The organism is Bacillus chungangensis, assembly GCF_030812995.1.
Classification (GTDB): domain Bacteria; phylum Bacillota; class Bacilli; order Bacillales; family Bacillaceae_C; genus Bacillus_CF; species Bacillus_CF chungangensis.
Window position 1 is genome coordinate 173,015 of record NZ_JAUSTT010000003.1, and the last position, 57,671, is coordinate 230,685.

The 57,671-nt window shown below is 34.4% G+C and carries 57 protein-coding genes (2 of these 57 running past the window's edge); 13 read left to right on the forward strand and 44 right to left on the reverse strand.

Translation table 11 applies throughout. The features are described from left to right. From J2S08_RS03900 to J2S08_RS03915, 4 genes are all read right to left on the reverse strand, one after another. A protein-coding gene (locus J2S08_RS03900) for a BglG family transcription antiterminator (RefSeq protein ID WP_307226852.1) crosses the window boundary here: on the reverse strand, positions 1–543 show its start. The gene continues 1,470 nt to the left of window position 1, outside the view; only the first 543 of its 2,013 coding nucleotides appear in the window; the start codon lies at positions 541–543; the stop codon falls past the left edge of the window. A gap of 689 nt (positions 544–1,232) precedes the next feature. Further along, positions 1,233–1,784 carry a GNAT family N-acetyltransferase gene (locus J2S08_RS03905; RefSeq protein WP_307226854.1) on the reverse strand — a complete coding sequence of 184 codons (552 nt, stop codon included), beginning with the start codon at positions 1,782–1,784 and terminating at the stop codon, positions 1,233–1,235. A 256-nt stretch (positions 1,785–2,040) separates the two neighbouring features. After that, on the reverse strand, positions 2,041–2,580 hold the full coding sequence (locus J2S08_RS03910) for a GNAT family N-acetyltransferase (protein ID WP_307226855.1): 540 nt from the start codon (positions 2,578–2,580) through the stop codon (positions 2,041–2,043). A 2-nt stretch (positions 2,581–2,582) separates the two neighbouring features. Next, on the reverse strand, positions 2,583–3,221 hold the full coding sequence (locus J2S08_RS03915; RefSeq protein WP_307226856.1) for a TetR family transcriptional regulator: 639 nt from the start codon (positions 3,219–3,221) through the stop codon (positions 2,583–2,585). Between the two features lie 456 nt (positions 3,222–3,677). Between J2S08_RS03915 and murB the strand changes: the two genes are divergently transcribed. Both murB and J2S08_RS03925 read left to right on the forward strand, forming a co-directional pair. Beyond that, positions 3,678–4,607 carry a UDP-N-acetylmuramate dehydrogenase gene (gene murB / locus J2S08_RS03920; RefSeq protein WP_370875623.1) on the forward strand — a complete coding sequence of 310 codons (930 nt, stop codon included), beginning with the start codon at positions 3,678–3,680 and terminating at the stop codon, positions 4,605–4,607. 96 nt (positions 4,608–4,703) lie between these two features. Beyond that, positions 4,704–5,420 carry a metallophosphoesterase family protein gene (locus J2S08_RS03925; RefSeq protein WP_307226858.1) on the forward strand — a complete coding sequence of 239 codons (717 nt, stop codon included), beginning with the start codon at positions 4,704–4,706 and terminating at the stop codon, positions 5,418–5,420. Positions 5,421–5,512: 92 nt separating this feature from the next. On the opposite strand, the gene J2S08_RS03930 is transcribed toward J2S08_RS03925, so the two are convergent. The 6 genes from J2S08_RS03930 to J2S08_RS03955 all read right to left on the reverse strand — a co-directional run bounded on the left by J2S08_RS03930 (position 5,513) and on the right by J2S08_RS03955 (position 11,375). Further along, positions 5,513–6,955, reverse strand: coding sequence for a glycoside hydrolase family 1 protein (locus tag J2S08_RS03930; protein ID WP_307226859.1), 1,443 nt, complete (start codon positions 6,953–6,955; stop codon positions 5,513–5,515). 255 nt (positions 6,956–7,210) lie between these two features. After that, positions 7,211–8,644, reverse strand: a complete 1,434-nt coding sequence (locus tag J2S08_RS03935) for a glycoside hydrolase family 1 protein (RefSeq protein WP_307226861.1) — start codon at positions 8,642–8,644, stop codon at positions 7,211–7,213. Continuing rightward, positions 8,641–9,000 carry a PTS lactose/cellobiose transporter subunit IIA gene (locus J2S08_RS03940; RefSeq protein WP_307226862.1) on the reverse strand — a complete coding sequence of 120 codons (360 nt, stop codon included), beginning with the start codon at positions 8,998–9,000 and terminating at the stop codon, positions 8,641–8,643. The genes J2S08_RS03935 and J2S08_RS03940 overlap by 4 nt, the downstream gene beginning before the upstream one ends. Positions 9,001–9,105: 105 nt before the next feature. Beyond that, complete coding sequence (locus tag J2S08_RS03945; RefSeq protein WP_307226966.1) at positions 9,106–10,350, reverse strand: PTS sugar transporter subunit IIC; 1,245 nt, start codon at positions 10,348–10,350, stop codon at positions 9,106–9,108. Positions 10,351–10,353: 3 nt separating this feature from the next. Beyond that, positions 10,354–10,668, reverse strand: coding sequence for a PTS sugar transporter subunit IIB (locus J2S08_RS03950; RefSeq protein WP_307226864.1), 315 nt, complete (start codon positions 10,666–10,668; stop codon positions 10,354–10,356). A 119-nt stretch (positions 10,669–10,787) separates the two neighbouring features. Then, positions 10,788–11,375, reverse strand: a complete 588-nt coding sequence (locus J2S08_RS03955) for a YczE/YyaS/YitT family protein (protein WP_307226866.1) — start codon at positions 11,373–11,375, stop codon at positions 10,788–10,790. 385 nt (positions 11,376–11,760) lie between these two features. On the opposite strand from J2S08_RS03955, the gene J2S08_RS03960 reads away from it, so the two are divergent. Continuing rightward, the gene (locus J2S08_RS03960) at positions 11,761–13,665 is read left to right on the forward strand and encodes a BglG family transcription antiterminator (protein ID WP_307226868.1); all 1,905 of its coding nucleotides are present in this window, start codon (positions 11,761–11,763) and stop codon (positions 13,663–13,665) included. A gap of 622 nt (positions 13,666–14,287) precedes the next feature. Here J2S08_RS03960 and J2S08_RS03965 read toward each other — a convergent pair. Together J2S08_RS03965 and J2S08_RS03970 are read right to left on the reverse strand one after the other, a co-directional pair. Then, positions 14,288–14,740: a MarR family winged helix-turn-helix transcriptional regulator gene (locus J2S08_RS03965; protein WP_307226870.1), complete on the reverse strand. Its 453-nt coding sequence runs from the start codon at positions 14,738–14,740 to the stop codon at positions 14,288–14,290. A 102-nt stretch (positions 14,741–14,842) separates the two neighbouring features. Continuing rightward, positions 14,843–15,019, reverse strand: coding sequence for a hypothetical protein (locus tag J2S08_RS03970; RefSeq protein ID WP_307226872.1), 177 nt, complete (start codon positions 15,017–15,019; stop codon positions 14,843–14,845). Positions 15,020–15,127: 108 nt separating this feature from the next. Here J2S08_RS03970 and J2S08_RS03975 point away from each other — a divergent pair, with 108 nt between their 5' ends. Both J2S08_RS03975 and J2S08_RS03980 read left to right on the forward strand, forming a co-directional pair. Next, on the forward strand, positions 15,128–15,568 hold the full coding sequence (locus J2S08_RS03975; protein WP_307226873.1) for a GNAT family N-acetyltransferase: 441 nt from the start codon (positions 15,128–15,130) through the stop codon (positions 15,566–15,568). Positions 15,569–15,570: 2 nt separating this feature from the next. Further along, positions 15,571–16,197 (forward strand): YczE/YyaS/YitT family protein, encoded by a 627-nt coding sequence (locus J2S08_RS03980; protein WP_307226875.1) that lies wholly within the window; start codon positions 15,571–15,573, stop codon positions 16,195–16,197. A 286-nt stretch (positions 16,198–16,483) separates the two neighbouring features. Here J2S08_RS03980 and J2S08_RS03985 read toward each other — a convergent pair whose 3' ends face one another. Both J2S08_RS03985 and J2S08_RS03990 read right to left on the reverse strand, forming a co-directional pair. Next, positions 16,484–16,825, reverse strand: a complete 342-nt coding sequence (locus tag J2S08_RS03985; RefSeq protein ID WP_307226877.1) for a zinc ribbon domain-containing protein YjdM — start codon at positions 16,823–16,825, stop codon at positions 16,484–16,486. A 363-nt stretch (positions 16,826–17,188) separates the two neighbouring features. After that, positions 17,189–17,872, reverse strand: coding sequence for an RluA family pseudouridine synthase (locus J2S08_RS03990; RefSeq protein ID WP_307226879.1), 684 nt, complete (start codon positions 17,870–17,872; stop codon positions 17,189–17,191). A gap of 864 nt (positions 17,873–18,736) precedes the next feature. Between J2S08_RS03990 and J2S08_RS03995 the strand changes: the two genes are divergently transcribed. Next, positions 18,737–19,477 (forward strand): M23 family metallopeptidase, encoded by a 741-nt coding sequence (locus J2S08_RS03995; protein ID WP_307226881.1) that lies wholly within the window; start codon positions 18,737–18,739, stop codon positions 19,475–19,477. A 677-nt stretch (positions 19,478–20,154) separates the two neighbouring features. Here the strand turns inward: J2S08_RS03995 and J2S08_RS04000 are convergent. Both J2S08_RS04000 and J2S08_RS04005 read right to left on the reverse strand, forming a co-directional pair. Next, positions 20,155–20,730 carry an RNA polymerase sigma factor gene (locus J2S08_RS04000; protein ID WP_307226883.1) on the reverse strand — a complete coding sequence of 192 codons (576 nt, stop codon included), beginning with the start codon at positions 20,728–20,730 and terminating at the stop codon, positions 20,155–20,157. Between the two features lie 396 nt (positions 20,731–21,126). Continuing rightward, the gene (locus J2S08_RS04005) at positions 21,127–21,822 is read right to left on the reverse strand and encodes a GNAT family N-acetyltransferase (RefSeq protein WP_307226884.1); all 696 of its coding nucleotides are present in this window, start codon (positions 21,820–21,822) and stop codon (positions 21,127–21,129) included. A 262-nt stretch (positions 21,823–22,084) separates the two neighbouring features. On the opposite strand from J2S08_RS04005, the gene J2S08_RS04010 reads away from it, so the two are divergent. Continuing rightward, the gene (locus J2S08_RS04010) at positions 22,085–23,014 is read left to right on the forward strand and encodes an IS110 family RNA-guided transposase (RefSeq protein WP_307226887.1); all 930 of its coding nucleotides are present in this window, start codon (positions 22,085–22,087) and stop codon (positions 23,012–23,014) included. 973 nt (positions 23,015–23,987) lie between these two features. Here J2S08_RS04010 and J2S08_RS04015 read toward each other — a convergent pair. The 4 genes from J2S08_RS04015 to J2S08_RS04030 all read right to left on the reverse strand — a co-directional run bounded on the left by J2S08_RS04015 (position 23,988) and on the right by J2S08_RS04030 (position 27,997). Beyond that, complete coding sequence (locus J2S08_RS04015; RefSeq protein WP_307226889.1) at positions 23,988–24,869, reverse strand: aminoglycoside 6-adenylyltransferase; 882 nt, start codon at positions 24,867–24,869, stop codon at positions 23,988–23,990. Positions 24,870–25,485: 616 nt separating this feature from the next. Next, positions 25,486–26,346, reverse strand: coding sequence for a DUF4097 family beta strand repeat-containing protein (locus J2S08_RS04020; RefSeq protein ID WP_370875624.1), 861 nt, complete (start codon positions 26,344–26,346; stop codon positions 25,486–25,488). Positions 26,347–26,385: 39 nt separating this feature from the next. Next, positions 26,386–27,081: an ABC transporter permease gene (locus tag J2S08_RS04025; RefSeq protein WP_307226891.1), complete on the reverse strand. Its 696-nt coding sequence runs from the start codon at positions 27,079–27,081 to the stop codon at positions 26,386–26,388. Continuing rightward, positions 27,074–27,997: an ABC transporter ATP-binding protein gene (locus J2S08_RS04030; protein WP_307226893.1), complete on the reverse strand. Its 924-nt coding sequence runs from the start codon at positions 27,995–27,997 to the stop codon at positions 27,074–27,076. The genes J2S08_RS04025 and J2S08_RS04030 overlap by 8 nt, the downstream gene beginning before the upstream one ends. Positions 27,998–28,160: 163 nt before the next feature. Here J2S08_RS04030 and J2S08_RS04035 point away from each other — a divergent pair, with 163 nt between their 5' ends. The 3 genes from J2S08_RS04035 (at position 28,161) to J2S08_RS04045 (ending at position 30,635) form a co-directional block, all read left to right on the forward strand. Further along, positions 28,161–28,880, forward strand: coding sequence for a response regulator transcription factor (locus J2S08_RS04035; protein WP_307226894.1), 720 nt, complete (start codon positions 28,161–28,163; stop codon positions 28,878–28,880). Next, positions 28,871–29,989: a sensor histidine kinase gene (locus tag J2S08_RS04040; RefSeq protein WP_307226896.1), complete on the forward strand. Its 1,119-nt coding sequence runs from the start codon at positions 28,871–28,873 to the stop codon at positions 29,987–29,989. Before J2S08_RS04035 ends, J2S08_RS04040 begins: the two co-directional genes overlap by 10 nt. Before the next feature lie 127 nt (positions 29,990–30,116). Then, entirely contained in the window at positions 30,117–30,635 is a 519-nt protein-coding gene (locus J2S08_RS04045) for a GrpB family protein (protein ID WP_307226898.1), read from the forward strand. A gap of 198 nt (positions 30,636–30,833) precedes the next feature. Here the strand turns inward: J2S08_RS04045 and J2S08_RS04050 are convergent, their stop codons facing one another. Next, positions 30,834–31,376 (reverse strand): TetR/AcrR family transcriptional regulator, encoded by a 543-nt coding sequence (locus J2S08_RS04050; protein WP_307226900.1) that lies wholly within the window; start codon positions 31,374–31,376, stop codon positions 30,834–30,836. Between the two features lie 148 nt (positions 31,377–31,524). On the opposite strand from J2S08_RS04050, the gene J2S08_RS04055 reads away from it, so the two are divergent. Then, positions 31,525–32,061 carry a dihydrofolate reductase family protein gene (locus tag J2S08_RS04055; protein WP_307226902.1) on the forward strand — a complete coding sequence of 179 codons (537 nt, stop codon included), beginning with the start codon at positions 31,525–31,527 and terminating at the stop codon, positions 32,059–32,061. A 208-nt stretch (positions 32,062–32,269) separates the two neighbouring features. Here the strand turns inward: J2S08_RS04055 and J2S08_RS04060 are convergent, their stop codons facing one another. From J2S08_RS04060 to J2S08_RS04110, 11 genes are all read right to left on the reverse strand, one after another. After that, a complete protein-coding gene (locus J2S08_RS04060; protein WP_307226904.1) occupies positions 32,270–32,815 on the reverse strand; it encodes a GNAT family N-acetyltransferase in 546 nt (181 codons plus the stop codon). A gap of 252 nt (positions 32,816–33,067) precedes the next feature. Further along, positions 33,068–33,715, reverse strand: a complete 648-nt coding sequence (locus J2S08_RS04065; protein WP_307226906.1) for an AbiTii domain-containing protein — start codon at positions 33,713–33,715, stop codon at positions 33,068–33,070. Between the two features lie 1,038 nt (positions 33,716–34,753). Next, a complete protein-coding gene (locus J2S08_RS04070; RefSeq protein WP_307226908.1) occupies positions 34,754–35,476 on the reverse strand; it encodes an ABC transporter permease in 723 nt (240 codons plus the stop codon). Then, the gene (locus J2S08_RS04075; protein ID WP_307226910.1) at positions 35,469–36,203 is read right to left on the reverse strand and encodes an ABC transporter ATP-binding protein; all 735 of its coding nucleotides are present in this window, start codon (positions 36,201–36,203) and stop codon (positions 35,469–35,471) included. The genes J2S08_RS04070 and J2S08_RS04075 overlap by 8 nt, the downstream gene beginning before the upstream one ends. Beyond that, positions 36,204–36,431 carry an AbrB/MazE/SpoVT family DNA-binding domain-containing protein gene (locus tag J2S08_RS04080; RefSeq protein WP_307226912.1) on the reverse strand — a complete coding sequence of 76 codons (228 nt, stop codon included), beginning with the start codon at positions 36,429–36,431 and terminating at the stop codon, positions 36,204–36,206. A gap of 477 nt (positions 36,432–36,908) precedes the next feature. Then, positions 36,909–38,912 carry a transketolase gene (gene tkt, locus J2S08_RS04085; RefSeq protein ID WP_307226914.1) on the reverse strand — a complete coding sequence of 668 codons (2,004 nt, stop codon included), beginning with the start codon at positions 38,910–38,912 and terminating at the stop codon, positions 36,909–36,911. Between the two features lie 57 nt (positions 38,913–38,969). Then, positions 38,970–40,241 (reverse strand): class II D-tagatose-bisphosphate aldolase non-catalytic subunit, encoded by a 1,272-nt coding sequence (locus J2S08_RS04090; protein ID WP_307226970.1) that lies wholly within the window; start codon positions 40,239–40,241, stop codon positions 38,970–38,972. A 90-nt stretch (positions 40,242–40,331) separates the two neighbouring features. Continuing rightward, positions 40,332–41,396, reverse strand: coding sequence for a PTS fructose transporter subunit IIC (locus J2S08_RS04095; RefSeq protein ID WP_307226916.1), 1,065 nt, complete (start codon positions 41,394–41,396; stop codon positions 40,332–40,334). 147 nt (positions 41,397–41,543) lie between these two features. Then, on the reverse strand, positions 41,544–41,858 hold the full coding sequence (locus J2S08_RS04100) for a PTS fructose transporter subunit IIB (protein WP_307226917.1): 315 nt from the start codon (positions 41,856–41,858) through the stop codon (positions 41,544–41,546). Positions 41,859–41,876: 18 nt separating this feature from the next. Beyond that, the gene (locus J2S08_RS04105; RefSeq protein ID WP_307226919.1) at positions 41,877–42,338 is read right to left on the reverse strand and encodes a PTS sugar transporter subunit IIA; all 462 of its coding nucleotides are present in this window, start codon (positions 42,336–42,338) and stop codon (positions 41,877–41,879) included. Further along, positions 42,335–44,284, reverse strand: a complete 1,950-nt coding sequence (locus tag J2S08_RS04110; RefSeq protein WP_307226921.1) for a BglG family transcription antiterminator — start codon at positions 44,282–44,284, stop codon at positions 42,335–42,337. The genes J2S08_RS04105 and J2S08_RS04110 overlap by 4 nt, the downstream gene beginning before the upstream one ends. A 588-nt stretch (positions 44,285–44,872) precedes the next feature. Between J2S08_RS04110 and J2S08_RS04115 the strand changes: the two genes are divergently transcribed. Further along, the gene (locus J2S08_RS04115; RefSeq protein WP_307226923.1) at positions 44,873–45,580 is read left to right on the forward strand and encodes an HAD family hydrolase; all 708 of its coding nucleotides are present in this window, start codon (positions 44,873–44,875) and stop codon (positions 45,578–45,580) included. A gap of 422 nt (positions 45,581–46,002) precedes the next feature. Here J2S08_RS04115 and J2S08_RS04120 read toward each other — a convergent pair whose 3' ends face one another. From J2S08_RS04120 to J2S08_RS04160, 9 genes are all read right to left on the reverse strand, one after another. Then, the gene (locus tag J2S08_RS04120; RefSeq protein ID WP_307226925.1) at positions 46,003–46,599 is read right to left on the reverse strand and encodes a class I SAM-dependent methyltransferase; all 597 of its coding nucleotides are present in this window, start codon (positions 46,597–46,599) and stop codon (positions 46,003–46,005) included. A gap of 102 nt (positions 46,600–46,701) precedes the next feature. Further along, positions 46,702–47,616 (reverse strand): NAD(P)/FAD-dependent oxidoreductase, encoded by a 915-nt coding sequence (locus J2S08_RS04125; RefSeq protein WP_307226927.1) that lies wholly within the window; start codon positions 47,614–47,616, stop codon positions 46,702–46,704. A gap of 178 nt (positions 47,617–47,794) precedes the next feature. After that, positions 47,795–48,196 (reverse strand): Rrf2 family transcriptional regulator, encoded by a 402-nt coding sequence (locus tag J2S08_RS04130; RefSeq protein WP_307226929.1) that lies wholly within the window; start codon positions 48,194–48,196, stop codon positions 47,795–47,797. 387 nt (positions 48,197–48,583) lie between these two features. Further along, positions 48,584–49,090 carry a hypothetical protein gene (locus tag J2S08_RS04135; RefSeq protein WP_307226930.1) on the reverse strand — a complete coding sequence of 169 codons (507 nt, stop codon included), beginning with the start codon at positions 49,088–49,090 and terminating at the stop codon, positions 48,584–48,586. Between the two features lie 211 nt (positions 49,091–49,301). Beyond that, positions 49,302–50,519, reverse strand: coding sequence for a serine hydrolase domain-containing protein (locus J2S08_RS04140; RefSeq protein ID WP_307226932.1), 1,218 nt, complete (start codon positions 50,517–50,519; stop codon positions 49,302–49,304). A gap of 51 nt (positions 50,520–50,570) precedes the next feature. Then, positions 50,571–51,008: a MarR family winged helix-turn-helix transcriptional regulator gene (locus J2S08_RS04145; protein ID WP_307226934.1), complete on the reverse strand. Its 438-nt coding sequence runs from the start codon at positions 51,006–51,008 to the stop codon at positions 50,571–50,573. Between the two features lie 150 nt (positions 51,009–51,158). Beyond that, positions 51,159–51,446: a hypothetical protein gene (locus J2S08_RS04150; protein WP_307226936.1), complete on the reverse strand. Its 288-nt coding sequence runs from the start codon at positions 51,444–51,446 to the stop codon at positions 51,159–51,161. Between the two features lies 1 nt (position 51,447). Then, positions 51,448–51,744 (reverse strand): DUF2089 family protein, encoded by a 297-nt coding sequence (locus tag J2S08_RS04155; protein WP_307226937.1) that lies wholly within the window; start codon positions 51,742–51,744, stop codon positions 51,448–51,450. Between the two features lie 541 nt (positions 51,745–52,285). Beyond that, positions 52,286–53,500: a helix-turn-helix domain-containing protein gene (locus tag J2S08_RS04160; protein WP_307226939.1), complete on the reverse strand. Its 1,215-nt coding sequence runs from the start codon at positions 53,498–53,500 to the stop codon at positions 52,286–52,288. 186 nt (positions 53,501–53,686) lie between these two features. Here J2S08_RS04160 and J2S08_RS04165 point away from each other — a divergent pair, with 186 nt between their 5' ends. Further along, positions 53,687–54,454 carry an alpha/beta fold hydrolase gene (locus tag J2S08_RS04165; protein WP_307226941.1) on the forward strand — a complete coding sequence of 256 codons (768 nt, stop codon included), beginning with the start codon at positions 53,687–53,689 and terminating at the stop codon, positions 54,452–54,454. 415 nt (positions 54,455–54,869) lie between these two features. Here the strand turns inward: J2S08_RS04165 and J2S08_RS04170 are convergent, their stop codons facing one another. The 3 genes in view from J2S08_RS04170 to J2S08_RS04180 are tightly spaced (at most 25 nt apart) and all read right to left on the reverse strand, a layout consistent with a single transcriptional unit that may run on beyond the window. After that, positions 54,870–56,258 carry a sensor histidine kinase gene (locus J2S08_RS04170; RefSeq protein ID WP_307226943.1) on the reverse strand — a complete coding sequence of 463 codons (1,389 nt, stop codon included), beginning with the start codon at positions 56,256–56,258 and terminating at the stop codon, positions 54,870–54,872. After that, positions 56,249–56,917: a response regulator transcription factor gene (locus tag J2S08_RS04175; protein ID WP_307226945.1), complete on the reverse strand. Its 669-nt coding sequence runs from the start codon at positions 56,915–56,917 to the stop codon at positions 56,249–56,251. The genes J2S08_RS04170 and J2S08_RS04175 overlap by 10 nt, the downstream gene beginning before the upstream one ends. Before the next feature lie 25 nt (positions 56,918–56,942). Then, positions 56,943–57,671 carry the 3' portion of a lantibiotic immunity ABC transporter MutG family permease subunit gene (locus J2S08_RS04180; RefSeq protein WP_307226947.1) on the reverse strand. The gene runs 39 nt beyond the window's last position, so 729 of the gene's 768 nt are visible here — the last part of the coding sequence; the start codon falls outside the window, past its right edge; the stop codon is at positions 56,943–56,945.

Consider the following 57,671-nt stretch of genomic DNA (forward strand, 5'->3'; position numbering starts at 1 on the left):
GGTGATTAGTCCTTTTTCTTCAAGCAAAATTCTTCCTGAAGATGAACGAAGGATTTTTTTAACGGCAGCTACTAGCAAGTTCCGAATGGTAAATTCTAAACCAGTAATAGAATAGCCTTTTTTCCGACTATAAACGATATCAAGGCCTTTCCGCTCTAAGTCATTTTTAATTGCTTTCATATCATTCAAAATTGTATTTTTGCTGACTAGACAAACGTCAGCTAATTTTTGCAGCGAAGAATATTCATTGTCTACCAACAATTCAATCAAAATCAGATTGTATCTTACATTCACTTCATGATAAGTAAACAATTTTTCTTTACCTTGAAAAAATGATTTATAACAAAGCATTTTTGACTTTTCGCTTATATAAATACCTTGCTGGTCAGAAATGATGACGTCCTTATCAAAGGATTGATTTATTTCATTTATCATATTAGTGACATCAGAATTTGAAAGATTTATTGCTGCCATCACTTCATTCAAAGTTACTTCATTTTCGAGCATCAAATATGTTAAAAGCTTCTTCCTAACACCTCCCAAATCATCACCTCCCTTGCTTTCATTTAAAGTATAGCACCCAAATAGACCTTGATTTCATCCCTTCATCACAAAATGTATTGTACGCTTATCCACCATTGTGATGAACGGTTTTAGTACAGCAAAATAACTTTTTGCCAATTTTAGAGCTTCGTCTGACTAAGACACCTTGCCAATGATTTTTCATTAATGGTTTTGTCATTTGTAAGAACGACTTTTCCAGCTTTTTACTAGCTAGTTATTTTAATAGGCGAGTGAATCTCCAACATACTGAAGTCTCGCTTAAGAAAGTTCACAGTTCCTCAGAATCGGTGCGCACAATAAAACCCACGGAGAAATGAAATGATCTCAGTGGGTTTTGTTGTGTTCTTTCATATTCTTCTTTAGTTCTCGGTCTGTTTAAAGAAATGCTAAGTTGAGCTTCAGGTCTAGTGTAAGCCGCTTATTCACTAGCGGACTTCTGAGCAAAAATGCTAATCCTAATAAAGTGAAACATCCATCTGTGGGGTTTTCTCCACTGATAAAAAGTAGAACAAAGACTAAGACCATGAGCCTCCTCGAAATAGAAAATCTTGTCGGCCTGAATCAATCGGACTTTTGACTTTCAGTTATCTGCCGCCTAGTGCTTAGGAGTTATACTACCAGTTAGAAAATGCAGGCATATAAGCAACGATAACTCTGTGATCGAAAAACTAAACATACTCCTCTTTAAGAATGGAGCATATTGCAGCATCACAAAATCGGCCTTTTTCAAAGGCTGCTTTCCGCAGCGTTCCTTCATAAATAAATCCCGCCTTCTCCAGACACTTTTTTGAACCAATATTTTCTGGATCATAAAAGGCTTCTATTCTATTTAGCCCCATTTGCTCAAAACCGTATGATAAAATTGGCTGTATCACTTCTGCCATCACTCCTTGTCTCCAATATGATGGAGCAACCTCAAAACCGATTTCAGCTTTCCTATGCTCTTTTATCCAATTATGGTAGCCACAGCTTCCAATTAATTTGTTCGTTTCTTTTATTGTAATCCCCCATCTTATCCCTTCTTTTTTTAAGAACCTTTTATTCCAGTTTTCAATTAAACGAATCGCTTCATTCATGTCTGTAAAGGTATCGAGATCATAATATTTGGTAACCTCATCGATTGAAAAATAATGGTATATTTCTTCTGCATCGCCTATTTCAATTTTTCTTAGGATAAAGCGATTCGTTTGCAAAACAGGAAACAAATTTGGCTGACTCATATTTTGTGCAATCCTCCCGATTTTGTTAATTCAATTGGTTTTTTTATTATACCTTTAAGAACGGCAGAAGAAAAATCAATGAGCTTAGCTATTTTATATCATTATTCTATAATTTGCCCATCACCTCTCTTAAGCCATTTCTTGAGAACTTTGAAGAGAAAGTGGCTATTTCGTTTTTCCCTCGCTGTACTACAGCAATTATATGGATATAACTTATTAAGTTGCCTTTATGACGGGATTGCCAGATAAATAAACATTACTCGTCCCGTAAATATTCATCTTGGAGAATCCCCATGTGTATGACATCATGCCAAGCTCCTGCCCTAAATAAACTTTGTCGAGCCTTTCCTTCATGCCTGAAGCCCATTTTTTCGTATAGCTTGATCGCTTTTTCATTGAAAGAAAATACTCTTAATGCCACCCTGTGCAAGTTCATTTCTAGAAAGGCATAGTCCAGTAGTAATCGCATTGTTTCCGTCCCATAACCCTTTCCCCAGAAGGCTCGTTCTCCAATATCAATAATGCATTCAGCATTGCGATTTTTATAGTCAATGTTAATCAAAGATGTAATGCCAATTGGCTTCTCTGTTTCCTTCTCAACAATGATATAGCTTTTCGAAGAAGGACCGCCTAAAATCACTTGGTTTACAAACTCTTTCGTTGCATCGATATCGTACATATCTAAATATGGGTTCGTTGATTGCATCACTTCCATATCGTTTCTCCATGCGTGATATAGCGCTGCATCTTCCGCAGTCATTTTTCTAAATTTTATTCTTGAAGATTGAAACAACATCATTACCGCTCCTCTACATTCTTTATATTTACTGGACAAAGCATCCGCTTCAACGAAATTTCCAAAGCTTCTAATTGTTCTTCAACGTTTGTCCTTTCGGAACCAAGCTGAAAAGTATCTAGCATAAGACCATCGATAAAAAATATAATAAAACGAGCAATGGCGCCTGACGATAATCGAGGCTGAAATTCGTTCTGTTTCACACCTTTTTCGATAAACGCTGTGATCACTTCTGTTGCTTGGTCAAAACGTTCTTTTACATATGGAAAGTTTGCTTTATTTTGTTTGTAATTAGAAGACAAGAAAAATTCTGATCGCGCTTGTAAAAGAGAATGATCAATAGTCTCTATTACTTTTTTCTGCAGTTGAATCCAATTAACCATTTGTTTCCATATCAAAGAGTCATTGGCTGATTCAAAAAATTGGAAGCTATTTTGATCATCAAATTGAAGGACTTCAATAAACACATGTTCAATGTTCTGAAAATAAGAATAAAGAGCACCTCGCGATACTTTCGCTTCATCTATAATGTCTTGCATCGTAGCATGTGTATAGCCTTTTTTTATAAATACGTCTCTTGCCGCTTGCAACAACTGATTCTTTTTTTTCCTTTTGTAATCCTCACTTACTCTCGGAGCCATTGTTTTCCCCCTTTCTACTAAATAATAAGTTAGTACACAATTCACGGAAAATTTACGATTCCTATTACATGGATTAAAAACATTGAGATAAGATCTAAAATATACATGAATGTCGTTTTTACACAACAATTATAATAGACATGAATGTCGTTTTCAAGTTGTTTAGAAAGAAAATTTCAAACCGTTTTATTTTCAAATAAAACATACTGATTAGCAACATTTGTTGGTACAATGTAGATTAGTGCAACAAATTTTTTTCACTTTAGAATCAACGTTCATGAATCTGTTCAAAGAAGGAGAAGTGATAGACTGCACTCTCTTTGTTATCTCTTTATAAGATATAAAAGAGAAAGAACGAACAATTGTTGATAAAGATGAATTTTATCATTATGATTTAAGATGTTATAAATATTTTGGTTGATGAATCATGAATATGCTGCAAAAGGAATGATAAAAGTGACTGATTATCGTCAAGTTTATGACAAATTATTAGCAATTGTAGATAAAAATAATATAAAAATTGATGAATATTTAAAAGAACATACGTACACAAGACTAGGCGGGAAAGCCGATTTGTTTGTTACACCAGCAAATTATGAAGAAGTTCAGCGCATTGTTCAATTTGCGAAACAAGAAAGCATTGATTTCACATTATTAGGAAATGGCTCGAATTTAATTGTCAGAGATGGTGGTATTCGCGGTATCGTCATCACACTAAAAAATCTCACTGCTATTACAACGAATGACAATCATATCATTGCGCAGAGCGGCGCTGCAATTATAGATACATCAAGAGCAGCATTAAGTGCAAAATTATCTGGTTTAGAATTTGCATGCGGAATTCCTGGGACAGTAGGCGGAGCTTTATTTATGAATGCTGGTGCGTATGGCGGTGAAATAAAAGATGTGTTAGATTACTGTATTGTCGTGGATCGCAACGGAGAATTAAAGAAACGAAAAGCAGTCGAATTAGAACTTGCTTATCGTACAAGTAATATTGCAGAAAACGGCGATATCGTTCTTGAAGCTGCATTTCATTTGCAGCCAGGCGATTATGATGATATTAAAGCTGTAATGGATGATCTCACTTATCGCCGGGAATCGAAGCAGCCTTTAGAATATCCCTCATGTGGAAGTGTATTCAAACGGCCTCCTGGCTATTTTGCTGGAAAACTGATACAAGATAGCGGCCTTCAAGGCAAAAGAATTGGCGGCGCCGAAGTTTCAACAAAACATGCTGGTTTTATCGTTAACAAAGACAATGCGACTGCAGAAGATTATATCGCTTTAATTAAATTCGTTCAAAAAACGGTAAAAGAAAAGTTTGATGTTACACTTGAACGAGAAGTAAAGATAATCGGAGATGATGTAAAATCATCCGAATAATATTGTCTAAAACTGTATAAGAATGTTATCATAACAGCTATTACTAAATGCAATTTTAGACCTCTCTTTTTAGCAAATGTATAGGATGTGGATAAATTGAAGCGTATACTAGCTATCAGCGATATACACGGCTGTTATGATGAATTCAAACAAATGCTGACATTAGTAGATTATGATTCCGCTGTCGATCAGCTCATATTATTAGGGGATTATGTTGATAGAGGAAAAGATAGCAAGCAAGTTGTTATATCAATCAAAGAATTAGTGGAAGAACAAAATGCCATTGCTATCAAAGGTAATCATGATCAAATGTTATGTGATTGGCTCGATAACCCGGAAGAGCATCGAGAAAGATATTTTAGAAATGGCGGCATCGAAACGATTAAATCGTTCCTTCAAGAGGTTAAGGAAGAAAATGCCAATACTGAACATATACAATGGGCCAAGCAGATTGCTGAAGCAAACAAAGAAATCATTGATTTTCTTAAAAACTTGCCATTATACTATGAGACTGAAGATTATGTATTTGTCCATGCAGGAATAGACCCAGCGCAAGAGGATTGGAAGCTATCAACTGAAAGAGATTTCATTTGGATTAGAGAACCTTTTTTGCATCAGCATCACCCTTTTAAACAAACATTTATTCATGGACATACACCGACGATTATGCTGCACGATAAACCGGATATTTTTTACGACGATAAAAAAATCTGTATCGACGGTGCTTGTGCTTATGGACATCAATTGAATTGTTTAGAAATAAAAAATGGGGAGTATAAGCAGTATATGGTCAAAAAAATAGAAGAAGTTTAAACGAATACAATTGCTACATTTCTCTAAATGCAAAATAAAAAAAACGAACCGTCAAACAGGTATGACCTTTTTGGCGGTTCGTTTTTTATGTTTTAATAACCTAAATTTTCCCCATTCGAGGCAATCACTTTTTGATACCAGTAAAAGCTGTCTTTTCGTTTTCTCTCCAAAGTTCCTTTTCCGACATCATCTTTGTCTACATAAATAAAACCATAGCGTTTGCTCATTTCTGATGACGAACAACTGACAATATCAATCGGGCCCCACGGGTAGTATCCAATTACTTCTACACCATCAGCAATCGCTTCTTTTACTTGTTCAATATGTTTCTTCAGATAATCAATTCTATAATGATCGTGAATTTGACCGTCTTCATTCACTTGGTCATATGCACCGATGCCATTCTCAGTAATCATGATTGGCAATTGGTATCGATCATAGTATAAATTTAAAGCAGTTCGCAAACCGATAGGATCAATCGACCAGCCCCAGTCGCTTTCCGGAAGCTCTGGATTAATATACGCAGTATTTTTCTTTTTTACACTTTCTGCATCGGAAATACGTGTATAGTAGTAAGAAAATGTTAAGAAATCAGCTGTGTTTTTAAGATCTTCCTCATCTGTTTCTCCAAAGACGATATTTATATGATTATCTTCAAAAAATCTGTAGGCATAGCTAGGATAATAACCCCTTAAAAGAACGTCAGAGAAGAAATATTCCATCTGATTTCTTTTCACTGTTGCCAGCACATCTTCCGGTTTAGGGGAAGCTGGATGAGAGATTGCATCAAATAACATCATCCCAATTTGCATCTTAGGATTGATTTCTTTGGCAATTTTTGCAGCTCTTGCACATGCTACTAATTCATGATGAACACCTTGATATTTCGCTTCGGCAAGATTTTCAACCCTATCAGCAGGAATGCCAAGATGATTGAATGATTCAAAAGAAATCAGGTTTATTTGATTCACTAGAATCCAATATTTCACCTTATCTTTGTAGCGATTAAAAAGTACTTCACAGTAGCGAACAAAAAAATCGATTGTTTTTCTGTTGTACCAGCCGTTATATTCTGTAGCTAAATGCAATGGCATTTCATAGTGTGAAACAGTAATAAGCGGTTCCATGCCATTTTTTATGACTTCATCTATCAGTTCATCATAATATTGAAGTCCTTCTTCGTTCGGCTCACTTTCATCTCCATTTGGAAATATGCGAGCCCAATTAATAGAAGTACGAAAAGAATTCATCCCTGTTTCAGCAAGCATTTTTAAATCTTCTTTATAACGATGATAGAAGTCGATGCCTGTTCTTTTTGGGTAATACCCTTCTTTATCAGTTAAAGCAAAATTTATATCTTCCATCGTTATTTCTTCATTCGATTTCTTTTTAATATCAACATCTGCATTGAATCGATTGATATCCGCAACACACAGTCCCTTGCCGCCTTCTAAATAAGCGCCTTCGCTCTGATTTGCAGCAATTGCGCCTCCCCAGAAAAAGTTGTCAGGGAACGTTTTAGGATACTTTTTCATTGTTTTCCTCCTCATAATGAATAATGGCGGATAAAGTGAAACTTCCATAAGTGGGGGTTTTCTCTTATCCCCCACTTATAAGAAATTGAACAAAGGCTAAGATCGCGAGCGTCCTCGAAAAAGAAGAGCACTTTTTCTTCGTGCAATGCTGATCCAAGAAGACTTCCTTATCCTGTCGACCCGAACCAATCGGACATTTACTGGCAGTTGGTTATGGAATAAAAAACTTTGCCAGCTTATCCGCCATTCATTTCATTAAAGTTCTTTGCCGTTTGTTGCTATCACATTTTTATACCAATAAAAGCTATCTTTTTTCATTCTTTTCCCTGTTCCATTGCCAAGATTATCGAGATCAACATATATGAATCCGTAACGCTTTTCCCTTTCAGCTGAGGAACAGCTTACAATATCAATTGGCCCCCAAGCGCAGTAAGCAAATACTTCTACTCCATCTTTTATTGCTTCTTTCATTTGAGCAATATGTTGTGATAAATAGGAAATCCGGTAATCGTCATGGACTGTACCATCTTCCAGCTTGTCATACATTCCTAAGCCATTTTCTGCAATCATAAGAGGTACTTGATAGCGATCATAATACTGGCATAATGCATGATATAATCCTTTTGGATCGATTGCCCATCCCCATGGATTTGCTTTAAGATGGGGATTCTTACTTGTGTCTGCTGGATTCATGCTATTTTTCGAAGACACCATAGAAGAATAGTAATAAGATATCGCTAGGTAGTCCATTGTATTTTTCTTGAGAATTTCTGCATCGCCAGGTTCTACTTTAATGTCATAATTATTTTCCGCAAAAAAGTGCTTCATGTATCCAGGATACTCTCCTCTAAATTGGACGTCTGTAAAGAAATATTGTAGACGATTCCGTTTTAGCGCCATGACAACATCATCTGGATCGCAGCTTTCTGGATAAGCTGTACAGTCAGCAAGCATCGTTCCAATCTTCATATCCGGATTGATTTCACGAGCTTTTTCTACAATGATAGCAGATGCGACAAACTGATGATGAATCGCCTGGTATTTTGCTTCATCTACATTTTCTACTTGATCTTTACAAATCGCTACAGAGTTAAAAGACTCATGGTACATTAAATTAATTTGATTGATCACAATCCAATATTTGACCTTGTCTTGATAGCGTCTTAATAACACTTCACCGTAGCGCGTGAACATGTCCACTACTTTACGGTTGTGCCACCCTCCATATTTCAACGTAATATTAAGTGGAGTCTCATAGTGAAGCATTGTAATGATTGGCTCCATGCCTAGATGTAGTATTTCATCAATTAAACGATCGTAAAATGCAAGACCTTCTTCATTCGGTTCTAGCTCATCTCCATTTGGAAATATACGTGACCAATCGATCGATGTTCTAAATGTCTTAAAGCCCATTTCAGCTAGTAATTTCAAATCATCTTTATACGTATGGTAAAAGTCAATGCCATGTCTTTTTGGATAATAGCCGATTTTATCTTCAATTGCTGCCTTTACCTGTGCCAGGGTAACATCTGAATCATGCTTCGTTATATCCTGATCGGGATCGTAGCGATGAACATCTGCAAGGCTCATCCCTTTTCCGCCGACGTCAAAAGCCCCTTCACATTGATTAGCTGCAACAGCACCGCCCCAAAGGAAATGATCCGGAAATCCATTTTGATATTGACTCATTTGATAACCTTCTTTCCATCAATTTTTTCATCAATACGCTTGAAAATACGCATCATTCGCTTCGCAATCTCCCACTCGCTTTTCACTGTCATAAGCGTATCTTGGGCATGGGCAAATAATAAAGAGAATGTGACATCTTCCCCCCTTGCTTCTTTTTGAACGGTTTGTGTTTGCAATTTATGTGCAGCAACAATATCTTTGTCTGCCTTCTCTAATAATTCCTCCGCTTTCTCATAATTTTCTTCTTCACAAAACTTTAAAGCTTCCATAATATCATTTCGTGCATCACCAGCGTGTAGGATCATTTGCATGGACAACATGTTTAATGCTTCTAATTCATTTTCTTTATCTGACATTGTATGTCACCTCATCATCGTTTCAAACTTTTAGTTTGATAGTAATTTTAATTTAATGAATATTCATTCTTTTTATTTTCTAAAATGAGTTATTCCTACCCTCTGTTATTCATCAGCAGCGTTTAATTCATTCTTTTTTTCCTGCATATCATAAGCCTTAAAGAATGGGAAGAAAATAGCAAAGGCTACGACGAATAGAACAGCAGCCAGAATAATGGCTCTCCAGTCTTGAGTTGCTAAGTAGGAAGATATCGGAAATGGTATATACCACAACATAAATGTCTTCGTAGGAATACTGACTAACCCTAAGTGCAATGTCCAATAGGTGATGCTTGGAATAATAATCGCGCATAACCATAATGGAATCATTAAGAATGGATTAAATACTACTGGCGCACCAAATATTAATGGTTCATTGATGTTAAAAATAGAGGGAACGATAGTTGCACGCCCAATCGCTTTCAAGCGCATCGATTTGGCAAATAGAACCATCATGATCACCAATGGCAATGTCGTCCCCATCCCTCCCATACTAGTAAAAGCATAAAGTGTCTCCATTACCGCAATATTTGAAGGGGTTCCTCCCGCAGCTGCAACACTTGCATTCTCTGCGAGTCCTGATAGATACACTGGATATATAACTGGCATCATTACCCAGCCGCTAATACCAAATGTATAGAGAAAGGCTGGAATAAATACTGACAGGACAAAACCTGGGTAGCTTTGAACAATATTAGATAATGGTTTAAAAATTGCTAATATGACATCAAAGAAATCAATATTGCCTTGGACTCCTATTAACCATCCAACTAGCATAATGAGTGTAATTGGAATTAAAGTATCAAACCAAGTAATAATAAAGTCGGGCATCGTAGAATCTTCAGAGAAAAAGGAGAACCTAGAGAATAGCACTAACACAAACCCGACAAATAATCCTACAATCAAGGAAAGAAACATCCCTGTTGCTCCAAAACGCTCTAGTATAAATTGTACTTTTCCTCCTTCAATCATTACTGGCGACAATAAAAAAAGGTAAAGTGATATACCAGTTGCACCCGCTATCAACTTTTTATTGTCAAATTTCTTCTTTTCCATAATGAAGTAAGGGACAAGAAACGCTACAAATAATCCTAATAATCCAAATGTAAATGTATTGATTAATGAAAAGTCAGGCATCCATGTAAACATTTCATTTAATAAAGAAATAATGGTAACGAGCGACCCTACAAGTATTAATGGAAGAATGGTCATCACTGCATCTTGAATCGATGAAACCCAAACATTTTTCGTGATCTTATTTACCTTAGGAGTAAAAGATTCATTCATGAATTTCATAATTCTATCCATTATTGATTACCCCTCCGTTTCAATTAATTCCATAATCAAATCCACTGCTTTGTTGCCGTCAAGCGTTCCATAAACATTTTGAGGAATAATTGCGACTTTAATATGATAAGCACTTACTTTTTCTTCCAATTCATTCTCCATATATTTAAGATGCGGTCCTATCAATAACACGTCTATTTTATCCAAGTACTCCCCGAGCTGTGATTCACTTTTGGCTTGGACCGACATCTCGATACCCCTTTTCTTACTTGCTTTACGAATTGCTTGAGCCATAAAGCCACTTGATGCACCTGCGCCACAAATTAAAAGAACATTTTTCATTGTCATTTCCTCCTTGAATTGAGTTGTACTCTTTTTGTACTTTTAGTATGGCATTTCAAAAAATACATAGCCAACAAAAAAGTTTCCTACCCTTAGGAAACTTTTTAGATATAGAAACATCATCTTGCTCTATTCAACCTATTAAGTGTTATTTCAATAAGAGGGCCTGTTAGGAAAATACATAGGAACGTTCCTAAACCGAATTTCCCCCCAAGCATAATCCCAATCACTACTAATAAAGCATCCAATACGATCCGAGTTGATTTAAGCGAAACACATCGCTTTTCCGAAAAGTAAATCATGAGGCCTTCAAGCGGCCCCGCTCCAGTATTTGTATAAAGATAAAGGGCAATCCCTCCACTAAAAGCGATCACTCCTGCTAATGCCATGATAATACTAGGAATAAATGCTATAAAAGAGAAGTTTAATGTTAAAAACATATTAATAAAAAAGCCGCAGCCGACACTATAAATGATGCTGCCTACCCCGATATTTTTAGAATCCAATAAATAATTAATCATTAATAGAGAAACACTAAACAACTGACTGGCAGTGCCAAACCTAATAGGGATAAACTGAAGCCATCCTAATAAAAATGTACTAATCGGGTCTGCCCCAATGTTTGCTATTAAGATAAGCGCGACCCCAAAAGCAGTAATGATGGTTCCGATAACGACTAATCCGTATTTTAAGCAGATACTTTTCATTTCCAATATCCTCTCTTCTTCATTTTACATATTTGAAAGAGAGTATTTCATGATACATATATCCACGCCAACAAAAAAATTTCCTACCCCTAGGAAATTTTTGAACGATATCTATTTTTATAAATAATATTATAATTAAGATAGGATATGATAAAGTGAAACTTCCATCAGTGGGGTTTTCTCTTATCCCTCTCAACCTAAATGGCGGTGTCCTTGCAAAAAAGAAAACGCTTTTTTCGTGAGATGCTGATTGAAGAAGCTTTTCTTATTCTGCGCATCTGAGCCAATCAGATTTTTAAGCAGAAACGGAATAGATGGCAAGGAGCTTGACTTGCCAGTTAGATTGAGGAATAAAAAAATGCCTATACTCTAAGGAGGATGTGGTATGAAAAAAGAAAAGAAAGATGCTTTTCTTAACTATTTAGCATCGCAAAATGGCTGGAGCACTGCAAGCAATCTAGCAAGTTATCTTAAAGTATCTACTAGAACTATACGCAATTATGTGAATGAAATTAATAAAGAAAAGAAACTGATATCCTCATCGCAAGAGGGATATAAATTAAGTAATTGGAAAGAGAAAGGTTCTTTTTCAATCAGCAACGATACACCTTCCAAACGAATGAATATAATTCTGAAGGAGCTTATTATTCATACCGAAGGATTAGATATTTTTGACTTAAGTGAAAAAATATTTGTTAGTATTTCAACAATTGAAAACGATGTGGTAAATGCAAATAACATCATAAAGCCCTTTCATTTAAAAATTAGGCATAAAAAAGATAGGATAACATTAATTGGAAATGAAACAGCGAAGCGAAAGTTAATGAGTCATATTATTTCACAAGAAACATCTAGAGATTTTTTAAGTATGAAAACAGTGCAAGCGGCATATAAAGAATACAATATATCACATTTAAAAGAGAATATCGTTTCAATATTAAGTAGGTATAACTTGTTTGTCAATGAATATACAATGAATAATATTTTATTGCACTTAGTTATTACAATCGACAGAATTAAAAAAAATAATACCGTTACCCAAAACTTACAATTAAAAAATTTAAAAGGCAATTTAGAAATGAATGCTGCTAAAGATATTGCTGAGATAATTGAAAAGCAGTATAACATTACTTTTAATGAAGCTGAAAGATACTATTTGGTTCTACTGCTATCTAGTAAAACGACGATTTTAAATTTTAAGTCGTTAACTCCAGAAACTTTAACAAATTACCTTGATGAACATTATGTTCAGCTTGCAAAAGCTCTCTTAGATAAAGTACATGAATCTTATTATATTGATATATACGATGATGAATTTTTTGTTAAATTTACACTCCATATTCGAAATTTAATCTTTAGAGCAAAAAATAACCAAATCGCGAAAAATCCTTTAACTTATAAATTAAAGGATTCATATCCGTTAATTTATGAAATAGCTGTTTTCATTTCTAATGAAATGCAAAAAATTGAAGACATTGTGATCAAAGAAGATGAAATTGCATATATCGCATTTCATATTGGCTCTTTTTTTGAAAGAAAAAAAGAGCTGGAAAACAAAATTTTATGTGCTGTAGTTTGTCCTAATTATTACGATATGCAAATGCAGCTTGTTCAAAAACTTGAGGATAAATTCCGAGGTTCGATTGAAATTATTCAAATATCAGCAGAAGCAAATGATCTTACACTTACAGATAATATTGAATTAATTATTACGACACTTCCGATAAAAACGGAACAAATTCCTTCTATATTTGTACATCCTTATATAACAGAAGTCGATTATGACCATATTCAAAATCAGCTTTTAAAGCTAAGTGAAAGAAAAGCGATCATCAAGGTTAAAAATTACCTTGAAATGTTCTTTAATGAAGAATTATTCATGAAAAATATTTATTTAAAAAGCCATGAAGAATATATTAAGTATATGTCGCAACTGCTATATGAAAAGAAATATGTCAATGCCGATTACAGTGATTCTGTTTTAGAACGTGAAAAAATGTCTTCAACTGCTTTTAATAATTATGTTGCAGTTCCACATTCTATGAAGATGGATGCATTAAAAACAGGGATTTGCATCATTATTAATGATAAACCAGTAAAATGGGGAGAAGAAACGGTGCAAATCATCACCATGATCGCAATTAATAAAAGAGAACGAAATATATTTAGCAACGTTTTCGAGAGCTTTATCAATATATTATCTGAATGGGAAAATGTAAAGGAATTAGCAAAAGCGACTAATTATAAAGACTTTATGAACAAAATCGCTTATTTAATGGAGAAAATATAAAGTTTATCATTCATAGCAGAAGCTTAAATAGTAAAGCAATCATCTATTTCCGATAACAAGAGTAAATTTTAAGGAACAAACTTCTTTAGATAAGGGTATTTAAAGAAGTGTTAATATGTAGCCTTTATAAATAATTTATTTTAACCTCTTTTATAATGCGAGGGAAAATTGATTTTAAAAACTTTGATAAAGTGAAACTTCCATCAATGGGGGTTTTCTCTCATCCCCCACTGACAAGAAGTAGAACAAAGGCTAAGATCGCAACGAAAAGGAAACCCGCTTTTCTTCGTGCGATGTATCGCTGCCGAAGCTTTCCTTGTCCTGTTGCAACGCCTTTGTGACCGACATCCTCGAAAAAGAAACGCACTTTTTCTTCGTGCGATGTTGATTCAAGAAGTTTTCCTTATCCTGTCGACCCGAACCAATCGGACATTTGCTGGCAGTTTTCCCCACCTAGCGATTCTGATTCCTCTTACTCCCCGAGGTGGGGGGCTTACTGCCAGTTAGATGTGGATAAACGAAAAAAAGAAAAAGTTTGTTCGCATAAATTGATCAAAACAGGCTTTTTCTTTTTTTCATTTTAACAAGACTTGCAAAAAAGAATGAATTATTTTCAGCAACTTCAATACTCCCTCTTTTTTCCTTTTTTAACCAACTCCCAATCTATCTCCACATTCTTCCTCATTCTTCGTATGAGATGATATATTAGGTCTATTTCTTCTTGCGAAAATCCAGAGAGGGCAACTTTATTAGAATGTTCATCTTCTCTATTTAAGAATGGATATATTTCTGCTCCCTTTTCAGTGGGATATAGTCGCTTTATTTTTTTATTATCGGGGTCATTTCTTTTTTTGATCAATCCTTGCGCTTCAAGTTTCTTAATAGCACGAGAGGCTGTTGTACGATCAACTTTTATCATTTCTGCCAATTTATCTTGGATGATTCCATGATTTTCGCATATCCGCACAAGGTACAAATATTGGCCTTTTGATAGTCCTAATTCTTTGAATTCTATGTTGCTTATAGATTCCAAGCATCTTGCAATCATACCAATTTCGCGAAGAATTTCCTTCATTGCGACCCTCCTTTTTGTTGCATTTGCAACAATTTTACCTTATACTATTAAAAACGTTTAAGTCAAGTATGCCGCTTCTATGTAAATAAAGTGAAACTTCCATCAGTGGGGGTTTTCTCTCATCTCCCACTGATGGGAGGTAGAACAAAGGCTAAGGCCGCAACGTCCTCGAAAAGGAAACCGCTTTTCTTCGTGCGATGTATCGCTGCCGAAGCTTTCCTTATCCTGTTGCAACGCCTTTGTGACCGACATCCCTGTCGGCCCGAACCAATCGGACATTTGACTTTCAGTTATCCCCCACCTAGCGCTTCTGATTCCTCTTACTCGTGAGGTGGGGGGCTTACTGCCAGTTAGATGTGGGATAAATCCAGAGAGGACTGAAGATCATTGGAATCTAAAAGAATAACAAATCCAGACGATTTACAGAAAGCTTTTCATATTAGAAAAGAAGTATTTGTAAAGGAGCAAGGTGTTCCATTAGAAGATGAATTCGACGAATATGATGAATTAAATAGCCAATCCGAACACACGATCGTCTATTATCATAAACAGCCTGTCGGCACTGGAAGAATAAGATTTATGAATGGAGTAGCCAAATTGGAGAGAATCTGCATCCTACAGCCTTATCGGAAATTGGGGATTGGAAAAGTCATCATTAACACGTTGGAAGGAATTGCTCAAGAAAAAGGGATTTCTCGTGTGAAGCTGCATGGCCAAACACATGCTGAAGGATTCTATCACAAACTAGGCTATCAAACCTCATCAGACGAATTTATGGAAGATGGCATTCCACATTTTGTTATGTTAAGAGATTTATCAGATAAATAAATATGATGAAGGTAAATAAAAAGATTTTGATACTGTATGTGCTGGGAATCATCATTTTAACACTAGGAATCTCGTTTACCATTCAATCAAATCTAGGAACTTCCCCTTTTGATGCTGTTCTAGTTGGCCTATCAAATCGAGTCGGGCTTACAGTTGGAAGCTGGGAATTCATATTGGCTTTTTTATTCATCTTTTGCAATGCCCTATTACAAAGGAAAAGACCAGAATTTCTATGTTTGCTTACAGCTTTTATCACAGGCCTCGGTATTGATTTATGGCTCTATTTGCTGCATCATTTCGTACAGCCTGAGCTAATAATAAGTAAACTTGCTTGTTTGTCTATCGGAATCATTGTAATTGGAATAGGAACTGCTATTTATTTGCAAGCCAATTTTGCGCCAATCCCAATTGACCGTTTTATGTTAATACTTCGAGATATCACTGGAATGAGCATTCTTTATTCAAAAACACTCATCTCGCTTGCATTCTTATTATTTGCGATTATATTAAATGGACCAATTGGCATTGGTACCATTCTCACTGTTTGTTTAAGCGGACCTATTTTAAATTATTTTATGAAAAAATATCATTCATTAACACTCTCCCCTTTAAAAGGGCAGGCAGACTAGCTTCTTTGGCTATTCTATTTGCTGCCCCTTGGGGAGAACAATCCTTGACGGAATCTATAATAAGTAGCTTTACAAATAATGAAGTAATCTTCCAGCCACTCATTCTAGTCTGGTTAAAGCTTTACTTCTGATTCCTCTTACTCCCTGAGATGGCGGTCTCGACTCGCCAGTTAGATGTGGGATAAAAGATTTCTTTTTACTTATGTATGTTAACCTTATTCTTCCATTAGTTTTTATTGTGGGAGCATTCTATTAAATATTTTCGTTTCAATGTCATTTAACTTTTTTATACTTTTTTAACAAATTCAGATTTTAATTTCATCGCGCCAAAACCATCAATTTTGCAATCAATATTATGGTCGCCATCAACTAAACGTATATTTTTTATTTTTGTTCCTATTTTTAAAACTGATGAGCTGCCTTTTACTTTAAGGTCTTTAATGACTGTTACAGAATCACCATCGTTTAAGACATTTCCATTTGCATCTTTTACGATCTTTTTGTCTTCACTACTTTCAGTTACTGATTCTAACGTCCATTCATAAGCACATTCTGGGCAAACAAATAGATTCCCATCTTCATAAGTGTACTCTGAATGACATTTTGGACAATTTGGAAAATCAGACATTCGTTTATTTCCTCCATTCATTGTTGTTCATTTTAACATAAAATTATTTTCAATTTCCTTTATATCGTGGCAAATAGGAACTTGAAATGTACAAAAAAAATACAAGGAAGCTCCTTATATGATTATATACTGCCATAGTTTTCTTTTATTGACAACCTTTCCTACATGCGAGGCAGTTTTTCTTGGCATGTAAATAAAAGCAATACATCTTATTTTACATTTATTTCTTAACCTTGATTATTTGGAAATGCAAAAAAAAAGTTTACCAAATAATCAAGGGTAATGTGTAAAGTATTTAAAGCACTTTTAAATTGTTGCTCATATAGTCTATATATCTACTGCGTGCCCAACCTCATAATCATTCTATGAATCATATAAAGCCTCCCAAAGATTCCAAGGATGCTCTCTCGGAGGACGCGACTCTATCTTTATCTCTTCCTTTTTGGTTGGATGTTCAAATTGTAATTGATGAGCCCATAATGCTATTTGTTGACCTGGACGATTTTTCACTCCGTATTTTTGATCGCCATAGATTGGGCATCCCAATGCGGAAAGCTGTACACGTATTTGATGGGGGCGGCCAGTATATAGTCGAATGGAAAGCAGACTTAAGTCTTTCATTTTGCCGATCGTTTCGTATTCAAGTATCGCTTTTTTGGCATTTTTATAGTGGGCTGGAACAGTGTATACTTTATTTTCTCGATTGTTCTTGATTAAATAATGTTCTAAGACTCCTTTATTTGCTGGGGGTGTTCCCCTAACGACAGCCAAATACCTTCTGTTAAACGCTCTTCTCCGAATGACGTCTGATAATCGTGAAGCAGCCTTAGATGTTTTGGCGAACGTCATCACACCGCCGACAGGCCGATCCAAGCGATGAACTAGCCCTAGAAAAACGTTGCCTGGCTTTTGATAGCGAATTTTTAAATCATGCTTTAAGATTGTAAGCAAATCCTTATCTCCAGTGCTGTCTTTTTGCACAGGGATATTCACCGGCTTTTGAACAACAAGCAGATGATTGTCTTCATATAGAACAGAAATTTGCATGTAATACCAAGACTCCTTCATACATATTGCATCGATTGTATCGCAAGTTGGAAAACATTTAAAGTTTTTCCTATTCTCTCACCATTTTTCCATCCTCTCCTCTTGTCAAACAGACATACTACCCCTCTTATAAACTAATAAGTTTTCAACGTTCACATACGATTTTCTCTTATATGTACAAATGTTCATGAAGTAAATAAATATTTGCGTTCCGAAAGAAAAGCGTTACTTAAATAATATTCTTTTAACATTTTATAAAAAGTTATTCTTTCATTTTTTAGCCTCTTTAAATTAAGTTTAATGTTGGTGATCTAATCACTTCGATTTCATTACAAAAAGAAAATAAATGTTCGTTCTAATTTCTTGTTCGGTTTTTATCGTGAAAGTTTCGTTGAAACGACTAAAAATTAGCAAAAAAGTCGGTTTTGGAAAGTCGTTCTATACAAACTATTAGGGGAAGATTCACCATATATTGTTGGAAAGAAAATATATGAAAATATTTTAAGAATTTTAAAATAATTCGTAACGAATACGTTTTTTAAGGTGTTTATATAAATGAAATGAATTCTTCTCAACTACTAGGATGAACAATCTTTATATGTTCTTATAGAAAAAATAGTCTACTTAATAGATTGGTAGCAAGAATTATCTTTATTCTTGTTTTCAATTTTAAATGAGACAAAAAAGACATGTAAGATGACGGCATCATCGGAAAATTGTCTCTGCACTCTTTTAGGGAACATACATGAAAACTCTTTTATGACTAGAAGAGAGCAGCTTTTTTAGAAAGGAGGACAAGCACTTTTTTTATTGCGATAAACAAAAATTAGTTTATCAATTATAAATTTAATGGAGGTCTATAAAATGAAAATGATGAAAAAAATTTTTTCCTTAACGGTTCTAACATTTGTTTTGGCAATGATCCCTTTGACAGCATTTGCAAAAGATAGCGACTATGGTGATTTAGGTTGGTATTATGTTACTACAAGCTATAAGATTACATCTCCTTATGGAGATCGTGGAGGAGTGTTCCATAAAGGCATTGATATTGGTGTGGATAAAGAACCAGCCTATTCCATTAGTAAAGGCAAAGTCAAATATGCAGGCTATAGTGAAACTGCAGGTAATTGGGTTGTAATTGAATCTGAGGATAAAGATCCAAATGGCAAAAAATTAACTGCCAGATACCTTCATCTAAATTCTTATTCCGTTTCGACAGGCGATACTGTAAAAAGGGGAGATAAAATTGGAGTTACTGGAAATACTGGCAACTCAACGGGGCCACATTTACATTTTGATGTGAATAATGCCAATAAAATGAATGGCTCAGACCTCAATAAAAATAACACAATTAACCCGGTGTTATTTTGGCCGAATGCCAAATGGTCCTCTGTAAGTTCCCATTTTGAAATCGATCATCATGAAGGGGATCTCATTCTAGAGGAAGCCATTTTCGATTTTCTTATTGAATATGTAGGAATTGATGCTTTCGAAGAGTGGAAAAATGCTACTGACAACCCTGTACAAAGTGAATTTTTGAATCATTTTGATTTGTCGGAAAACGATATGCATCATATTTACAATGAATTTATTAGTGAAAAATAAAGTGAAACTTTCATCAGTGGGGATTTTCTCTCATCCCCCACTAGACAAGAAGTAGAACAAAGGCTAAGATCGCTGGCGTCCTCGAAAAGGAAACCGCTTTTCTTCGTGCGATGTACCGCTGCCGAAGCTTTCCTTGTCCTGTTGCAACGCCTTTGTGACCTACGTCCTCGAAAAAGAAGAGCACTTTTTCTTCGTGCGATGTTGATTCAAGAAGCTTTCCTTATCCTGTAGGCCCGAACCAATCGGACATTTGTCTTTCAGTTATCCCCAACCTAGCGCTTCTGATTCCTCTTACTCCCCGAGGTGGGGGTCTTCCTGCCAGTTAGATGTGGGATAAAAAGGCTAATGAATACCATAGACCTTGATCTAAGACCAAGGTCTTCCTTTTATTGCTATTAGTTAAATAATTTTTTAAAAAGTAAATAACACACTAAAGTAAAGTTCCGTGCAGATTGATCACGTCCAATTGTTATTTATCTCTGGTATTAAAAAAGTAAGTGAAATGAGTTTTATATGTTATTCTAGCAAGTATTCTCTTATTCTGTTTGATCTTTACTAGCCAATCCCCCCAATCTAAAAAAATATACATTTAGCTTGAGATGTTAGTATTAAAAAAATACGAATGAATATTGTTATTTATTCTTAATTTTCTCTATATTGTTACGATAAAAACTCATTTATTTGTTAAAATCCCATTTCTTTAGAAAAATCTTTTTAACCGCTTTTCGTGCACGATGCAGCTTTTGCCGAACTTTTTCTTCAGTTGAATGAATTTTTTCTGCAATTTCCTTATAAGTAAGTTCTTGTTTCCATCTCAAATCTATTAATATTCGATAATCAGACTTGATTTGATTTAAATATTTTTCCATTTCCTCTATCATCATCTTTGATTCTACTTCATCCTCTAAACTTTGGCTACAGCATGAGATAAATTGATTACTATACTTAAGATAAAGATTCTCATCTAATTCACATTGTGTTTTTGAATGTTTTCTTAAATAATTATATGTTGTATTTTTTGCAATTACTTTAAACCAAGCTCTAAATTTTTCCTGATTATCATACTTTGGAGTTTTTTGAATGATTTTCAAAAACGAGTCTTGAATAATGTCCTCTGTTGTTGCGTGGTCCTTTACTAAATTGAAAATGTGGGGATATACTAGATGATAAAATTCATTATAAATAGCGTTTTGCGTCTCGTGATTAAATTGTTGAAAACTTTTAGATGCTAGGAGTAACAAATAACTTTTCATGGATTTTGCTACCCTCCAGAACAAATTTTTTTATATTAGTATCATTTACCCCTCCCTTGTTTATGGCATGTTTAAGAAGTAAGCAACATGCAATGAAATCTGTTGATGTCTACTTAATGATAACATTTTATACAATAAAATACACCAAATATCCTTTTGTGTAAAATGATGTAAAATACATTTTTATGAAGTATTTCTTTAGTGTATTTAACTGTCTTAATTAGTTGTTGAACAGTTGTTACGCTAAATAAATACTAGTTTTTTCTAATTAAATCAGCTTATTATATAGTCGTTGAACCATTTATCGTTCAACGACTATATATGACTCACATTAAAAATCACTCCATCTTTAAAACATACTCTCACTATCCAATTGGAATATACTTTAACGAGCCTTTAGTTGCATAAGCCTTCATTATCGATTGCCATCTTTTCTAGACAACTATTGAGAACATTTTTATCGATTTCATTTACTAAGTAATATTTTTCTTTATAGATGGCTCTAATCACTTCACTGACTTCTTCTTTTGTGAGCTCATCAGTTTGGACATTTTTAATAAATAAATTTAATGGTATGATACTTTCCCCACTAAGTAACGGAGGCTGTAGATAATCTATTTTTTCAAATAGTTTATAATGATTTCTATCAAAGAATTTGTGTCTTTTGATACAATCTTCTTTTTCTTCTTCCGTATGTACCATCTCTTGTTTTTCTGTTTCCAAGATTATCGCTTTTATGGAAGTATTTCCAGCTAAGATAGCATCTTTGTTTAATAATTCTTCTAGTTTCAATAATGTTTTTGCACCTAATCCTTTGCTTCGTTCCAAAGGATTCGTAACGAGATAAACGATAAACCCTGAATTTACATCTGATAAATAGTGCCCAGTTGCAAAAGAAACAAGACGGTCGTCTTCCAAACCAATTAAAAAGCGATAATTATTTGGCTTTCTCTTTCTCGCATATTGTAAACTTTTCAAGAAAATATTGTGTGACTCCCTTACTTCAATAGGAAATGTTTGATCAAATAAATCGAACACTTTTTCTAAATGAATGTCATTTTCACATCTAATTTCTCCCCATCTAATCGCCATAACATTACCGCCTTTTATAGAAATTCCTCCAGTTAATACGTATACATTTTACTGATTACAATAATACAAAAGCCAGCTATCTTCAAGTTGTAGCAATGATAAAAATCTTGATATTTACTGCTAATGCAAGGCCCATTTGCTCTTAATAAAGTTATCATGAACGAAACTGGCCCCTTACTCGTAAAATCGCAGGTTAACTTGGTTAGACTTGTTACTAAATAGAAAACCAAATCAGAGCTGCATTACGAAAGGAGCCATTAATATGAAGGATACCACAAAATACGTAGGTTTAGACGTGTCAAAGGAAAAAATTGCTGTTGCGATCGCTGATGAAGGAAGAAATGAACCAAGGTATCTTGGGATGATTTCTAATACACCAAATGCTATCAGACAGTTAGTAAAAAAACTGGGTAATCCAGATCAATTAAAATTTTGTTATGAAGCAGGTCCAACGGGATATGATATATACCGTTTGCTCGTAAGCATTGGAGTAGAATGTGCAGTCATTGCACCCTCGCTTATCCCACAAAAACCAGGAGACCGAGTGAAAACGGATCGTCGAGATGCACTTCGTTTAGCACAATTATTTAGAGTCGGAGAGCTTACATCTATATACGTACCTACCAAAGAGGATGAAGCGCTTAGAGATTTAGTTCGAATACGAAAAGATGGAAAAGAAGACGAACTTCGAGCTAAACATCGTTTAACTAAATTCTTATTACGACGAGATATTCATCCTCCTAAAGGGATAAAAAGATGGACATATGCTTATCGTGAATGGTTAGAAACACTTACATTTGAAAATTCAATGTTGCGTCTTGTATTTCAAGAATATCTTCATGAGCTGCTAGTAATAGAACAACGCATCAAACGGATTGACAATGAAATTCAAAAGCAAGCTGAAGAAGGTTTCCATGCCCCAATGATCCAAGCACTTCAAGTACTAAGAGGTGTGGCAACGATAACCGCGACAGGACTAGTAGCTGAGATTGGATCATTTCGTCGTTTTAAGACGCCAAGTCAACTAATGGCTTACGCAGGGTTAGTTCCAAGTGAACACTCAAGTGGAGAAATAAGAAAACAGGGTAATATTACTAAAACAGGAAATCGCCATCTTCGTTGGCTGTTAATAGAATCCGCATGGAGCTATCGATACAAACCCGTAGTCAAGGGAAAATTGAAAAAAAGGTAAGAAGGGCAATCTGCTTCCATTAATGCAATCTCATGGCAAGCACAACAACGCTTACACAAAAAGTATTATCGTCTACTAGCTAGGCGGAAAAGCTGTTACTGCAATAGCAAGAAAGCTAGCAGGTTTTGTTTGGGCAATTGCGCAAGAAATCGAATCAGTAAATGATAAATATACCACAGTAAGCTAAAACGAATGAGTATTTGATCACTTAAATATTTTAAACGCGTGACATAAGATGAAATAAACATAGGACAAGAATTGAATAAGAGTAGGGCTCGGAGGCAAAGACAAAAACCGGAAAGGAGAATCCACGAGTTTCACTTGTGACAGTCCAATTTGGATGGATTCACGTATAAAGTTAGTGGAAGCTCCCCAGACGGAAAGATAAAATGTGAAAACCCACGGATATCAGTATGCTCACCGTCGTAGAGTATTTTTGCCTTCGTGCCGTGTGCTTAACCAATGAAGGTCCGTGAATAAGGTGCTTCGTCGAAGTATAAAAACTTGACACGGAGTCCTCTGCGGGCATGAGTCTTACGCCAAGACGCCAATTAATAAGATAAATTGGCTACACCCAAGAGGTTACCATGCCCGCCACTCCGTATAAAGTTTTTTGTGAGAACACTAAAATAGTGGTCTTTTCTTAAGGTTGCCCTAAAATAGCACATTTTGTAAAAAATAGAGTAGGGACTTGAAAGTTTCGTTCATATCAGTGAAACTTCCATCAGTGGGGGTTTTCTCTCATCCCCCACTGATAAGAAGTAGAACAAAGGCTAAGATCGCAACGTCCTGTTGCAACGCCTTTGTGACCGACATCCTCGAAAAAGAAGAGCACTTTTTCTTCGTGCGATGCTGATTCAAGAAGCTTTCCTTATCCTGTAGGCCTGAACCAATCGGACATTTGACTTTCAGTTATCCCCCACCTAGCGCTTCTGATTCCTCTTACTCCCCGAGGTGGGGGTCTTACTGCCAGTTAGTTAGATGTGGGATAAATTTCCGTTGCATCAGGCGGCAAATTTTGAACGTGTGTAAGGTACGGTTTGACCTTTTTAGTTTCTTCATAAGGGTATTTTTCATTTAAATCATCTGCCACCTCAATAGCAACTTGTTCAAATAAATTCGTCATGATAAACAAAGCTTTCCAAACATGTTCATAGTCTCCACTTGGATACGTCATCAACAGTTTCGTCCATGTTTCTTCGTCAACATAACGATTTAAGTATTTTCCATTTTTTCCTATACTCAATGAAAAGTTCGTTTCTATGCCTACTTTCCATTCAATCATCTTGATTAACATTGACCTCATTAGATTTAAATGATCATAGGCATAAAGGATTTCACGTCTCCATAATCCTTTTGCTACATAAGTGGAGACCCACCAGAATTCATTGCAACAATCTGCAAAATAACCAGTAGAAGGTTTTTTTACCCAGTATTCTTCGTCTGTTGGCGGAGATATAGCAGGCATCGTCCCATCTTTATCTAATAAGATCACCGTTAGCCTATCCTCGCAGCAATATTGATCCTTTTCCTCAATCGGAACAAGGATTAAATCAATTCTATTCCCATCTGTAAATAACATTAAGTAAGAAAATCTTTCACCCAATTCAGGCGGGAACATAGCCATATTCTCTGGTGTCTGCATCATTATCCGCTCCCCAAAAATAGTAATCCAATTGGGGTCATCTATAAAAGACTGTATATCCGTCACAAGGTAGACAATATCATAATCCCTAAAAGCATCTTTTGGAACATTCGGATTTGTTCGTGAACCATTCATCCCAACAGCTCTAACTCTACTATCTTCCTTAGCGACTTTTAAAACTAAATCCAACATTTCCTGTTCTGAACGCAATATCTTCCCCTCCTATATGGTAATGATTGCTTAAAAACCACCAATATAAGGAGGTCCTCTAATATAAACACAACTAAGTTATATAAAATGCTCAAAAAATGTCATTGAGGGTTCCTCCTAACCTTTTAGTTTTTTATACTAACCTATTCATGTAAGTAGAATACCGACATCACCTTTTTGTAAATATGATATGGAGGTTTCGGTTTATTCTTTTTGTAAAACAGGAGAATGTAGACTTGTAACAACATCCACCTTCCTCAAAGGGGTGTCATTCTTTGTGATTCATACTTTCAGTGATAAATTCCCTACAAGTCTCGTCATTTAATTATACAATATTGGTAGTATTAACCATAATCATTTGTTCAAGAAGGACTTCATCCATAGATTGATTATTGTTGGTTCGAATTTGATTGCAGTATAAAATATATTCGTTTTTATCGATGCTAGCAGACATCAGTAATGCAGTTTAGTTTTTCAGGTTTACCTTTTATATAAAAGTATATTGTTTTGTCTGCTAAAAAAGTTTACTAAACAAATGCTGTAAAATCAGCTGCCTTTACCTTCATTTGATAGCATGCCCCTTTTGCTTCTGTTCATCAACATACTTGTTTATATCTTAGTTTACATTTATCGTTCCATGTTTGCTTAAAAGCCCCAATTTATTTAATCCATCACCAATCGTGCCTTCTTTTGATTTTTCTGTATGCTGTTTTTTCTTAAAGCCTTCTAAATCAATTGTGATATCAGAGGAATCACTGTTAGCAGCAAGTGTTAATGAAGTAGGAGCTTCTTTATAAGATACAGTGATATCTCCTGACTTTGTTTCTACAAGCAATGATTTTCCTTCTTTTGTATCTTTGATTAATACTTCACCATCTGTTGAAGTAATTTTCATCTTTGGGCTAATTACACCTGCAAGATAGTTGTCACCAGTAGTGGAAGCTATCGTTAATTCCTTTAACGAACTATCTTTCAACCTAAGTTCTCCTTCTTTTGATACAAACTTCCCGTTGTCTGCTGACAATCTTTCAATTTTTTCAGCACCAGAATCGTTTGAAATGACGATATTTTTTGTTGTTACATCATTCATTCTTATATCACCGAATTTATTATTCAAAATAATAGCATCTATTTCACCCTTTGGGATGGAGATATAGATAGTGCCTTTTTTTCCAAAACTGAATCCTTCAATGCCCTGATCTTCCTGATTCACTGTCATTTTCTTCTCACTATGTTTTATTGTTACAGGATCGTTCTTCTTGTCTTGTCGTTTTCCTTCAACTGCGATTATCACTTTTTTTACTTCGGTATTTTTAAACGCAATATCCCATGATTCGTTGTTTATTTCTACTTCTTCAACACTCCCTGCTTCAAAGGAATACTTTTTTTTGAAACTTTTCCCCCCTGCTTCTTTGACGCTAAGCGCTAATCCTCCAATTGCAATGAATGCAACAAAAACGAATATCATTTTTTTCAATTTTTATCCCTCTTTTTATTCAATTGCTAATATAATGACTTAGGCCACATCGATTTTGTCAATTTTATGATAAGAAAGATAGCCAATTGTAAGACCAGATAGACATAATACAATTGGTACACCAATAAAGTCGAGCAAGCTAGAGGAGCTGCCCGCTTCAGCGTTTATCAAAAATCCAATGATTACAGATGAGGTGATTGTTGTAGCAGCTGATTTTTTTCTCATGCCAAAATATAATGGAATTAGGCTTATTCCAGCAGTCGCCAATGCGCTAGTTAAAGTAGATGGAATTGTCGTTATCATTTCATTTACACTAACAGGTGCTTCAAAGAGGCCTATTATTGGATTTAAGAAGAAAGTTAAAATATTGATGACTAAAGTAGAAATAATGATGCTAGAAAAACAAAAACCAAAGACAATTGATAATTTAGCTTGAATTAATTTTTTACGCCGCAACGGATAGGCAAACAATAATTGAATCGTTTTATTCTTGTATTCATTAATAACTAGACGTGATAAAATGACACTTGAAAAAATGATAAATACGATCCTATTTAAAACATTTGTTAAAAGCATGAATTCCGCATAATCTGTAAACATTGGCTCACTTTCACCTTTAGAATCTAATACTATAAGAGCCTCAAGAGCAAAAATAGCCACAATACAAATTAGTAATCCCTTAAAATAACTAGATAAGTGATGTTTTTTCCATTCTAACTTTATTAGTTTAAGCATGTTGGTTGCCTCCATTAATAAGTTTTAAGAAGTACGCTTCTAAATTGTATTGTTTTTTTTCAATTTCTTTGACGATAACATCATTTATAATCAATTCTTTATTGATTTGAGATTGGGAAATATCTTGTTCAAAAATCCGAATCAGATCATGGTCTACTATTTCATACTTTTTAATTTCTAATTTATCTTCCAATACACGAATTGTTTTTTTCAAATTGTCTATTTTGATTTCAAGATATCCAACATTTTCTTTTCTGATTTCTTCCATCTTCACTTCTTTTAATACTTTTCCATGATTAATAATGCCAATCGTATCTGCTATCGATTCAATTTCTGAAACAATATGACTTGAAATTAAAATCGTCATTCCATATTTCTCTTTTAGAAGTAATAAAAGCTCACGAATGTCTTTAATCCCGATTGGATCGAGTCCATTGATAGGTTCATCAAGAATGAGGATCTCCGGTTTAGCAACAATTGCTCGTGCAATCCCTAGGCGTTGCTTCATCCCTAAAGAAAATTCATGAATTTTTTTATTTCCTACATTGTGAAGACCAACAATTTCCAAAGCTTCGTTAACCGCTTTTTTATCATGATAGCCAACATATTGACAATGAAGTTCTAAATTTTCCTTTGCTGTCAGCCGCTCATAAAACACAGGATATTCAATGATACTGCCTATTTTCTTTAAATATCGATAAGATGTTGTTAAGACAGGCTGATTGAATACGATGATTTCACCAGAAGATGGTTTGACTAAATTTAAGATCATCTTCATAATAGTTGTTTTACCAGCTCCATTCGGGCCTAAAAAACCATAAATTTCACCTTTTTTAATGTTCATATTGACATTAGAAACTGTTTCGGTTCCCTTAAATGTCTTGCTTAATTGATTGATTTGAATGACTGCTTCCATTCACTATTTCCTCCTGAATCACTTTTTGATATGCTACACTAAGCTTAATGGATGAAAGTAAAATCAAAGTAAACGCTAAGAAAAATGCTCGTAATGTTTTTATTGTAAACATAGATAAGAGAGTAAATTGGGTAAGATGAGAATGAAATGAGGGATAATCAAAATGGAATCCGCAAAAATATTAGTAGTAGATGATGAAATCGGTCTATTGAAATTATTAGAAATTACATTAAGAAAAGAGAACTTCAATCATATAGAGACCGCATCGACGGGGAAAGGTGCGCTGCAGCGCATTAAAGAAAAAGCATATGACATTATTTTGCTTGATATCATGCTCCCAGACATAAGTGGATTTGAACTATGTACGGAAATACGAAAAAATACGAACACACCGATCATATTTATTAGTGCACGTTCTACAGACTTCGACAAATTAACGGGATTAGGGATAGGTGGAGATGATTATATTACAAAACCTTTTAATCCTCTAGAAGTAGTTGCTCGAGTAAAAGTCATCCTTCGTCGGCAGAAAATGAATGAGCATTCACAACACCAGGACACTTTATTCGATTATGGCTACTTCATTTTTAATCCTGAATCTGCAACTCTTACCGTTAATAATCAACCCGTTGAATGCACAGCTAAAGAGCTGGAGCTGTTGCATTTCTTTTGCAAAAATCCTAATCGTATTTTCACAACAGCTCAGCTCTACGAATTCGTATGGGGAAATGATGTTTTTGGAGAAGAAAAAACCGTTACCATCCATATATCCAAGCTGCGGAAAAAACTTGGCGATGATACACGTAAACCAAAAATCATTGTCAATTTACGAGGAATTGGCTATAAATTCATCCCTCCAAATGAGGCGTTTATATGCGAATAAAAACGCGATTTACTTTTCATTTAGTATTAGGACTTAGTCTTTGGATGCTAGTGACTGGTTTCAGCATTCTCATTATTCTTGAAGGCATTCTTCCACTGCTTAATATCATTGTTCATACAATTGATGAAGATTTGCTCGTAGCATGGATTTCTGGTATTAGCACGATTATTTGCATTGCCTTGTTTGGATGGTATTTTGGCGGCCCGATTGGTTTCATCATGACTTGGATTCAACAACTCTCCCAAGAAAACTATACGCAGCCTGTGAGTTTACTAAAAATTTACACTCGGAAAGGAAAGCTTCGTATGCGCTATCGTCTGTATCAGGAGGTACTTCAGCACCTTCAAACATTGGCCGTGAAATTACAAGCTAATGAAGTGGAGAGAAAAAAAATTGAACAAGCAAAACAGGAATGGATTGCGGGGATTTCTCATGATTTAAAAACGCCTTTAACATATATCACAGGCTATTCGACGCTTTTATTGAATGATCAGTATGAGTGGTCAAAAGAAGAGGCTCATTCTTTCTTGCAAGAAATTCATGATAAAGGAATACATATGGAAGAATTAATTCAAGATTTAAGCCTCGTATTACAACTAAATAGTACTGCAGGTGCGTTGCCTTTAAATAAGACGACTCAAGATTTAGTCGAATTTACAAAAAGGGTTATTGCCAACATAAGCCATAATCCACAAGCAAGCAACTATAAACTGCACTTTAAAACCAATACGCCTGTGATAAGCGTTTCATTTGATCCTAAATTCATGCAACGCATTTTACAAAACATTCTAATGAATTCAATTTTACACAATCCTGAACAAACCGATATATATACACAGCTTTCTGACAATGGAGAAAATGTCGTTATTCACATTATGGACAATGGCGTTGGCATGCCTACCCATATGAAAGAAAATCTTTTTCAACAATATTATCGTGGAACGACAACCGATGCCTCCTCTGATGGCACTGGACTTGGAATGGCAATTGTCTATAAACTTGTTCATGCTCATAATGGTACAATCTCAGTTGAGAGCGAACCTGCTAAAGGAACATCATTTAATATTATATTGCCGAAAAAAGGTCGTTCATTAGAAAATAGGTCTTAAATCTTCAAAAGTCGGAAATCATTCATTTTTGAAACTAGACAAATGTTTACGCTTTTAGTGTTTAGAAGGTAAGGTTATTGACTTTTCAATAACCTCGATAATTTAATATATAAAGAGGTGATTTATTATGATGATCAAAGTTGTAAACTATGATGAAAATTGGAAAAAAGAATATAAAAAAGAGGAGCAAACTATCAAGGCTATTCTGCAAGATGATTTAATAAATAGCTTTCATATAGGAAGTACTTCTGTGCCTGGGCTAAAAGCAAAACCAATTATTGATATTCTCCTTGTTGTTCGTGATATCCATACATTAGATTTATTTTCGAAACAATTTGAACAAATCGGATATGAGGTCATGGGAGAGTTTGGAATTGTTGGGCGGAGATATTTTCGAAAGGGCGGAGATAATCGAACCCACCAAATCCATGCTTTCCAATTTGACAATATAACTGAAATTGAAAGACACTTAGTATTTAGAGATTATCTTCGTGAATACCCAGACATTTGCAAACAGTATGGGGATCTAAAAAGTGAGCTTGCTGAACAATATCCTAATGATATTGAAGGATACGGTGACGGAAAAGATCGTTTCGTAAAAGAGATTGAAAAAGAAGCAATAAAATGGTATTGGTCAAAACGTTAAAGTGAACACATAAGATTTATTTGAACGTTGTGTTTATTCATTACAACAGAAGGATTTCCTCCTGCTTTTTTTACTCTCATTAATGACTAGATTAAAAAGCAATAAAATGCTGTACAAATAGTATTAGGGGTTTTTCACTTTCAACTACAGGCTTATAAATTGCTTTCATTCTAAAAGACGACTAATACTCTTTTTTTATTACTTAATCATTTTAGATATAACTAACTCCTTAAAATAAAAATCCATTTGCTCTAAACTGACAGTATCTTTCTTTTTATCATGCGATTCGCTTAAAGTAAAGATGGATGATACAAGAAAATCTACTAGTAAATCTTCCGGTATGTTTACATTTTTATCATATTTAATAAGTTTAGAAGCATCTTTTTTCATCATTTGTATAGAGAAGTTCTTCATAAAATCGAAAAAAAGTTCATCTTTCTTTTGAGCAAGTGCTAATTGTTGAGCTTGCGAGTTTTCAAAAAAAACATGGGCCCATTTAAAAGGCTCAAGGACTCTTTTTTTCAATGAAATCTCAATGTATGATTCATATAATTGATGAAGGCCATATTCCAGCAAAGAAAATTTATCGTCAAAATGTTTATAAATTGTAGAACGATGAATCATTGCCTTGTCACAAATTTGATTTACGGTGATTTTTGAAAAATAGTTATTTTCTTTTGTCATCAAGTCAAAAAAACTATTCCATATGATTTGCATAGAACGTTGTTTTCTCCTATCCATTTTTTAATTCCTCTTTTCTATCCATTTTTTAAGACACTTTTATGAAAGTGTTGTGTAATAAGACATCCTACAACAAATGGTTCTATTTTACCCGTTTATCTTATTCTATAATGAATTTTCAAGAAAAAATATTTAGAGGAGGAACAATATGAGTAGAAAAGTTGTTTTATATATTGCAATAAGTATGGACGGCTATATCGCTGATGAGCATGGAAACATTAATTGGATTGAAAGACATGTAGAAACATTAGAAGAAGATTATCACTATGAAACATTTTTTTCAAAAATAGATACGGTCATCCTCGGAAGAAAAACATATGATCAAATTGTCAATGAACTTTCTCCCAATGCATATCCATATAAAGGAACTAAATCATATGTTTTGACAAGTAAAAAAGAAGAAAATCAAGAAGAAATAGCTTTTGTTAATGAAGATGTTATTGAATTGGTATCAAAATTAAAAAAAGAAACAGGCAAAGATATTTGGATTGTAGGCGGAAGTCAAATAGCGATGTCTCTTGTCAAAGAAAATATGATAGATGAATATCAAATAGCTATTATTCCAGTGCTTTTAGGGAAAGGAATTCCATTATTTACTCCTTTTAATAAAGAAATAGGTCTAAGGTTAAAATCAGTAGATGCTAAAAACGGAATTATTTATACAAAATATACGAATCATCATTAGCATCATTTTTATAAACTAATATGATACTTTCATTTCGTTATAAAACGGAAAAATTAGCAGAAGGGCTTCCTCCTGCTTTTTTGTTACTCATAAAAGTAGATAAATTTTTTTTAGGTTATGTTAAACGTCTATATTGATTATAGGAGATTTATATAATCCAATTCACGTACATATGTGAATTGATGAACCCAACAGTTTTATGAAGGGATTATTCGTTAAACCTTCCCATAATAATGGTGTTATAGTATTTTCCGTCAGAGAAAATTCTGTCTTTTTTTAATATACCTTCTATTTCAAAGCCAAGCTTTCTATAAAGCTTAATGGCTCTATCATTTGTTTCTAAAACATTCAGAGTGATTTTTTTAATACCATTGGAGTCAGCCCAAAAAATAGCTTCTTTTAACAGATTTTTCCCAATACCGTATCCCCAAAAATCTTTTAATACGCATACTCCGAACTCTATTTTATGGGAGAATCTATTCAAATCATTTCCTTCGCATCTTGAAAACCCGACTATCCGATCATGAACTACGGCTACTAAAAATAAGTTCCTTCTATTTTCAGTATCTGTTTTAATCATTTGTGCAAAACCTGGTATATCTATGAGTGCCTCCCCTTTTTCTCTGTCTAAATTTTCGGTCTCTCCATCAATATGTATTCTTAATTCAGACAAATCTTTTGCATCTTTTTCGACTGCTGATCTAATCGTATAATGTATCCCATTAACATAAAATTCTTGTTTTTTAATTATCATGATATACTCCCATTCATCGTTGATTCAGCGAAATAAAACAAGGAAGAGGCGTTATAATATTTTTATCTCTGCAGATCCCATCAAATAACCTGTTGTATTTTTTTGCAGGCACCGTCAATATTTTTGTGTAAATGAGTTTCCAACCTTTCAAATAGATCGTTACTCTTTTTTTGAATATACTAGTTCGAAGGGATGATTTCGGCAACTCAATTCTATCAAGAAAAGGTCTTCCTTTTTTGTGTCATTATTCATTTACACAAAATATTTTACGCTCTCATTGTATTTAAGAGATTTATCAAAAATAATATGTTGTATGTTATATATTACCATTTCTCTAATGGATGGATCTTTTTTTATTTGAGATGAAATATCTAATTCATCAATGTTATCAAATGTTTTTTCTAGCATCATTATTACTTCAGTCAACTTTGATTTCACAATTGAAACAATGCTATCAAACTGGTTTAAAGAGAAACTGATATGCATTGAGAGTATTTTAAATTTTGGCTTCGATATACTATCACATAATTCTGTCGGTATCGTTTTTGTAATTTTATTTCTATATTTTGATTTTAAAATATTTTGGATGGCCACAAGCCCATCTTTTATTTCTAAAGTAGACAGTTCATCCACTAATTCAGATGTCAATACATGTTTTAGAGGCACAGGTGCATTTGTGTATTTTTCATAAAAATTCACAGTATAAGTGCCTTTAGGCTCCCCTTTCAATACTCGGTAACTAGGTACTTCATTATCTTTATAGCCTTCAATTTCTCCATTTATCCATTTAAGAACTGAACGATCCTCTAAGTCTGTGAAAATAATTTTCAAACGTAATAATATGGTTTCTAATTTCGATGTTCCACTCACCATATCTTTTAAAAGTTGACTTCTAGCCATTAATAACCCGCCTTTAAATTTTGATAAGACTACTTCTTAACTTATTTCCTGTGTTAACCAACACTAAAACTTGAAAGGAATGCTGTCTTAAATTGATCTGGTGTTAGAAATTTGATTAATCAAAACCTTGTTTTGATAATAAGATCATTTTTTGTTTTATTAAATTATCCTTGTGAACACAATCAAACGATTTAGCAAACAAAGAATTTTAGATAATGTTGATTTAGAGTGCTTTTTAAACATAGTATGGATGTGATCTTCATCATGATTCCAAAACTAAAGATTCTCCTAACGGAATATATTTTTGAATAGCCAGAATTTAATCCCTATCACTTGCCTGCGATTTTCGTTATAAGTACAAGATGATCATAGGAATAAGAATACGAATGATTATTTGCTATCTCATTTCATCTATGCAACTACCATTTCTTATATAGAATGATAGTAATATAAAGGATTATAAAAGGCGATTCATTACACCACCTATGAGATGGGTGACTTCTCGCTAATTAACCTTAAATTCAGTACCAATCGGATACACTGCAATAGATATTATAACATGGATTCATCAAAAAAATATTAAGCGTTCTTTTCCTTTTTATCAAAAAACACCCCTTTGGATTGAAGTGACCCCTAATAGTTAGACATTAGGCAGCGGGTGGGGATGAGTTCGAAATTGTATCGGATATTAATACTTAAATGCATGATCAATCGTTCTTTCATCTATTTTTTCAAATTATTTTAAATGCAGTATAGTGATTAAGAAAGAAGACGATCCCTTTATTCATTATTATTTATTTTACTGCTATAACTGAAAGACTTAAATCAGTAGCATATATTTCATTAGGATAGTACTTTCTTTTCTTTAAGCACTACAGAAAAACAACTTTATTATTTAAAATACTCAGAGCCTTTCTACATGTTATTGTAGCAAGGCTCTTTAAAGTTATTAAACTTTCAATCAATTGAATCGCAGTTTTTTAACATTAGATAATGGGGTTGTTTACTTCGCATTTCGAATCTTTTATAAAGCCCTCACTATCTCTTGCATAAACGTACAAATGCGAATCCAGCAATGACTAAAGCAAGACTGCCATATCCAATACTCCACCAAAAATGCGCATGAAATGTATCATAATTCCCAATCAATACATCACGCGCTAATTGAATGGAATGGACATAAGGAAGTGCATTACTTACTTTTTGAAATGTGCCGCCGAGCATATTGATATCCATCCACGCACCGCCTAAGAAAGACACTGCTGTAATATAGATTGTACCAATACCTGAAATTTGTTTTTCCGTACACAACGCACCTAATAATAGTCCAAGGAAGATGGACATAAGTCCAATTGGAAGAAGCGTTAAGATGCTCAGCGAGATATCCATTAAGCTAGATGATAAACCAAGAACCTTCGCCAATACAAAACAAATGATGCCTTGTAACAATGCAAGAGGAATTAACGGCAATGCATAACCAAGTACATACTCCATCACCGTTAATGGTGAAGAAAATAATCTTGTTAAAAATGCACTTTGCTTATCCTTTGCGATTAATAGTGCTGAAAACATCGTTAGAAAGGCAAAGCTAAATACAATTAAACCTGGCGTTAGGTTTTCAATTTTAAATGTATCGAGTGGCGCGTTTTTTTCTATCGTTGTAAAGATTACTAAAAGAATAAGTGGCAGCGCAATGCCAAGAATAATGGAAAGTGGATCTCTAAAAATTTCTTTTCGATTTCTTTCTGCAAAATTAAGCATATGTCACCTCTTGATCGCAAATCGTTAAAAATGCCTCTTCAAACGACGTTGTATTTGTATTTTTTTTCATTTGTTCTGCTGTGCCAATCGCTTTTATAGACCCCTTTTGTAAAATACAAATACGATCTGCAAGTGCTTCCGCTTCCTCTAAATAATGCGTTGTGAGGACAATCGTCATCTTGGATTTTAATTTAGAAAGCGTTGCCCACAGTTCACGTCTTGAGCGAACATCAAGCCCAAGTGTCGGTTCATCAAGGAACAAAATTTGAGGATTTGTAATAAGCCCCATCGCTATACTTAAACGTCGCTGCATACCACCTGATAGAGTTTTCGCTTTATCTTTTTGGCGTTCCGTCAGCCCGAATGTTTGAAGCATTTCCGTCGCTCTTTCTTTTGCTTCCTTTTTAGAGCTTCCATAAATGCCAGCAATTAACTCAAGGTTTTCTCGAATGGTTAAATTCGGTGCAACTGCTGTTTCCTGAGGAGAGATATTCATTTTTTGTTTCACAGTATCAGCGCCTGTGCGAATACTGTTGCCTAACACAAAAGCATCACCAGCTGTGGGTGCTAATAGACAACAAAGCATACTGATTAATGTTGTTTTCCCAGCTCCATTTTCTCCAAGTAAAGCAAAAAATTCGCCTTCCTCAATAGAGAAATCAAGGGAGTTGACGACAGGGCGTTCTTTATATTGTTTCGTTAGGTTATTTATCTCAATGGCTGCCAATTATTTTCCATCCTCTCGTATTTCTTCAGCGTTTAAAATATCTTGCGCAAATTTAAACATCAATTCATTTTTCACAATAGCAATGCCCTGCTGCTCATCTCCAAGTAAAAGCAATGAATCGCCTGGTTTAATTTCAAAAACCTCTCTCGCTTCTTTTGGAATCACGATTTGCCCTTTTTCTCCTACTTTTACTGTTCCGAAAATATATTTCCCATTTGGTCCTTTCATTCCATTTACCTCCCATAATCCATTTTAGTATAACTAGTTATACTTTTAATACAAAGTATACATTGTATTATAAAAAAAATCTACCTAAAAAAAATAAAACAGCATGATCTCATGTCTAAAATCACGCTGTTAAGATGATAATAGCTGCCCTTTTTATTGAATAAAAAACCGACACTATTTTTAAAGTATCGGCTCCTCTTTTAATCACTTTGGCACTAATTGCTGCAAGGCTTGATCCTTCTTCCCAATTAACTCGGTGAAATGATAATCCGTTCAAATGATAAGCTTATAAGAGGAGAGTTAGAAGTAAATATCATATATGTAAGGACATTTTAACAATGAATGACTTTTCTAAAATTTTTGTCATTATCATCCATTTCCAAGCATGCAAAACGGCATTGGCCCTATTATATAAAGCCAATGCCGTTTAACAGTGCACTGATCTAAATCCTTTTATTCACAAAATCCATTCACCATTTAATTCCCAAATACTTCTTGATACCTTTTCACAATTTGATCTACTTTAAAACCATACTGCTCTACAACTAACTCGCCTTTTCCAGAAGCTCCAAATTTGTCAATGCTAATGTTTATACCATCTAACCCTGTATACTTGCTCCATCCAAAACTTGACCCCAATTCAATAGAAACGCGATTGTGTATATTGCTTGGAAAGACATATTCTTTATAGGTTTTATCTTGTTTTTCAAATAAATCAAAACTTGGTACAGAAACAACAGAAACATCAATACCAACTTCAGATAATTTTTCTTGTACACTAATTGCTAAGTTCACTTCAGATCCACTAGCCATTAAAATGCCATCTGGTGTATCGCCCTTTGCTGGTGATAATAGATAAGCGCCCTTCGCCACACCTTCGGCTGCTTTTTCTGCCGTTCCTTCTAAAACAGGTAAGTTTTGGCGGCTTAACACTAGTAATGTTGGTGTTTCTTCCGACTCTATAGCAATTTTCCAAGCTTGTGATACTTCATTCCCGTCAGCAGGGCGAATGACACTTGTATTAGGCATAGAACGGAATGAAGCTAATTGTTCAACCGGCTCATGAGTAGGGCCATCTTCCCCTACACTAATGGAATCATGTGTGAAAACATAAATACCAGGCAATTTAGAAATAGCCGCTACGCGAATTGCTGCACGTAAATAGTCAGAGAATACAAAGAAGGTACCGATATAAGGGATTGTTCCCTCATGTAAAAGCATTCCATTCATAATCGCACCCATAGCAAATTCTCGTACACCAAACCAGATATTACGCCCAGAATAATTGGAGGATGTGAAGTCTTTATCCGCTTTGTTCATCGTATTGTTAGAAGAACTTAAGTCAGCCGAACCACCCCAAAATGGAGCTAATTTCGCTCCAATTGCTTGGATTGCAGCTTCACTCGTTTTCCGCGAAGCTGCTGGTGCATCTTCTGTTGTATATGTCGGTAATATATCATCCCAATTTTTCGGTAATTTGTTAGTAAAGGCATCTTCAAATTGCTGAGCACATTTGGGGAAACGTTTTTTATACTCCGCAAACATTGCCTCCCATTCTGCTTCTGCCTTTTCTCCTGTCTCGATCATTTTTTCCTGAAAACGTTGAACAACTTCTGTCGGGACAGTAAATGGAGGATAATCCCATCCATATACTTCTTTTGCCTTCACAGTACTTTCTTCCCCCAGCGGAACTCCATGTACTTTATTCGTACCTTGATTAGGGGCACCATAGCCAATTACGGTCTTCACTTCAATTAACGATGGTTTGTCTGTTTCTGCTTTAGCAGCCTTTATGGCATCCGAAATGGCTTGCAAATCATTGCCATCTTCTACTAATATATGTTGCCAACCATACGCTTCAAAACGTGCACCCACATTTTCTGTAAACGCCTTTGCGGTAGGTCCATCAAGTGAAATATCATTTGAGTCATATAATGCAATTAATTTTCCCAGTTTTAGGTGACCAGCTAATGATGCCGCCTCTGCAGACACACCCTCCATTAAATCTCCATCTCCACATAATGTGTACGTATAGTGATCTACGAGGTTGTATCCTTCTTTGTTATAGGTCTCAGCCAAGTGAGCTTCTGTCATGGCCATTCCAACAGCATTTGCAAAACCTTGGCCTAATGGACCTGACGTTGCTTCTACTCCATCCGTTTCACCCACTTCTGGATGGCCTGGAGTACGGCTTCCTAATTGACGAAATTTCTTTAAATCTTCTATTGTTAGATCATATCCAGATAAATGCAATAAACTATAAAGCAATGCTGAACCATGTCCTGCTGACAATACAAAGCGGTCTCTATCCACCCATTTAGAATGTTTAGGATTTACTTTTAAGTAATATGCCCACAGGACATATGCCATTGGTGCAGCCCCCATTGGCAAACCAGGGTGTCCAGAATTGGCCTTATTGATTGCATCAATGCTTAACATGCGTACTGTATTAACTCCCAATTCATCCATTTTATCGAACATTTTGGAACCTCCCGAAAATGAACAAAGAAGAGAGGGAACTCTCTTCTTTGCATCTTATTATTTTTTGAGTTTATTCATGATTCTTGAGGTAGATCCTTTTAAATTATAACATTCTACATAATCTCTGATTGGTCGTTTAATGTGTTCTACGACAAACCGTTGTCCATCAATACTTACTTTACTTAGATTATCATATAATGCATGAATCTCTTTCTTTACTTCGTCATTATTGAACGTATAATGACCAGCAATATCTAAAATGGAAGCAGACAATTCATCGTCTTTTGTTATTTCGTCTACCGTTAATTTCGTTTGATCCCCAACCATCCATTTTCTCCAACGTTCACTCTTAATGGCATGAACTAGCATAACATCTCTAATGTTGGATGGGGTTTCAATCAAGCCATACTCTTTCAGTTTTTGTTCTACGTTCGCTAATTTCAAATAAGCTCTTGTTTCTTCCGTACCATATTGAGGAGCAACATTTGTTGCAGTAATTTGGGATGGGATATGTTCTAATAGCGTAACATCGTCTAAATAGTCACCGTTGTGTTCTTTTAGTCCAACCCCATATTTCTTAGCCATTTTAGCTAATTCATAAGCATTTTCAAAATTAAACTGACCAACTTGATCTGTCTTCCTTACTAGTGTTCCTGTTTGACCAACAATAAATGTTGGCATTGGTAAACCTCTCTTACCCAGCTCTTCTTGTAGACGGAGAATGAAATTTTCATAAATGTCTGTAGATGTTAATCCACCATTCGTTTCTTCCGTACCAACCTCATAACCTATTTCAGGCAAGTTTCTAGCTATCCTTTCTTTCTCACAATACTCGATTAGGTCTACTGTGCGTTCAATAACTGTTTCAAGAGGAATTACCTTTCCTACTTCAAATGGATCCTTAGTTGGATCAATCATTAATAAATCGAATCCTGCTTCAATATCTGCTAAATAAGATTTTTTACCTAATGCCATTGCTTCATCTACTGGTAAATGATCATTTCTTTCTTTATCTCTTTGCCATGGACCACCATGATCACGACAAACATAATATAAGCCGTCAAAGCCAGTGGTTTTTGCCATTTCTTCAATTGCCTTCACAAACGTATGTTGATTCCAGCCGTTAACATAGCCACCGCCTAACTCATCCATATCTACTTGATTTCGACTTGCAATGAACATTAATGGGAAATCATAATCTCTAGCTAACTCAATGCTTGCTTGTAATAAATTACCTGACATTGGTCCTATTCCGAGTAATGTTGCGCTTTTTCCTTCTTCTTGTAGTTCTAATAATGCTTTCACAGTCGAATTAATCGGTGTCTTCATCATCGTCGCTTCCTCCTATAATATCGATTGCTACATTTACCCTATAACAGAGTCAAGATTTTTCTAATTCATACGTTCATAAATCTCGTTTTATTTCTTTACAGGGGCCTTCGTTTCAGGTAAGTCCGGTTTTGTGAAATGTAAGATAAGTGCTGTGATAACGGAACCTATTAACATCGCAAGGAAAAACCATAGTTTCCCATCTACTGCACCAATAACAATTAGTCCACCGTGAGGAATATAGGTGCCGACATTTTGCAGCATTCCAATTCCTCCGCCGACAGCGCTACCAATCATAATAGCAGGAAGAACACGTTTTAAATCGTTTACAGCGAATGGAATTGCACCTTCTGTAATTCCAATTAACCCCATGAATCCTGCACTAACACCCATTCCACGTTCCGCTTGCGTATATTTTTTTCTTGAAATAAATGTAGAAATAGCTAGCCCTAGCGGTGGAATTGCAACTGCAATTCTATGCGCACCATTTGGTTCAAAAATACCTTCTGCCATCAATGCTAGTGTAAAGGCAGTAACTGTTTTATTAATTGGTCCACCCATGTCAATAGCTGTAAAGGCACCAATTACTAATCCTAGAAGTAAAGCATTTCCACCTTGTAAAGAAGATAAGAAATCAACAAGAGAAGCTACAAAACCAGAAAGCGGTTGAGCCAAAATATAAATATATGTCATACCAACAAGGAAAGTTGTAATGATCGGGATAATTAATATTGGCATGATCGTTTTAATTGTATTGGGCACTTTCCAACCTTTAATCCATTTAGCGATATAACCTGCAATAATACCTACAATCATTGCTCCAAGGAAACCGGTTGAGACACCTTCATCTCCAATTGGATTGTTAGCAATATAACCTAAGATCATACCAGGAATTAGCCCAGGTTTTCCTGCAATTGAATATGCAATGTACCCTGCTAAAATTGGAATCATCATGGCAAAACCAGCTACCCCAATTGTATTCAAATTTTTAAGAAAAGGATTCGTTATAACCATTCCTTCGTCAGTTGGCGTTCCTGACGATAAAGCAATTGCTAGAAATATCCCCCCGACAACAACTGAGGGCATCATGTATGATACACCTGTGCTAAACGCTTTTTTCAATTCTGCTCCAACATTTTTACCATTGAAGGACATCTCATATCCCTCCTATTATGATAGTTTAGAAAATTTGTGCTTTATGTGGTAAAATCCATTGGTACTAATAAATGAAATAATGTGCAGTTACGATTCACTTTGGGTGATGGTTAGGCTACAAGAAATGTAGCCATGCCTGTTCATTTCTTATAACTTTTCTAATTGATCAATGACATCACTTACATTTTTTATTACGACTGAAGGGTCTAGCGTTAGTACTTTTCCTTCATCACGTTTTTCATCAAATCGTTCATCACCCTCAATGCCAATTGAAATTCCTAAAATAACGGCATCAGCGCTTTCGATTTCCTCCTCACTTAACTCATTTTCAATTCCCATTCCCCCTTGTGTTTCAATGATAACTTCATGTCCTCTTTTACGACATTCCTTCTCAATTGCTTCCTGTGCCATGTAAGTATGTGCAATACCAGTTGTACAAGCTGTAACTCCTACAATTTTCATTTTTGATTTCTCCCTTCTTTATTGTTCGATTTTAATTTCTTCATTAATTGAATTAAGTAGTTTAAATGCTTGATCTCGATCGCTGCATTCAAACAATTGGTTTCTAAAATCTTCATCCATTAATTTTTTGCTTACTTGTGAAATATATTTTAAGTGAATCTTACTGCCGCCATTTTGAGGAACACCAATTAAGAAAATGTACTTTACGATATCATCTTCTCGATCATCCCATTGAAACGCCTCATTTGTACTTAAATAAGAGATAAATGGTTCATTAACCACACTTGACTTCCCATGTGGAATCGCTACATTAAAATCAACACAAGTGGAAACCAGTTTTTCTCTCTCAATGACCGCTGTTAAAAATGGTTCTTGCTCACTGATTAAACCATTTGCAGCTGCCTGATTTACTAAATACTCTAATACTTCACGTCTGTCGCTTAGTTCTATATTTAAAGAAATCATTTCTTTTTTTATCAAGATATATCCCCTCCTAATAATTTTATAAATTCCTCTTTATTAGAATGTATAAAGACCTTTTCAACAGTTTCTTTATCTTCAATTAATCTGTAGATTGCCCCTAATATTTCTTTCACATGCTGCAAATCATCTTTGGAAATACATAAGAAAATAACAATACGTATATGCTGGTCGTTCCATTTAATTGGTTTATTATTGACGCATAATACGAGCACTGTTTTTTTTACGTATTGTGGATTGCCATGAGGAACTGCAACACCCGTTGGCAACACAATATCCCCGCTTTTTATCCTATCCAACAAGCTTTCCTTGTATTCTTTTAAGATATATCCTTCTGTAAACAAACGATTTGTCACATCATCAATCATCTCTTCGGCACTTTCATATTCACTGCCGAATTCAATATAATTTTTGTCCATATATTGATTTATTTTATCTAGACAGTCATTCACTTCTTTTTCTTCACTTCTTTTATCCTCTTTTAAAACGAAGTTCGAGTTGTAGAATTTCAAGATATTTTGCATATCTTGATTACTTATTAATGGTGATACAACGATTACAGGAGTATCTTCTACTTTGATATGTGCAGTTGAAATAATAAAATCAATTTCATCGAGATTTATTTTGGACATCTCATCAAAAGAAGCGATTTCAATTGAATCTAGAGGAGGAAGTATTTTCCTAACTCTATTTAACAATAATCCTGATGTTGTTATTCCTGTTGGACAAATAATTAACACTCGCTTACTTAATTGCATACGATCAAGCGTCGATTGGAAATAAATCATTAAAAAACCAATTTCATTATCGGTAAAATTTACTTGCAGCTCATCTTCAAAGTCACTCATAACAAACCACGTAATGTTGTACATTAATCCAAATTCATGTTTTATTTGTGTGATGAAAGGATTCTGCACTGAAAAGCCATTCTTTAATCGATAGATCATCGAGGGAAAATGTTTAGCCAATTGGCTGGACAATTTAGCATCTTTTGTCACATCAACTTTTAATGTTTTACTTAATTTTGTTAGCACTTTATCTATAATTGGCTTAAAATCTACATCTATCTCGCCTAAACTCATTTTGTTGGCTGCCATGTGCTTATTTAAATAGGCTATGTCACCTTTTGTAAATTTTATCCCTGTAGCACTAGTGATTTGATCCAAAAGTAAGTTGGAATTATTATTTGTAAAATGTTTGCCAGAGCCTTCTTCTACTTCATCAATGTGACACCCTAAAGAGGAGCGGTATGTTAAAACAATTACAATACTTAAAATGTTATATATATAATAATCAGCGATCATTTCCAATTTGTTTTTCACAAATTCGTATAGCGTACTTTGACATATTTGAACGAGTCTATCACCATAATATTTTTTTAAAAAAGAATATTTCTGGTCTTTCTCATCCGAGAAAGCGACCTTTTTTTCCTCATACTCACTTAGCAAAGCATTGAATAAAACAAGCGTATTCTGGAATTCTTCTTCTGTTCCTTCTATTCGTGTCCCATTCATATCACTAACTAATTTAACGGTTGATTGATTCAATAAATGTTCTTTTATAAATAATAAATCTGCATGAATGGAGCTTTTACTAACAAAAAAGTAATCAGCCAAGCTGTTTAACGTAACTGTCTCCCCGTCAAACAATAGTCGTTCGAGAATTTCGATTTTTCTTTCTTTAACACCAAATAGTACTTTAGGAGCTAACTTATTCATACGGTTAGGTTTCATCTTTTGTTGATTCCAATTTAACTTGATACCTAGCCCCCTTTTTTTTTCAATATCAAATCCTAACTTTTGAACAAAAAGTTTTATTTTGTCCAGATCAGAGTATATGGTTCTAGTGGAAACATTTAGCTTTTTAGCAAAATGCTTAACCGGCCTCGTTTCAGACTCATTCATAAGTAAATTGATTAAAAGTATTTGGCGATCCGTTAACTCCATCTGTAAAACCTCCTCTAAAGGAAACACTTAAAGCAGATTTCTTTCATATTTATTAAAGAAAATGGTATGAATCAACCCTTACAATCTTAGTTTAGTTTTTAGAGATATTATTGTAAAATACAATTGACTTCAACAACTAATTGAAAAAAAATAAACGCTTACATTATCTTGATTGTTATTCATTCGTAACGTTCACAGCAAGTGAAGCTGTTCTTTAAATTTTATTAACAACAAAAATAGTGAGTTTTGCGATCATGCTTTGCACCATTAGGAATAAAAAGAGGATCAAGAATTTGGAAAATTTGTCTGCTATATCTCCTTTCCAAGTTGTTATGCACAACATTTTTCATAAATATACACGTTATCTTATGTATTATTTGGAACAACATTAACATGGTCTAAAATCCTCATCATTAGTAATACGGGAAGTAAAGGAAAGGGATTGCGAAAGGAGCTTGATCATGTATGATGTCTTGAATGTATAGACTTTCTTATCGTTGCAAAACCTTCATCCAACATCTTGACAACCATCGATAATTTGATACTATCTTCCTGAGTACTCAATTTGAGTTTGGGGAGCGAGACAACATGTATACAATTGTGTTTGATTTAGATGACACACTATATGATAGGACACAACCTTTAAAGAAAACTCTTTCTGAATTTGATGCTACAAAACACCTTAGTTTCAACCAATTTTATCCGATTTACCAAAGAAATAGTGATATTGGGTTTGATCATGTTGCAAACAACGTTTGGACATTAGAAGAGTCGCATATTTTTAGAATCCAAGACACACTTCTACAATTAGGTATTTCCATTGATAAATTAGAAGCTCTATCATTTCAAAACTTATATAAAAGTAATCAAGAACACATTGAATTGTATCCATTTATAACCGAGATTTTAAATGATTTAAAAGATAACGGGATACAAACGCTAATCATGACAAATGGCCCCTCTATCCATCAACGAAATAAGATTAAAAATCTCGGTTTAGATCATTATTTCAACGATTACGAAATTATTGTTTCAGAAGAGGAACGTATGGCAAAACCAGACTGTAAAATATTCGAATTGGCTGAACGAAAATTTAAATTCGATAAAAATAATGCTTGGTTCATCGGCGACAGCTATCCGATTGATATTGTCGGAGCTCACAATGCTGGATGGCGCACAATTTGGTTGAATTGCAACCACCAACTTCCAAGCAGTTCAGTTAATTTGGCAACAAAGACAGTATATTCAACGAAGGAATTAAAAAATTATCTTTTTCATATATTAAACAGCCTTTAACTATAAAGATAAATAAGTGAAAATATCCGAAACAACCAAAGAGAATTCGTACAGATCGAGGAATAGATTTCATTGATACTTTTTTGTTTCACTAATAGATCGCCATAGTTGAAAAAGATCACGCAAAAAGACGGGAAGAAAAAAATTTTTCCCGTTTTACATATTCTACATGGCTAATATATATTTTACTTTTATTATTAGTTAAATCCACTGTATTACACTAAACGCCAAAACCACTTTCAATAAGTACAGCTTTTGTTCAAGTACTTAATTTCAAATCTCCTGGTGATGCTTTGTACTCCCTCTGAAGTGATATGAACAAGTTAAATATATTCAGAATACCATTCAAATGCCAAATCATTTCTATGCCATCAGATTTATTAACAAATAAACTATTTATGAAAACGAAAATACTATTATCTTTATTTTCTTAAAACAAGTTGAATGACATGGGCTAAACCGGTGTGAGCCTTTCCCTCCACTCGCTCTTGTTCTCCATAGAAGAAATGAATCACCTCATGACCTTCGCACCAAGTAAGAATGTCTTTTGGTTCGTAAAGCATATCAAGATTTGCTGGGCCACCTGTACCATAATTTAATTGGTCTTTGGAGTATACCTCAAGCATTATAATCCCTTTAGGCTTTATCGCATTTTTCATTTTTTTAAAAATCATTTTTTGAGCATCTCTATGAAAATGTCCAAATACCATTATTGCAGCATCATATTTCTCGCTTGGGACGCTGTCTACTAATAAGTCAACTTTTTTTGTACGTACATCAACGGCATACTTCTGAGCTAGTTTTTTCGTTTTTTGTAAACCACTATCCGCATAGTCTATTGCTGTTATTTTATGGCCTCTTTTTGCCAAAAAAACAGCATTCCGGCCTTCCCCCTCTGCAAATGCAATCACTTTTTGACACTTTTCTAATCGAAAGGCTTGTTGTTGAATAAATACGTTAGGCTCTTCCCCATACATATATTCCTTCGAATTAAAAAATTTATTCCAATTATTTTCCATACACTAACCTCCTCTGATTACCCTATTACACCTATCTGTGAAATGCAGCTCATTATTACATAAAGGAATTTATTTTAAAATTTTTCAATTGAAATATCTGCATTAATCACCATTGAACCTTTCATTTGTAATATCGGTATTAACTGCTATTGCTGCTTTATATCCTTCTGAAGCAGCAATGATTAATGAGGAATGACCTAATTTGGTTGTCTCTCCTGCCGTATAAATATTTTTCTGTGAAGTATGAACTGTATTCTCTGTCACAATGGCTCCATTTTCTTGTATGTCACAACCAAGCTGCTCTGCGAATTGATTTGGGCGCATAAAGGTAAACACGATAAATCCTCCAAATCTTTCTATTTCATGGCCTGAATGAAATTCCACTTTTTTCAAATAACCATCATCTCCATGCAGATTCTTAATAGGTTCTGTTATAACAGTTATATTTTTTCTATGTAGTTCATTCAGGATAGGATTAGACAACTCATGGCCATTTGTGGCTATTACTAAATCTTTGGACCAGTTATAGACAAGCTTCCCCATATGAAAAGCATGTTCTTCATTTTCGGAAATAATGATCAAGGGCTTGTCTTTTAATTCCCACCCATCACAATAGGGGCAGCTGAAGAGGCTTTTCCCATAATACTGTTTTATATTTGGAATGGAAGGAAACTTCTCTTGAATACCCGTTGCCAATATGATTTTTTCTGCTGTATACTCTGTGTTCTCCAAAGTTGTAATTTTAAACCAGCCGTTCGATTGTTTCGTTATTTTCGAGACCGTATTTTCATAGTACTGAACAGATGGGTAGCTTTTCAGTTCGTTTAAGCCAATTTCTTTAAATGCTGCTGGCTTTATGCCATCACGTGTAAGAAAACCATGTGATTCCTGCGTCACGCGATTCCGGTTTGTTCTGTTATCAAATAACGCGACCTTTCTGCGAGCTCTTCCTAAAACCAAACTTGCATTTAGCCCAGCTGGGCCTGCACCTATAATTGCACAATCCAACAATTCCATAAGTAGGTCATTCCTCCATGATTCAAATAGATTTCCTTAAGTATTTGAGAAAGTTTTCTTCCATACTGTTCCCCAAAACGCTTCATTAAATAAAGTGTTTTCCATAAAAAATCTCTCTTTGTTTTTGAGATATTAGAGACTCCTTATATCTACAATACAAATAAAAAATAACAGTGGATTATGAGTCCACGGATATTTTCTTGACAAGATCTGATATTTTTTGATTCCTTAACGCTTCTTCCATTTTTTCCTCTGCTGAAAGCATGACCTCTTTTATTACACATACTGGATCAGAGTTTAAACAGCAGTCAAACAAGGACGATTTACCTTCAATAGCATGTATGATGTCCAAAAATGTAATGTCTTCCCAATTATGACTAAGGGAATATCCGCCATTGGCGCCTGATGAAGAATCAATCATTCCTTCCTTAACCAACTTGGTCAATATTTTGGACAAGTACGTAGGCGAAACATTTTGCTTTTCTGCTAACTGTTGTACACCAACAAGTTTATTTGGTGGAGCCATTGCAAGAAAAAGCATTGTGTGAAGGGCATAATTTGTAGCTTTTGAATACTTCATGCTGTATATTCACCCCCCCAATAAAAGACTTTACATGTCTATAATAACCTTAATGAATTACTATGTCAAACAGTTCTTATTTATTCGTATACAATCTTATCAGTTCATTAAAAACGAAGTATTTATAAATAACATTTGCTATAGCTGAAACTGTTACTTTTGTCTTTATTTTGCACTTATTTTAGGTAATATTTTGCACATGAAACTTTAAAATAACAGCTATTCTTTACGAAAATATATTTAAGCTTAATGAAAACTTACAAAAAAACGTGAATTAATATTGAATATTAAATAAAAAAACGACTGTAAAGAACAATCGTCTTTTCAATTACTTATATTTAAATAAACAACATTTATTTGCGTAAAAATCTGTTACACTCGTGACATTTAAAAACGGTTGTAGCGTAGAATGATCTGATATCTGCTACTTTCTTCATTGCTTTGATACTCGCGCAGTTCACGATATTGAACATTTTTATCAAGTGGAGAGATTTTCACTTTGATGCCGCCAGCAGACGTAAAGCCACTAATGGATGGAACCGGAAAGTTAGGACTGGTTAAGGCTGCCAAATCTTTTGCAGTGAGTCCTAGAACATCTTCGATAATTAAGTCGGCTGGAGCCCACAAAGCGACAAAGACATCAAAAAGAAACGTGACTGCGGCAGCAATAGCAGACGCCCAAGCAGTAGAGAGTCCCAAAGCCGTGGCGGTTAAACTGCCAAGCGTTCCAAGAGTTCCAGCAATGGCGTTCCATTGACTTTTGATAATCTCCGCATAAGCATCCACAAAACTTCGGATTTGTTTTTTGTATGCATCTTCGTCATCGATCTCAAAACCAATAATACTTAATGACACTCCACCTATATTGTTTCGATTAAAAAGTAAACGGCTCATGTCACGATTTTCTCCTGAACCAACATCATCAAAATAAAAATCGTTTACAATCATATTTCCAGGAGTTAAAATTGTTGTGTAAATTTGTCAAAAGATAAAAAGACTCCTTTGCACAAAAATCAGATCAAAACGTAGTTAATCAACATTATCCCCAAAATAAGCTTTTTTTAGAAAAATACATACTGTTCTTAGCATATTAACTTAAAAAAGTCTATTGTTTATTAAAGGGTATTTCTATACCTTCCTCAATAAAAATTCTATCACGAATATTGATATAACTCATTGTATTTCGAATCCAATAGAGGTTAGGTTCTATTTTAAACAAATGAGTATCATGTTGATCATCAAAAGAGATAATAAAATAATCGATGCCCCTCTTAATGGTAAAGCGTGTTTGATATTCATCAGCAAGTTCATAAGTACCTTCTATGTTATCAGTATTGTTTATTAACATGATACTAGGATGTTTTGGTGCAATAAGTTGTTTCATGTCTTCAGGATTGTTTAAGAATGCTAATATTTGTTGTTCATAGACAGGGCTTACCTCTTCATTCATCAAGAGAATAGTCATTTTTTTGCTTGTCAAAGAACAGAAGCAATGTGAAGAGTAACCAGGCCATCCACCAGAGTGGCCAAATGAGTCATCTTGAATAACAAATCCGTAGCCATAGTTGTTATTTAAAGGAGAAGGTGTAATAGCACGTTTTACAAATTCAACGGATACTAATTTACCTTGAATAAATCCCTTTATAAATCGAGCAACATCCTTCGCTGTAGAATAGATGCTACCATCGCCATAAAAACTACATAGTTTATCCATATCTTTAAAGACAGTATCTTCTGTTAAAGAAATATATTTCTTATTGATATAATCAAACAGTCTTCCGACAGCAATTTGTTCGGCTTCTGGTTTCGATGTTGTATGCTGAAGATGCAGAGGACATGCAATCATCTTTTGTAAATAGTCCTCATAAGAGAGTTTACTAGTGTGTTCAATAATTTTAGCTAGTAATACATAGTTAGAATTACTATAGAACCATCCGCTGCCTGCAGGGAAGTAAGGCTCTTTGACATGTAAAATTTCTTCAATGTCTTTAATCGAAGCGTTGCCTAAATATTCTGGAATGCCAGATGTATGTGTTAGCAAGTGTTCAATCGTAACATTTTTGAAAGTATCAGTGTGAAACCATTTAGTTAATGTATCCTCAAGACTAATCGCTTTTTTTTCTATTAATTGCAGTACCATCACGGCAGTATACATTTTGCTTAGTGAAGCTATGTCGAACAGTGTATTCTCTGTAATAGAGATGGAATTATCTAGATCTTTATAACCTAAGGTTAGGCTTATGCTGTCTTCATTACTTGTCTCTAAATAAAGTGCACCATTAAATTGGTTTTTTTCAAGTGTAGAATAAATAGTATGAAACATAGTTTAGTCTCCTTATTATATTAGTTATCTAACATATTAGACGTGAGGAAATTAACTAAACTCTTTTATGGCAATTTCCTCTAATTTTTTTGTGATTCGTACCAACTCATTAAGCTCTGAAAGAGTTAATTTAGAATATAAACGATCCGCCACAGCTCGTTCAACTCGCTCTTGCTTGTCGAAATACTCCCGGCCTTTCGTATCTAATGTAATAAAAATTTCCCGACGATTATTAGGATTGATCGTACGACAGATGAACTGATTTTTTTCCATTTTGGCGATAAGCTGGCTTACAGCACTAGAACTAATATTCATTTCTAAAGCAATTTCGCCTACAGTTATTTTATTAGCATAATAGACAATATCCAGTAGAACAGCTTGTTGTGTGGTAATAGAGCTGGCTAGATATTTTTTATAATGTTTGTAAATCAAACGGTTGATCGTATAATCCGCTTCGTTAATTTGTTTTACTTGTTCGTACAAGTCCAAACAGATCACCTTCTAATATGTTAGTTAACTAACATATTAGAGGGTAATCTAAAAAAAGTCAACATTTTGTAGTTGTAAAACGATTAAACTTTTCACACAATCATGTAGTCCCCTCCACTATCCTAATTTCTATAATCAAATAAAGTTGTTTTATAAATCGGTTGCTTTCATTTTAATAAGCTCCTTTTTTCTTTTTTTTGCTAAAGATTCTCGACCGTATATCCAAGCTGCTAAAAGTAACACAGTTCCTCCAATGACTGCACCTAATAGAGATCCTGTAGACCTTTTAGTAAAAAAATCAGTAACATAGGCATAAATAAAAAACACGATATACATTATTGGTAAAACTGCACCTACAAATAAAGGTCCACGTTTAGATATAAAAAATTGTATAGCTAAAATCCCTAATGCGATAGCAAATTGCATAACATGTGCCATTTCAATCACCTTTTTCTTTTTTGTATTTATCAATAATTAATTTTGCCGTTTCTAAACTGATTTGTTCATCAATAACTAAGTTTTTAATCATGTTTACGAATTCTACATCGTCCTCCCTACTGTGCAATTCAATTTTCTGAATTAACTTATCTAACATCGTACGCACAGTAGGGTAAGATACATCGTAATCTTTCGCCATATTTTTTAATGATCCAGAGTTTAAAATAAACTTTCTAATAAATTCTAATGATTCTTTGTCTAAAGATAATACCCAAGACGGAACATCTCCTCTTTCCATAAAAATCACTCCTTCTTTAATTATATTAAAACATTTTTTAATTTTATTCAAGTATTTATTGAATAAAATTAATATATATTTTGATTTATTTCTAAATGAAATTTTTAGTTCTATTGTAAATAAACGTAAAATTGAAAAATTGTAACAAAGTTAATGAGCAATTCTGTTAGCAAATCAAAGCAATACGAATATCAACTCATGATAATTTCAAAGATAAGATAGCGAACATTTTACAGAAATCAGATATCTCTTACACTTTTTCAGTTACTCTAATGTACTTAAATGAACTGCACTTAATACTCTTATTATCCTAAATGAAGCTTTACTTAAAAAAGCAACCTAAAAAAGTCGATTCCTTCACTTACAGGAAGTCGACTTTTTTAGGTTAAAGTTCGGTTAGCATACAATATTTCTTACATGTTGACGGTACCCAGGTAAAACCTACAAATCGAGGTTATCACTATTCAAAAGCAATCGGCTGGGAAACTGACATTTTCTCTTACAATTTGCTATAAGTTTTTCATATTTCTTTTGGATAATGCTATTGCAGATTTTTCTTCACTAACGCTAACGTATTTTTTATAAAATCTTGATAAGGGGTTCGAGGAAACAAACTTATATTGCTAGCTGCTTTCTCTGTATAGATAAGCGCTTCCTTTACTCTTCCTAATTGCAAGAGGCAATGTGCCCGATACGCATCAGCAGTATAGAGAATAGATAATTCAAGCGGGTAACGAATCGTGTCAGGCATTTTAAATTGTTCAAATGCTTTTAGCGCTTCTTCCACCTGTCCTTTTCCTAGTAGCGCTTTACCTTTTTCAAGATAGTAATAGTCACTTCCGAGCTCACCCTTTACTAAGGTAGCAAATTCATCTAAGTAAAAAAGGACTTGTTCATAATCCTGTGAAATTTGATTGTGATAATGAGCTTGAAGCAACAACGTAAAAGCCAATGATTCATCATTTTCACTAAAAACAGCAAACTGCTCTGACTTCTTTATAAAGTAAGCAAAATCATTTTCATTGTTACGAAGAAGGGATTGGAACGCTGCAATTCGAAAAATATCATCCATCTTATAAAAAATCCCTTTCCTCCTGGATAGCTCAATCAATTCATTTAGCTTACTCCTTCCTGATTTATAGTCACCTACCCCGAAGAGTAAGACCACTTCAACGTAATTCGCTTCTGCTTCAACGACGATATCAATCACCGTTGCTTTTTCATGATACTCTTTTCGTACACTTCGCAACAATATAAGCGCATCATGGTAATGACCGTCTTTTGCAAGGTTTTTGACTATGTGTACTTTAGCAGCAACGCAATGACTATAAAGGGATAACTGTTCATAGATTACTATCGCTCGTTCTATCAACATCTCTCCTTGTTTTCGGTCAGTCTTAAAAACCGTTCGGCCAGCAATTTCTAATATCCTAGCAGACTCAAATGAAGTTGGAAGCTGCTGGTCAAACATGTCTTGTGTTAAATTCATTATCTGTTCATCATTATTTTTTTCAAACGCTTCCTCTACCTGACTAAATATGTACTTTAGCTCATCAGATGTATGGTTCTCTAACAGATAATGAGGATCACATCCCAACTGGCTCGCAATAAATTTTAAGCTTTCCATCGAAGGGTTGGCACGGCCATTTTCAATCATACTTAACATCCCCTTCGTCATTTTGTTGCCAGCTACTTCTACAAGTGTCATACCTCTTTCTATTCTTAATTTTTTAATTCGCTTTCCAAGTTCATTCATTTTCAACATCCTTTGTATTTTAATGAATAGTTTAATTATATTAAACTTTAGCTTGAAAAGGAAATAAGAGCGTGTTACGATAAGTTCAATTAAATTGAACTCACTGAATTAAAATTAGATGATGACAGGGAAAGGTAGTTAGTGAGCTTTCTTTTTAATATCAAATAGGAAATTGGAGGATTAAATATGAGCAACATAATGGAGAATGAAACAGGACAAAAACTAGATATTGGCGGGATTGAATTATACTATGAATTGTTAGGTAAACATAACGAGGGTCCTACTCTCGTTTTTGATTCTGGATATGGATTCACATTAGAAAACTGGAATTCGATTAAAGATGACATTTCAAAGTTCTCAAAAATGTTTATTTATGATAGAGCTGGTCTAGGCAGAAGTGAAGGAAGTGACAGATCTCGTCATAGTCAGCAAAGTGTCGAGAACTTACGTCTACTACTTAAAAAAGCAGGTGTAAAGCCTCCATATGTGTTAGTTGGACACTCATTTGGAGGAATAAATGTAAGATTATTTGCAAGTACATATCCAGAGGAAGTTGCAGGAGTGGTTCTTTTAGACTCATGTCATGAGGATCAAAATAAAATTCTGCCTCCTTTATTTACAAAAGAAGTTCAGGAAAATTATTATCATCAATTCACTTTGGAAGGGTCTCTTCATGAGGTTGAAGAAAGCTTCGAACAAGTTCGCGCTTCTAAATCTCTTGGAAGTATACCACTTATTGTAGTAACAGGCGGTTTGCAGCCTTTTCATACAACGGAATCTATGGCTGCTTGGATGAAATTTCAAAGAGAACTTGCAAACTTGTCAACTAATAAAAAACATATTATTGTTGAAGATGCTGGACATACAATCCACATCGATCGACCACAAATTGTTATTAATATAATAAAAGATATACTAGATGTGGTGAAAAATAACAATACACATTTATCATAACTCAAATTTATGCTGTTGAACGACTATTACGTCCATTAATATTTTATTTATATTAGGCACCTCCGTTATTTGATAAGTCGCTTGTACAATAACGACACATTAAATATTGCAGGAGGTCCTTTTCATTTCTAAACAAGATGTCGCCCATCAAGTTAACATTTTATTGCATCTCCAGAAGAAATTCAGCAGAAACATCCTGAAATTAACTTAACCAAGCACTAAAAAAAGCTGTTGATGAGCATAAAAACTCGTCAGCAGCCTTTCTCTTAGAAATTTTCGAAAATGCGGTACAATGTTGATTAGATTGTTCATCATACATTTTCTCTAATTCATTAGATGTTTAACTGTTTTAAGCTACTGCTTTTCATAAATATAAGCCGTGATAAATCCTTTTAAAAAATATTTATTTTTACGCTCATTGTATTATTCCAATTTCTCTATTAACCCTTTTTTGTTTACGATTTAGTATCGGCAATTCTACCAACACCTCACCAGAGTGACTTGCATTATTACTTAACTTCATCCTTCCATTATGCTGCTTGATCACTTTTTCAGTGAACGTTAATCCCAAGCCATAATGGCTGTTATTCGTCCGTCCATCATTTTCAGTATAGAAAAGTTCAGTTCCTTTTCTAAGAGCCTCTTCTGAAAAGCCTGGTCCCCGATCGATGATAATGAATTGAATGAGATCATTCTCCTGCCTGACGATTAATTGTAATTTTTCATGTTGCGGCGTTCTTTCTATTCCGTTTAATACAATATTATTTATGGCTCGAATGAGTAGATTTACATCTATGAAAAGGCTAGTCCCTTTCTCTGTAAAATCATCGACAATGATATTATTACCTAAGCTGCTGACTTCAGCTTCTAGTTTGTTTAAGAAATCAATGACAGATTTTTCTTCCTTATCCATATTTAATTGCTTGTTGTTCAGATTGATATCGATTACTTCCTGAATATATTGTTCTATCTGTTTGATTGAATTCATCATGTCGCTAAAGTTTTCCTTCATATCATCGCTTTTCATTACTTCCAATAGTTCTATATTCCCTTTTATGATAGTCAGCGGAATTTTTATATCATGGATTAAATAACTGATTTGTTCTGCCTTCGATTGGGTAACCTCTATTTCCTTTTGAATGGATTTGACTAGTGCTTCTGATAAACTCTCCATTGCGCACATTACATCTTTATATTCATTAAATTGAACTCGTGGAAATTCGATATTCAAATCTTTTTCTTTAATTTTACGCGCTACTTTTATCAACTTTTGATTTTCTTGGATAATAATTTGAGAGAAACTTCTAATATTCCAGACTAAATAAATACAATAAATCATAATCGAAAGAATGGATAGCCATACACCTGGATTAGGAAATACCCTTCTTAATTCGATGTTTGCGAACTGGATTTTCAAGCTATAATGAATTAAAATGGTTTCATATTGACTGTTATACCTTATAAAAGAACTCATTTTGCCATTCCTAGGATTTTTAAAAGCTTTTTTTGCTGTTTCTGTATTTCTAGAGTTCATATTACTCTTTACCATTTTTTTTGTCTGTTTATTAAAAATGGCATAGTCCAGTTCTGGTGGGATGATACTGGAATCGATATAATCGGAGTTTTCAACTTCACTTTTTATTTTTTCTGAATTTTTTATCGGCTCGTTTGCTGGAATAAAAAGATGATGATTTATTCCCCATGTCACTAACCCAATATTTAGCATCAACATCATTAAACCAGCAAAGCCTAATTTTATCATCCATTTAACTAAATAAACCGATAACGTATTCTTTATTCCCATATATACCCTACACCCCAGACAGTATTGATGGGGGCTATATTAAATTGAGCCATTTTTTTTCTAATTACCCTGATATGTTCAACAATTGTTGAAACTTGAGAATCACTTTCAATTGAATAGATCGATTCATAAATATTTTCTTTAGAAAATATTTTACCTTTATGCAAGGCGAGCAGCTCACAGATACTATATTGCGTCTTTGTGAAATATACTTCCTTCCCTTGGATGATCACTTTTTTTGCTTCTAAATCAATAAGGATGTCACCATCAATAAACACACTTTTGGTTCCTCTTTTCGGTCTGGATTCCCGTCTTAAGTGCGCCTCAATTCGCGCATTTACCTCATGTATACTAAACGGCTTTCCAATATAATCATCTCCGCCAATGGATAAACCTTTGATAATGGAAATTTCATCACTTTTGGCTGTCATAAAGATGATTGGTATATCAATCAAAGGTCTAATTTTCTCACATACTTTAAAGCCATCTTCTCCTGGCATCATGACATCGAGTAAAATAAGATTATATTTAATTATTTCTTCTATCGTAATATCTTTTATACTTTGAAGAGTAGTAACTTCATGATTTTTCATCTCTAACATTTTCCTGATTAATCTCAAAATTGCGGCATCATCATCAATCGCTAAGATATTTGCCATATTTAAATCACCCTTTTAATCCTATTTAATCATTTGTTTTTCTTCCGGACCAATGATTAAACCAAACGATACTCAGTATCATCATTCCTATTGTTAAAATAAAGAAATAATAGACTCCCGTTATTAGCATAGAATTGCTAACTAACTTTATATCAGTTATTTTCAAAAAATTCCTTACATATTCACTGAATCGGTTTGCCCATGCCCAAGGCAGGAACCCCCAAACTCTATCTCCTATTGCAGTCAAAGAAAGAGCAGCGATGATTACTCCTCCGAACCCACATATGCTGCAAATCCCGATCCCATACTTATAACCAATGACTTGATAAAAAAAATATTGAAATATGGAAGCTACTGTAAAAATTATACCTGTTAAACAGTAGAGAGTAAAATAAACTTCATCTAAATCAATTAGAAACTTCAGAGCCAAGGTATAAATTGATATGGTTAAAAACATTGCAGCACTATAAGAGAAAATCATCATCGTAATTTGACTTATGAATGAGATGGTTTTGCTCTGAATTACTCCGAGCATATTCTGAAAATAACCCGCTTCATTTTCAGTATCGGCCACTATTCCACAAATGATGGATATGATGACCGGCGTTCCTACTCCGATTAATTCAAAAAAAATGATATAGCTCGCTTCTAAACTTATCGGGTCATTCCTGGATAAGAAGTACATCACTAAAGTACCTGGTAAGATCAGGGGAATACCCAAGTGTAAAAAAAGAAATAAACTTCGTTTTCTTTT

Coding starts and splice junctions, on each gene's coding strand:
- J2S08_RS03905 (WP_307226854.1), bottom strand. CDS start 1,784: ATGAGTCAGCCAAATTTGTTTCCTGTTTTGCAAACGAATCGCTTTATC.
- J2S08_RS03910 (WP_307226855.1), bottom strand. CDS start 2,580: ATGTTGTTTCAATCTTCAAGAATAAAATTTAGAAAAATGACTGCGGAA.
- J2S08_RS03915 (WP_307226856.1), bottom strand. CDS start 3,221: ATGGCTCCGAGAGTAAGTGAGGATTACAAAAGGAAAAAAAAGAATCAG.
- J2S08_RS03930 (WP_307226859.1), bottom strand. CDS start 6,955: ATGAAAAAGTATCCTAAAACGTTCCCTGACAACTTTTTCTGGGGAGGC.
- J2S08_RS03935 (WP_307226861.1), bottom strand. CDS start 8,644: ATGAGTCAATATCAAAATGGATTTCCGGATCATTTCCTTTGGGGCGGT.
- J2S08_RS03940 (WP_307226862.1), bottom strand. CDS start 9,000: ATGTCAGATAAAGAAAATGAATTAGAAGCATTAAACATGTTGTCCATG.
- J2S08_RS03950 (WP_307226864.1), bottom strand. CDS start 10,668: ATGAAAAATGTTCTTTTAATTTGTGGCGCAGGTGCATCAAGTGGCTTT.
- J2S08_RS03955 (WP_307226866.1), bottom strand. CDS start 11,375: ATGAAAAGTATCTGCTTAAAATACGGATTAGTCGTTATCGGAACCATC.
- J2S08_RS03960 (WP_307226868.1), top strand. CDS start 11,761: ATGAAAAAAGAAAAGAAAGATGCTTTTCTTAACTATTTAGCATCGCAA.
- J2S08_RS03965 (WP_307226870.1), bottom strand. CDS start 14,740: ATGAAGGAAATTCTTCGCGAAATTGGTATGATTGCAAGATGCTTGGAA.
- J2S08_RS03970 (WP_307226872.1), bottom strand. CDS start 15,019: ATGTCCGATTGGTTCGGGCCGACAGGGATGTCGGTCACAAAGGCGTTG.
- J2S08_RS03980 (WP_307226875.1), top strand. CDS start 15,571: ATGATGAAGGTAAATAAAAAGATTTTGATACTGTATGTGCTGGGAATC.
- J2S08_RS03985 (WP_307226877.1), bottom strand. CDS start 16,825: ATGTCTGATTTTCCAAATTGTCCAAAATGTCATTCAGAGTACACTTAT.
- J2S08_RS03990 (WP_307226879.1), bottom strand. CDS start 17,872: ATGCAAATTTCTGTTCTATATGAAGACAATCATCTGCTTGTTGTTCAA.
- J2S08_RS03995 (WP_307226881.1), top strand. CDS start 18,737: ATGAAAATGATGAAAAAAATTTTTTCCTTAACGGTTCTAACATTTGTT.
- J2S08_RS04000 (WP_307226883.1), bottom strand. CDS start 20,730: ATGAAAAGTTATTTGTTACTCCTAGCATCTAAAAGTTTTCAACAATTT.
- J2S08_RS04005 (WP_307226884.1), bottom strand. CDS start 21,822: ATGGCGATTAGATGGGGAGAAATTAGATGTGAAAATGACATTCATTTA.
- J2S08_RS04010 (WP_307226887.1), top strand. CDS start 22,085: ATGAAGGATACCACAAAATACGTAGGTTTAGACGTGTCAAAGGAAAAA.
- J2S08_RS04025 (WP_307226891.1), bottom strand. CDS start 27,081: ATGCTTAAACTAATAAAGTTAGAATGGAAAAAACATCACTTATCTAGT.
- J2S08_RS04030 (WP_307226893.1), bottom strand. CDS start 27,997: ATGGAAGCAGTCATTCAAATCAATCAATTAAGCAAGACATTTAAGGGA.
- J2S08_RS04035 (WP_307226894.1), top strand. CDS start 28,161: ATGGAATCCGCAAAAATATTAGTAGTAGATGATGAAATCGGTCTATTG.
- J2S08_RS04040 (WP_307226896.1), top strand. CDS start 28,871: ATGCGAATAAAAACGCGATTTACTTTTCATTTAGTATTAGGACTTAGT.
- J2S08_RS04045 (WP_307226898.1), top strand. CDS start 30,117: ATGATGATCAAAGTTGTAAACTATGATGAAAATTGGAAAAAAGAATAT.
- J2S08_RS04050 (WP_307226900.1), bottom strand. CDS start 31,376: ATGGATAGGAGAAAACAACGTTCTATGCAAATCATATGGAATAGTTTT.
- J2S08_RS04055 (WP_307226902.1), top strand. CDS start 31,525: ATGAGTAGAAAAGTTGTTTTATATATTGCAATAAGTATGGACGGCTAT.
- J2S08_RS04060 (WP_307226904.1), bottom strand. CDS start 32,815: ATGATAATTAAAAAACAAGAATTTTATGTTAATGGGATACATTATACG.
- J2S08_RS04065 (WP_307226906.1), bottom strand. CDS start 33,715: ATGGCTAGAAGTCAACTTTTAAAAGATATGGTGAGTGGAACATCGAAA.
- J2S08_RS04070 (WP_307226908.1), bottom strand. CDS start 35,476: ATGCTTAATTTTGCAGAAAGAAATCGAAAAGAAATTTTTAGAGATCCA.
- J2S08_RS04080 (WP_307226912.1), bottom strand. CDS start 36,431: ATGAAAGGACCAAATGGGAAATATATTTTCGGAACAGTAAAAGTAGGA.
- tkt (WP_307226914.1), bottom strand. CDS start 38,912: ATGTTCGATAAAATGGATGAATTGGGAGTTAATACAGTACGCATGTTA.
- J2S08_RS04090 (WP_307226970.1), bottom strand. CDS start 40,241: ATGAAGACACCGATTAATTCGACTGTGAAAGCATTATTAGAACTACAA.
- J2S08_RS04095 (WP_307226916.1), bottom strand. CDS start 41,396: ATGTCCTTCAATGGTAAAAATGTTGGAGCAGAATTGAAAAAAGCGTTT.
- J2S08_RS04100 (WP_307226917.1), bottom strand. CDS start 41,858: ATGAAAATTGTAGGAGTTACAGCTTGTACAACTGGTATTGCACATACT.
- J2S08_RS04110 (WP_307226921.1), bottom strand. CDS start 44,284: ATGGAGTTAACGGATCGCCAAATACTTTTAATCAATTTACTTATGAAT.
- J2S08_RS04115 (WP_307226923.1), top strand. CDS start 44,873: ATGTATACAATTGTGTTTGATTTAGATGACACACTATATGATAGGACA.
- J2S08_RS04120 (WP_307226925.1), bottom strand. CDS start 46,599: ATGGAAAATAATTGGAATAAATTTTTTAATTCGAAGGAATATATGTAT.
- J2S08_RS04125 (WP_307226927.1), bottom strand. CDS start 47,616: ATGGAATTGTTGGATTGTGCAATTATAGGTGCAGGCCCAGCTGGGCTA.
- J2S08_RS04130 (WP_307226929.1), bottom strand. CDS start 48,196: ATGAAGTATTCAAAAGCTACAAATTATGCCCTTCACACAATGCTTTTT.
- J2S08_RS04135 (WP_307226930.1), bottom strand. CDS start 49,090: ATGAGCCGTTTACTTTTTAATCGAAACAATATAGGTGGAGTGTCATTA.
- J2S08_RS04140 (WP_307226932.1), bottom strand. CDS start 50,519: ATGTTTCATACTATTTATTCTACACTTGAAAAAAACCAATTTAATGGT.
- J2S08_RS04150 (WP_307226936.1), bottom strand. CDS start 51,446: ATGGCACATGTTATGCAATTTGCTATCGCATTAGGGATTTTAGCTATA.
- J2S08_RS04155 (WP_307226937.1), bottom strand. CDS start 51,744: ATGGAAAGAGGAGATGTTCCGTCTTGGGTATTATCTTTAGACAAAGAA.
- J2S08_RS04160 (WP_307226939.1), bottom strand. CDS start 53,500: ATGAATGAACTTGGAAAGCGAATTAAAAAATTAAGAATAGAAAGAGGT.
- J2S08_RS04165 (WP_307226941.1), top strand. CDS start 53,687: ATGAGCAACATAATGGAGAATGAAACAGGACAAAAACTAGATATTGGC.
- J2S08_RS04170 (WP_307226943.1), bottom strand. CDS start 56,258: ATGGGAATAAAGAATACGTTATCGGTTTATTTAGTTAAATGGATGATA.
- J2S08_RS04175 (WP_307226945.1), bottom strand. CDS start 56,917: ATGGCAAATATCTTAGCGATTGATGATGATGCCGCAATTTTGAGATTA.